This is a genomic window from Alphaproteobacteria bacterium, from assembly GCA_020638555.1.
GTDB lineage: Bacteria > Pseudomonadota > Alphaproteobacteria > Bin95 > Bin95 > JACKII01.
Window position 1 is genome coordinate 626,965 of record JACKII010000001.1, and the last position, 55,184, is coordinate 682,148.

The 55,184-nt window shown below is 69.1% G+C and carries 55 protein-coding genes (2 of these 55 only partly in view); 25 read left to right on the forward strand and 30 right to left on the reverse strand.

Translation table 11 applies throughout. The features are described from left to right. Positions 1-1,708, forward strand: the 3' portion of a protein-coding gene (gene acs, locus H6844_02940; GenBank protein MCB9928355.1) for an acetate--CoA ligase. It extends 230 nt beyond the left edge of the window; the window shows 1,708 of its 1,938 coding nt (coding positions 231-1,938); the start codon falls outside the window, past its left edge; it ends in the stop codon at positions 1,706-1,708. Between the two features lie 167 nt (positions 1,709-1,875). On the opposite strand, the gene recQ is transcribed toward acs, so the two are convergent. After that, positions 1,876-3,690 (reverse strand): DNA helicase RecQ, encoded by a 1,815-nt coding sequence (recQ, locus tag H6844_02945; protein ID MCB9928356.1) that lies wholly within the window; start codon positions 3,688-3,690, stop codon positions 1,876-1,878. 245 nt (positions 3,691-3,935) lie between these two features. Here recQ and H6844_02950 point away from each other — a divergent pair, with 245 nt between their 5' ends. After that, the gene (locus tag H6844_02950; GenBank protein ID MCB9928357.1) at positions 3,936-5,150 is read left to right on the forward strand and encodes an MFS transporter; all 1,215 of its coding nucleotides are present in this window, start codon (positions 3,936-3,938) and stop codon (positions 5,148-5,150) included. An 18-nt stretch (positions 5,151-5,168) separates the two neighbouring features. After that, positions 5,169-6,185 carry a methyltransferase domain-containing protein gene (locus H6844_02955; GenBank protein ID MCB9928358.1) on the forward strand — a complete coding sequence of 339 codons (1,017 nt, stop codon included), beginning with the start codon at positions 5,169-5,171 and terminating at the stop codon, positions 6,183-6,185. A 207-nt stretch (positions 6,186-6,392) separates the two neighbouring features. On the opposite strand, the gene H6844_02960 is transcribed toward H6844_02955, so the two are convergent. From H6844_02960 to H6844_02990, 7 genes are all read right to left on the reverse strand, one after another. Next, positions 6,393-7,562 carry a mandelate racemase/muconate lactonizing enzyme family protein gene (locus H6844_02960; protein MCB9928359.1) on the reverse strand — a complete coding sequence of 390 codons (1,170 nt, stop codon included), beginning with the start codon at positions 7,560-7,562 and terminating at the stop codon, positions 6,393-6,395. Positions 7,563-7,681: 119 nt separating this feature from the next. Beyond that, complete coding sequence (locus tag H6844_02965; GenBank protein ID MCB9928360.1) at positions 7,682-8,101, reverse strand: Hsp20/alpha crystallin family protein; 420 nt, start codon at positions 8,099-8,101, stop codon at positions 7,682-7,684. 311 nt (positions 8,102-8,412) lie between these two features. Next, a complete protein-coding gene (locus H6844_02970; protein ID MCB9928361.1) occupies positions 8,413-9,348 on the reverse strand; it encodes a ribokinase in 936 nt (311 codons plus the stop codon). A 119-nt stretch (positions 9,349-9,467) separates the two neighbouring features. Further along, positions 9,468-9,956: a peroxiredoxin gene (locus H6844_02975; GenBank protein MCB9928362.1), complete on the reverse strand. Its 489-nt coding sequence runs from the start codon at positions 9,954-9,956 to the stop codon at positions 9,468-9,470. Positions 9,957-10,094: 138 nt separating this feature from the next. Next, complete coding sequence (locus H6844_02980; protein MCB9928363.1) at positions 10,095-10,253, reverse strand: hypothetical protein; 159 nt, start codon at positions 10,251-10,253, stop codon at positions 10,095-10,097. Between the two features lie 157 nt (positions 10,254-10,410). Then, entirely contained in the window at positions 10,411-11,148 is a 738-nt protein-coding gene (locus H6844_02985) for an SDR family oxidoreductase (GenBank protein ID MCB9928364.1), read from the reverse strand. 37 nt (positions 11,149-11,185) lie between these two features. Beyond that, entirely contained in the window at positions 11,186-11,359 is a 174-nt protein-coding gene (locus tag H6844_02990; GenBank protein ID MCB9928365.1) for a DUF1674 domain-containing protein, read from the reverse strand. Positions 11,360-11,506: 147 nt separating this feature from the next. On the opposite strand from H6844_02990, the gene htpX reads away from it, so the two are divergent. The 4 genes from htpX (at position 11,507) to purH (ending at position 16,317) form a co-directional block, all read left to right on the forward strand. Beyond that, positions 11,507-12,397: a zinc metalloprotease HtpX gene (gene htpX / locus H6844_02995; GenBank protein MCB9928366.1), complete on the forward strand. Its 891-nt coding sequence runs from the start codon at positions 11,507-11,509 to the stop codon at positions 12,395-12,397. A 49-nt stretch (positions 12,398-12,446) separates the two neighbouring features. Beyond that, positions 12,447-13,829: an MFS transporter gene (locus H6844_03000; GenBank protein ID MCB9928367.1), complete on the forward strand. Its 1,383-nt coding sequence runs from the start codon at positions 12,447-12,449 to the stop codon at positions 13,827-13,829. A gap of 67 nt (positions 13,830-13,896) precedes the next feature. Continuing rightward, positions 13,897-14,574 carry a ribulose-phosphate 3-epimerase gene (locus H6844_03005; protein ID MCB9928368.1) on the forward strand — a complete coding sequence of 226 codons (678 nt, stop codon included), beginning with the start codon at positions 13,897-13,899 and terminating at the stop codon, positions 14,572-14,574. 162 nt (positions 14,575-14,736) lie between these two features. Next, positions 14,737-16,317 (forward strand): bifunctional phosphoribosylaminoimidazolecarboxamide formyltransferase/IMP cyclohydrolase, encoded by a 1,581-nt coding sequence (gene purH, locus H6844_03010; GenBank protein MCB9928369.1) that lies wholly within the window; start codon positions 14,737-14,739, stop codon positions 16,315-16,317. A 175-nt stretch (positions 16,318-16,492) separates the two neighbouring features. On the opposite strand, the gene H6844_03015 is transcribed toward purH, so the two are convergent. Both H6844_03015 and H6844_03020 read right to left on the reverse strand, forming a co-directional pair. Further along, positions 16,493-16,750: a hypothetical protein gene (locus H6844_03015; GenBank protein MCB9928370.1), complete on the reverse strand. Its 258-nt coding sequence runs from the start codon at positions 16,748-16,750 to the stop codon at positions 16,493-16,495. 48 nt (positions 16,751-16,798) lie between these two features. Further along, complete coding sequence (locus H6844_03020) at positions 16,799-17,572, reverse strand: DUF502 domain-containing protein (GenBank protein ID MCB9928371.1); 774 nt, start codon at positions 17,570-17,572, stop codon at positions 16,799-16,801. Positions 17,573-17,748: 176 nt separating this feature from the next. On the opposite strand from H6844_03020, the gene H6844_03025 reads away from it, so the two are divergent. The 5 genes from H6844_03025 to H6844_03045 all read left to right on the forward strand — a co-directional run bounded on the left by H6844_03025 (position 17,749) and on the right by H6844_03045 (position 22,417). After that, positions 17,749-19,158, forward strand: a complete 1,410-nt coding sequence (locus tag H6844_03025; protein ID MCB9928372.1) for an amidase — start codon at positions 17,749-17,751, stop codon at positions 19,156-19,158. A 290-nt stretch (positions 19,159-19,448) separates the two neighbouring features. Continuing rightward, a complete protein-coding gene (locus tag H6844_03030; GenBank protein MCB9928373.1) occupies positions 19,449-20,330 on the forward strand; it encodes a haloalkane dehalogenase in 882 nt (293 codons plus the stop codon). 3 nt (positions 20,331-20,333) lie between these two features. Next, positions 20,334-21,050 (forward strand): hypothetical protein, encoded by a 717-nt coding sequence (locus tag H6844_03035; GenBank protein ID MCB9928374.1) that lies wholly within the window; start codon positions 20,334-20,336, stop codon positions 21,048-21,050. Next, entirely contained in the window at positions 21,047-21,493 is a 447-nt protein-coding gene (locus H6844_03040) for a gamma-glutamylcyclotransferase (protein ID MCB9928375.1), read from the forward strand. The genes H6844_03035 and H6844_03040 overlap by 4 nt, the downstream gene beginning before the upstream one ends. Positions 21,494-21,502: 9 nt before the next feature. Then, entirely contained in the window at positions 21,503-22,417 is a 915-nt protein-coding gene (locus H6844_03045) for a DMT family transporter (protein ID MCB9928376.1), read from the forward strand. A gap of 127 nt (positions 22,418-22,544) precedes the next feature. Here H6844_03045 and H6844_03050 read toward each other — a convergent pair whose 3' ends face one another. From H6844_03050 to H6844_03070, 5 genes are all read right to left on the reverse strand, one after another. Then, on the reverse strand, positions 22,545-23,291 hold the full coding sequence (locus H6844_03050; protein MCB9928377.1) for an alpha/beta fold hydrolase: 747 nt from the start codon (positions 23,289-23,291) through the stop codon (positions 22,545-22,547). A 352-nt stretch (positions 23,292-23,643) separates the two neighbouring features. Continuing rightward, positions 23,644-25,707 (reverse strand): 1-deoxy-D-xylulose-5-phosphate synthase, encoded by a 2,064-nt coding sequence (gene dxs / locus H6844_03055; GenBank protein MCB9928378.1) that lies wholly within the window; start codon positions 25,705-25,707, stop codon positions 23,644-23,646. Next, the gene (locus H6844_03060) at positions 25,655-26,539 is read right to left on the reverse strand and encodes a polyprenyl synthetase family protein (GenBank protein MCB9928379.1); all 885 of its coding nucleotides are present in this window, start codon (positions 26,537-26,539) and stop codon (positions 25,655-25,657) included. Before H6844_03060 ends, dxs begins: the two co-directional genes overlap by 53 nt. A gap of 15 nt (positions 26,540-26,554) precedes the next feature. Continuing rightward, positions 26,555-26,818: an exodeoxyribonuclease VII small subunit gene (locus H6844_03065; protein MCB9928380.1), complete on the reverse strand. Its 264-nt coding sequence runs from the start codon at positions 26,816-26,818 to the stop codon at positions 26,555-26,557. After that, the gene (locus H6844_03070) at positions 26,815-27,753 is read right to left on the reverse strand and encodes a histone deacetylase family protein (protein MCB9928381.1); all 939 of its coding nucleotides are present in this window, start codon (positions 27,751-27,753) and stop codon (positions 26,815-26,817) included. Before H6844_03070 ends, H6844_03065 begins: the two co-directional genes overlap by 4 nt. Positions 27,754-27,926: 173 nt before the next feature. Between H6844_03070 and H6844_03075 the strand changes: the two genes are divergently transcribed. Genes H6844_03075 through H6844_03085 form a run of 3 tightly spaced genes read left to right on the forward strand, consistent with a single transcriptional unit; the run spans position 27,927 to position 33,474 of the window. Next, a complete protein-coding gene (locus H6844_03075; GenBank protein MCB9928382.1) occupies positions 27,927-29,108 on the forward strand; it encodes an efflux RND transporter periplasmic adaptor subunit in 1,182 nt (393 codons plus the stop codon). Continuing rightward, positions 29,105-32,305: an efflux RND transporter permease subunit gene (locus H6844_03080; protein ID MCB9928383.1), complete on the forward strand. Its 3,201-nt coding sequence runs from the start codon at positions 29,105-29,107 to the stop codon at positions 32,303-32,305. Before H6844_03075 ends, H6844_03080 begins: the two co-directional genes overlap by 4 nt. A 17-nt stretch (positions 32,306-32,322) precedes the next feature. Further along, on the forward strand, positions 32,323-33,474 hold the full coding sequence (locus H6844_03085; GenBank protein ID MCB9928384.1) for an FAD-binding oxidoreductase: 1,152 nt from the start codon (positions 32,323-32,325) through the stop codon (positions 33,472-33,474). A gap of 291 nt (positions 33,475-33,765) precedes the next feature. On the opposite strand, the gene H6844_03090 is transcribed toward H6844_03085, so the two are convergent. The 3 genes from H6844_03090 to H6844_03100 form a co-directional block, all read right to left on the reverse strand. Then, a complete protein-coding gene (locus tag H6844_03090) occupies positions 33,766-34,617 on the reverse strand; it encodes a pantoate--beta-alanine ligase (GenBank protein MCB9928385.1) in 852 nt (283 codons plus the stop codon). 219 nt (positions 34,618-34,836) lie between these two features. After that, positions 34,837-36,378, reverse strand: a complete 1,542-nt coding sequence (locus H6844_03095; protein ID MCB9928386.1) for an NAD(P)/FAD-dependent oxidoreductase — start codon at positions 36,376-36,378, stop codon at positions 34,837-34,839. Between the two features lie 200 nt (positions 36,379-36,578). After that, positions 36,579-37,349: a PEP-CTERM sorting domain-containing protein gene (locus tag H6844_03100; GenBank protein ID MCB9928387.1), complete on the reverse strand. Its 771-nt coding sequence runs from the start codon at positions 37,347-37,349 to the stop codon at positions 36,579-36,581. Between the two features lie 265 nt (positions 37,350-37,614). Here H6844_03100 and H6844_03105 point away from each other — a divergent pair, with 265 nt between their 5' ends. Both H6844_03105 and H6844_03110 read left to right on the forward strand, forming a co-directional pair. Next, positions 37,615-38,394 (forward strand): SDR family oxidoreductase, encoded by a 780-nt coding sequence (locus H6844_03105; GenBank protein MCB9928388.1) that lies wholly within the window; start codon positions 37,615-37,617, stop codon positions 38,392-38,394. Positions 38,395-38,409: 15 nt separating this feature from the next. After that, entirely contained in the window at positions 38,410-39,192 is a 783-nt protein-coding gene (locus H6844_03110) for an SDR family oxidoreductase (GenBank protein ID MCB9928389.1), read from the forward strand. 65 nt (positions 39,193-39,257) lie between these two features. Here H6844_03110 and H6844_03115 read toward each other — a convergent pair whose 3' ends face one another. The 4 genes from H6844_03115 to H6844_03130 all read right to left on the reverse strand — a co-directional run bounded on the left by H6844_03115 (position 39,258) and on the right by H6844_03130 (position 41,753). Then, positions 39,258-39,395 (reverse strand): hypothetical protein, encoded by a 138-nt coding sequence (locus H6844_03115; GenBank protein MCB9928390.1) that lies wholly within the window; start codon positions 39,393-39,395, stop codon positions 39,258-39,260. Positions 39,396-39,577: 182 nt separating this feature from the next. After that, complete coding sequence (locus tag H6844_03120) at positions 39,578-40,234, reverse strand: hypothetical protein (GenBank protein ID MCB9928391.1); 657 nt, start codon at positions 40,232-40,234, stop codon at positions 39,578-39,580. Positions 40,235-40,584: 350 nt separating this feature from the next. Beyond that, positions 40,585-41,472, reverse strand: a complete 888-nt coding sequence (locus tag H6844_03125) for an NAD(P)-dependent oxidoreductase (GenBank protein MCB9928392.1) — start codon at positions 41,470-41,472, stop codon at positions 40,585-40,587. Positions 41,473-41,549: 77 nt separating this feature from the next. Further along, positions 41,550-41,753 carry a DUF4169 family protein gene (locus H6844_03130; protein ID MCB9928393.1) on the reverse strand — a complete coding sequence of 68 codons (204 nt, stop codon included), beginning with the start codon at positions 41,751-41,753 and terminating at the stop codon, positions 41,550-41,552. A gap of 110 nt (positions 41,754-41,863) precedes the next feature. Here H6844_03130 and H6844_03135 point away from each other — a divergent pair, with 110 nt between their 5' ends. Further along, entirely contained in the window at positions 41,864-42,721 is an 858-nt protein-coding gene (locus H6844_03135; protein MCB9928394.1) for an MBL fold metallo-hydrolase, read from the forward strand. 9 nt (positions 42,722-42,730) lie between these two features. On the opposite strand, the gene H6844_03140 is transcribed toward H6844_03135, so the two are convergent. Both H6844_03140 and H6844_03145 read right to left on the reverse strand, forming a co-directional pair. Then, complete coding sequence (locus H6844_03140) at positions 42,731-43,549, reverse strand: class I SAM-dependent methyltransferase (GenBank protein MCB9928395.1); 819 nt, start codon at positions 43,547-43,549, stop codon at positions 42,731-42,733. A gap of 64 nt (positions 43,550-43,613) precedes the next feature. Next, positions 43,614-44,033, reverse strand: coding sequence for an ester cyclase (locus H6844_03145; protein MCB9928396.1), 420 nt, complete (start codon positions 44,031-44,033; stop codon positions 43,614-43,616). Positions 44,034-44,222: 189 nt separating this feature from the next. On the opposite strand from H6844_03145, the gene H6844_03150 reads away from it, so the two are divergent. From H6844_03150 to H6844_03175, 6 genes are all read left to right on the forward strand, one after another. Then, positions 44,223-45,365, forward strand: a complete 1,143-nt coding sequence (locus H6844_03150; protein MCB9928397.1) for an acyl-CoA dehydrogenase family protein — start codon at positions 44,223-44,225, stop codon at positions 45,363-45,365. Positions 45,366-45,541: 176 nt separating this feature from the next. Further along, positions 45,542-46,738: an NADH:flavin oxidoreductase/NADH oxidase gene (locus tag H6844_03155; protein ID MCB9928398.1), complete on the forward strand. Its 1,197-nt coding sequence runs from the start codon at positions 45,542-45,544 to the stop codon at positions 46,736-46,738. A gap of 192 nt (positions 46,739-46,930) precedes the next feature. Further along, the gene (locus H6844_03160; protein MCB9928399.1) at positions 46,931-48,127 is read left to right on the forward strand and encodes an MFS transporter; all 1,197 of its coding nucleotides are present in this window, start codon (positions 46,931-46,933) and stop codon (positions 48,125-48,127) included. 9 nt (positions 48,128-48,136) lie between these two features. Next, positions 48,137-49,336, forward strand: coding sequence for an MFS transporter (locus H6844_03165; GenBank protein ID MCB9928400.1), 1,200 nt, complete (start codon positions 48,137-48,139; stop codon positions 49,334-49,336). After that, entirely contained in the window at positions 49,333-49,800 is a 468-nt protein-coding gene (locus H6844_03170; GenBank protein MCB9928401.1) for a nuclear transport factor 2 family protein, read from the forward strand. The genes H6844_03165 and H6844_03170 overlap by 4 nt, the downstream gene beginning before the upstream one ends. Positions 49,801-49,812: 12 nt before the next feature. Beyond that, positions 49,813-50,448: a glutathione S-transferase family protein gene (locus H6844_03175; GenBank protein MCB9928402.1), complete on the forward strand. Its 636-nt coding sequence runs from the start codon at positions 49,813-49,815 to the stop codon at positions 50,446-50,448. Positions 50,449-50,453: 5 nt separating this feature from the next. Here H6844_03175 and H6844_03180 read toward each other — a convergent pair whose 3' ends face one another. From H6844_03180 to H6844_03190, 3 genes are all read right to left on the reverse strand, one after another. Next, the gene (locus H6844_03180; GenBank protein MCB9928403.1) at positions 50,454-50,747 is read right to left on the reverse strand and encodes a type II toxin-antitoxin system RelE/ParE family toxin; all 294 of its coding nucleotides are present in this window, start codon (positions 50,745-50,747) and stop codon (positions 50,454-50,456) included. Next, entirely contained in the window at positions 50,747-51,025 is a 279-nt protein-coding gene (locus H6844_03185; GenBank protein ID MCB9928404.1) for a hypothetical protein, read from the reverse strand. Before H6844_03185 ends, H6844_03180 begins: the two co-directional genes overlap by 1 nt. Before the next feature lie 107 nt (positions 51,026-51,132). Then, on the reverse strand, positions 51,133-51,966 hold the full coding sequence (locus tag H6844_03190; protein ID MCB9928405.1) for a phosphodiesterase: 834 nt from the start codon (positions 51,964-51,966) through the stop codon (positions 51,133-51,135). Between the two features lie 74 nt (positions 51,967-52,040). Here H6844_03190 and H6844_03195 point away from each other — a divergent pair, with 74 nt between their 5' ends. After that, the gene (locus H6844_03195; GenBank protein ID MCB9928406.1) at positions 52,041-52,679 is read left to right on the forward strand and encodes an FMN-binding negative transcriptional regulator; all 639 of its coding nucleotides are present in this window, start codon (positions 52,041-52,043) and stop codon (positions 52,677-52,679) included. 172 nt (positions 52,680-52,851) lie between these two features. On the opposite strand, the gene H6844_03200 is transcribed toward H6844_03195, so the two are convergent. The 3 genes from H6844_03200 to H6844_03210 all read right to left on the reverse strand — a co-directional run. Then, complete coding sequence (locus H6844_03200; GenBank protein MCB9928407.1) at positions 52,852-53,934, reverse strand: mandelate racemase/muconate lactonizing enzyme family protein; 1,083 nt, start codon at positions 53,932-53,934, stop codon at positions 52,852-52,854. A gap of 293 nt (positions 53,935-54,227) precedes the next feature. Next, complete coding sequence (locus H6844_03205; protein MCB9928408.1) at positions 54,228-54,995, reverse strand: carboxymuconolactone decarboxylase family protein; 768 nt, start codon at positions 54,993-54,995, stop codon at positions 54,228-54,230. 125 nt (positions 54,996-55,120) lie between these two features. After that, a protein-coding gene (locus H6844_03210; protein MCB9928409.1) for a hypothetical protein crosses the window boundary here: on the reverse strand, positions 55,121-55,184 show its 3' portion. Its footprint extends 182 nt past the window's final position; the window shows 64 of its 246 coding nt (coding positions 183-246); the start codon falls outside the window, past its right edge; the stop codon is at positions 55,121-55,123.

Below are 55,184 nucleotides of genomic sequence, written 5' to 3' on the forward strand. Positions count from 1 at the left end.
CTACAACTGCCTGGACCGCCACCTGGAGACCCGCGGCGACCAGACCGCCATCATCTGGGAAGGCGACGATCCGGCGGAGTCCAAGCACATCACCTATCGCGAACTGCACGAAGAGGTGTGCAAGTTCGCCAATGTGCTGAAAGCCCAGGGCGCCAAGAAGGGCGACCGCGTCACCATCTATCTGCCGATGATCCCGGAAGCCGCGGTGGCGATCCTTGCCTGCGCCCGCATCGGCGCCATCCACTCCGTCGTGTTCGGCGGCTTCTCGCCGGAAGCGCTGCACGGCCGGATCGAGGATTGCGATTCCCGCCTGGTCATCACCGCGGACGAGGGGCTGCGCGGCGGCCGCACCGTGCCGCTGAAGGCCAACACCGACCAGGCGCTCAACCATTGCAGCAAGCCGGTGCGCAGCATCGTCGTCCGCCGCACCGGCAACCCCGTCACCATGGTGAGCGGCCGGGACGTCTGGTATCACGACGAAATGGCCAAGGTTTCGGCCGACTGCCCGCCGGAGGAAATGAACGCGGAAGACCCGCTGTTCATCCTCTACACCTCGGGCTCGACCGGCAAGCCGAAAGGGGTGTTGCACACCACCGGCGGCTATATGGTCTTCACCGCCATGACCCACCACTACACCTTCGACTATCGCGAGGGCGAGGTCTATTGGTGCACCGCCGACGTGGGCTGGGTCACGGGCCACAGCTATATCGTCTATGGCCCGCTGGCCAACGGCGCCATCTCGCTGATGTTCGAGGGCGTGCCGAACTACCCGACCGTCAGCCGCTTCTGGGAGGTGTGCGACAAGCACCAGGTCGCGATCTTCTACACCGCGCCGACGGCGATCCGCGCGCTGATGCGCGACGGCGACGAGCCGGTGAAGCGCACCAGCCGCCAGTCGCTGCGCCTGCTGGGCTCGGTCGGCGAGCCGATCAACCCGGAAGCCTGGCTCTGGTATCACAAGGTGGTGGGCGACGGCCGCTGCCCCATCGTCGACACCTGGTGGCAGACCGAAACCGGCGGCCATATGATCACGCCGCTGCCGGGCGCGACCGACCTGAAGCCGGGCTCGGCGACGCTGCCTTTCTTCGGCATCAAGCCGGCGCTGGTCGACGACCAGGGCGCGCTGCTGGACGGCGCCACCAGCGGCAATCTGGTGATCCTGGACAGCTGGCCGGGCCAGATGCGCACGGTCTATGGCGACCATGACCGCTTCGTCGAGACCTATTTCGCCATGTATCCGGGCATGTATTTCTCCGGCGACGGCGCCCATCGCGACGAGGACGGCTATTACTGGATCACCGGCCGCGTCGACGACGTGATCAATGTCAGCGGTCACCGCATGGGCACGGCCGAGGTGGAAAGCGCGCTGGTGGCCCACCCGAAAGTGGCGGAAGCCGCCGTGGTCGGCTATCCGCACGACCTGAAGGGCCAGGGCATTTACGCTTATGTCACCCTGATCGCCGGCGTGGAACCATCGGACGCGCTGCGGGCGGAACTGGTGCGCTGGGTGCGGACCGAGATCGGCCCGATCGCCTCGCCGGACCTGATCCAGTGGGCACCGAGCCTGCCCAAGACCCGCTCCGGCAAGATCATGCGCCGCATCCTGCGCAAGATCGCGGAAAACGACTTCGGCAATCTGGGCGACACCTCCACCCTGGCCGAGCCGCAGGTGGTCGACGACCTGATCGAGAACCGCCAGAACGAGTAGGCGCACCGCCCGCCGCCCGGTCCCCAGGGATCGGGCGGCTAAAGCGGAGCCTTTTCCCGTTGGCTCACCATGCCATCTTCCCTGTCCTGTGAGAAGCTCTCAGGCATGGCCTCCCGCGTCCGCGGGAGATGGGGCAGATGAGGGGTTTAACCAGGACCGAAAGCGCTCTATTGCGCCAGCGCTTCCAGGAAGGCCGAGCCGAATTCCTGGCCCTTGCGCGCGCCGACGCCGTACAGCGCCCCCAGCTCCGCCAGCGTGCGCGGCCGGGCCAGCGCCATTTCCCTGAGGGTGCGATTCGAGAAGATCACATAGGGTGGCACGCCGCGCCGGGCGGCCATCTGCGCCCGCAGCTTGCGCAGGCGCTCATAGGTCTCGGCCGCTTCGCCGGTCAGGTCGGCCTCGTCGCCCGCCGCCGCCGCCCGTCGCAGCCTGGCCGTGGTCGCGGCCTTCGGGTCGCGCACCAGTTGCACCTTGCGCTCGCCCTTCAGCACCGCGCGGGCATGCTCGCCCGGGATCAGGCCGCCATGGCCCTCGAAATCGCTGCGGATCACGTCGGCGGCCATCAACTGCCGGGCGATGGTCCGCCATTCGGCCTTGGAGTGCTCCTGGCCGACGCCGAAGGTCGGCAGCCGGTCGTGGCCGAGCTTGACGATGCGCTCGCCGCTCTCGCCGCGTAGGATGGCGATCAGGTGCTCGGCGCCGAAGCGCTGGCCGGTGCGCACCATGGCGGAGAGGAATTTCTGCGCCGCAATGGTGCCGTCCTCCTTCGCCGCCGGGGTCAGGCAGCGGTCGCAATTGCCGCACGGCTCGTGCCGGCTTTCGCCGAAATAGGCCAGCAGCGCCTGGCGGCGGCAATCCCCGGTCTCGGCCAGCGCCAGCAACTGGTTCAGGCGCATGTGTTCGATGCGCTTCTGCTCCGGCGCCTTCTCCGAACTTTCGATCAGATCGCGGCGCAGCTTGATGTCGTCGGCGCCGAACAGCATCAGCGCCTCCGCCGGGTCGCCATCGCGGCCGGCGCGGCCGATTTCCTGGTAATAGCTTTCGATCGAACTGGGCAGGTCGTGGTGGCAGACAAAGCGAATGTCCGGCTTGTCGACGCCCATGCCGAAGGCGATGGTGGCGCACATGACCAGGCCGTCCTCGGCGATGAACCGGTCCTGGATCGCGTCGCGCTGCTCAGCCGGCAAGCCCGCATGATAGGCGAGCGCCGGAATGCCGTCGGCCTGCAACGCCGCCGCCACATCCTCCACCCGCTTGCGGCTGCGGCAGTAGACGATGCCGGCCGCCCCCTTGTGCCGTTGCACGAAGGCCTTCACCTGCGCCTTGACGCCGGTCTTGGGCTGGATGGCGAGGCGGATGTTCGGCCGGTCGAAGCCGGAGACGAACACCCGCGCCTCCTGGCCCGGAAACAGCTTGTCCAGGATATCGCGCTGGGTCGCGGCGTCGGCGGTGGCGGTCAGCGCCATGCGCGGCACGTCAGGCAGGTGCTCGGCCAGGGTCGAGAGGCGCAGATAGTCCGGGCGGAAATCGTGGCCCCACTGGCTGACGCAATGGGCCTCGTCGATGGCGATGCGGCCGGGGCGCAGATTGCGCAGCCGGCCCAGCATGTCGTCGGAGAGCAGCCGCTCCGGCGAGACATAGAGCACCCGCAACTCGCCATTGTGCAGCGCCGCCAGGACGCGGCGATTGTCCTCCGGGCTGTTGGCGGAGTTGACCGTGCCGGCCGGCACGCCCGCCGCGGTCAGGTTCGCCACCTGGTCGCGCATCAGCGCGATCAGCGGCGAGACCACCACCGAAAGGTCGTCCCGCACCAGGGCCGGAAGCTGGTAGCAGAGCGACTTGCCGCCGCCGGTCGGCATGATCGCCAGCACCGGCTCGCCCGCCAGCGCCGCCGCGATCACCGGCGCCTGGCCGGGGCGGAAATCGCTGTAACCCCACACATCGTGCAGCACCGCACGCGGATCGGGCTCGCTGCGAGGCATGGAGTCGAGACTTTCGGGTGCGAACAGGTCGCCGTCGGGCATGGAAGCGGACCACGGCTTGGGCAGGATGAGCCCTCGCATCCGACCGGGATTCGCTGAGTGCCGCAAGGGCGGATTCCGCCGCACGCGGTTGCCGTGGGGACGATTGCCTCTCGACCGGCGGGCGGGGCGGAGGCAATCTCTCCCGCTTGTTCGGGCGCCCCCTATCCGGGTTTCCCAGCCACGCCATGCCGAGAGACCCGTCCGTGACCCCGTCCAAACCGCCCGCCTATGCCTGGCTGATGACCGCCGTCTGCTTCTGGATGGCCCTGCTGGCCTGGGGCACGGTGTTTTATGGCAACACGGTCTATCTGCCGGCGCTGAAGGCCGCCCATGGCTGGAGCACCGGCCTGATCGCCAACGCTATGACCCTGTTTTTCTGGCTGGCGATCCCGGTGACGCTGCTGTTCGGCTGGATTGCGGACACGGTCGGCACCCGGCTGGCAGTCGCCTATGGCGGCCTGGCGGTCGGCGGCGGCGTCGCGGCCATGGGCTGGCTGACCGAGCCCTGGCAGCTTTACGCCGCCTATGCGCTGCTCGCCACTGGCTATCCGTTGCTGGCGACGCCGGCGATCAGCGCCTCGCTGGTGCCCTGGTTCGGCGCCCGGCTCGGCCTGCCGCTGGCGCTGGCGCTCACCGGCTCCAGCGTTGGCGGGGCGGTGAGCGTGCCCTTGATGGTGCAGGCCAGCACCGATTACGGCTTCCGCGCCACCGTGAGCGTGATCGGCGGGCTGGTGGCCGTGACCATGGTGCCGCTGGCGCTGCTGGCATTGCGCCGGCCGGCGGGGGCCGACCGGCCAGCCGCCCACCGTGCCGAGACCAGTTTCACGCTCGGCGATGCGTTGCGGACGCCGCGCTTCTGGCGGATCGCGCTGGCGGGTGGCCTGGGGTATGCGAGCCAGGTCGGCTATCTGTCCCACCAGCTCGCCTATCTGGGCGAGAGTCTGAGTGCGGCGGAGGCCTCCTACGCCATCAGCGTCGGCGTTCTGTCGGGTGCGGTGGGCCGGTTGGTGACCGGGTGGCTCAGCACGAGGATGCCGCTCGCCTGGCTGGCCGCCGCGACCTATCTGACCCAGGCCGTCGGCATCGCCATCGTGTTGCGGGCGGATGGGTTGCCGGCGATCTATCTTGGCTCCGCGGTGGCGGGGTTCGTGATCGGCAATATCGTCATGCTGCCGCCGCTGCTGTTGCGCGACGCGTTCGGTCCGGCCGCCTATGGCCGGGTCTACGGCTTTGCCAATATCGCGCTTTACACCGGCGCGGGCGTGGGGCCGGGGCTGGCCGGCTGGCTGCGCGACGGCACCGGCTCCTATGGCGGTGCGCTGATGACGTTTGTTGCCTTCCACATGGTGGCCGCTGTTATGCTGCTGTTCCCCGGCATCCGGCCGCCCCGCAACCAGACCGAAAAACCCAGACCGTAACGAGGAACCGCCAGTCCCATGAGCCAAGCCGCCAATCCCCGCCCCACCACCGTCCGCCTGCAACACATGGTCCGCGCCTATCGCGAGGCCGCGGCCCTGATGGCCGCCGTCGAACTGGGCCTGTTCACCAAGATCGCCGAAGGCCACGACACCGAGGCCGATCTCAGCCGGGCCATGGGTGTGACGCCGCTGCACGGCGAGCGCATCATCGTCGCCTGCGTCGGCCTGGGTCTGGTGGAGCGGGACGGCGACAGGCTCCGCAACGCGCCCGACGTGGACCGGTTTCTGGTGCAGGGCCAGCCGCACTATGCCGGCGAATGGATGCTGTTCACCAAGCCGGACTGGGACCAGTGGGGCCGCCTGTCGGAGATCCTGAAGAACCAGACCCCGCCGCGCGCCGACAATGTGAAGGTGTCGGAATTCACGGTGGAGGATGCGCGGCGCTATCACCGCGCCACCTATTCCATCGGCCGCGGCGCCGGCCGGCTGTTCCTGCGCCAGGTGGACCTGACCGGCAAAAAGCACATGATCGACATCGGCGGCGGCTCCGGCGCTTATTGCATCGAGGCGGCGAAGCAATACCCGGGCCTGCGCGCCTCGGTGCTGGACCTGGGGTCGGTCGCCGTGGTGGCGCGGGAGTTCATCGCCGAAAACGGCGTTTCCGACCGGGTGGAGGCGCTGGCCTGCGACTTCAACAAGGACCCGTTCCCGGCGGGCGCCGACGTGGCGGTCATGGCCTCGAACCTGCCCATGTACGGGCGCGAGGAAATCGCCGCCGTGGTGAAAAAGGCGTTCGACGCGCTCGCCCCCGGCGGCGAGATGCATCTGGTGGGCGAGGCGCTGGACGCCGACCGCTCCGGCCCGGCGGACGCCGCGCTGTGGGGCCTGTCGGAGGCCATCGTCAACGGCACCGGCCTCGCGCACTCGACCGCGGACGTGGAGGGCTATTTCGCCGCCGCCGGCTTCCAGGACGTGCACACCGTACCCTTTGTCGAGGGCGTGCTGCAACGCACGGTCGGCCGCAAGCCCGGCTGAGATCGGGGCGCCGCTCCCGGCTGCGGGCGGTGATCGAAGGATGAGACCGGCCCCGGATGCCCGCTCCGCGAGTTCCGGAGTACAGGGGCCGCAATAGACTTTTCATCGGCAAGATGTTCCCCGGACGGTGCGGAGCGCCGATCCGGGGCCGCTCGCTCTCGCGAACGCCGCCGCCGCCGGTTTTCGCGCGCCCGCGCGCGGCTTCGCCTATGCCGCCACCCGGTAGCGCGCGACGAAATCCGCATCGATCGTCACGCCCAGGCCCGGCCGGTCCGGGATGGCCAGATGGCCGTCCACCACCGGGAAGTCTTCCACCACCAACTCGTGCAGCATCGGGTTGGCGCCCAGCGAGTATTCGACGATGAAGCCGCTGGTCGCCGCCGCCAGCACGTGCAGGCCGCTGGCAAAGCAGAGCGCGCCACCCCAGAGATGCGGCGCGAAGCGGATCTGGTAGGCGGCGGCAATCGCCTCGATCCGAACCGCTTCGGTGATGCCGCCCGCAATCGAGAGATCGGGCTGGAAGATGTCGGCGGCGCGCAACTCCGCCAGGTCGCGGAAGGCGAAGCGGGTGAACTCGCTTTCGCCGCAAGAGATCGGAATGTCGGTGGCGGCCCGCACCTCCGCCTGGCCGCGTTTGTCGTCGGCGGTGACGGGCTCTTCCAGCCAGTCGATGTTGCACTCGGCGACGGCGCGGCAGAACCGCTTGGCCTCGGCGACGGTGAAGGTGCCGTGGGCGTCGCACATGAGGGCGATGTCCGGCCCCAGATAGTCGCGCGCGGCATGCACCCGCTCGATGGAGTGGGCCAGCGTGCCGTCGCCGGAGCCGACGCGCATCTTCACCGCCCGGAAATTGCCGCGGTCGATATAGGATTTCAGCTCCGCCCCCACCTCGGCCGTGGGTTTCCAGCCGCCGGAGGCATAGGCCGGCATCGTCTCGTGCCGCTTGCCGCCCAGCAACTGGTGCACCGGCGCGTTCAGGCTCTTGCCGAGAATATCCCAGAGGGCCATGTCCACGCCGCTGATCGCGCTCACCACATGGCCGCGCCGGCCCAGCACCGGAAAGACATGGCCGCGGGCGATGGCGTAGTGAGCGCGGCTGCCATTGTACATCACGTCCCAGAGCCGCGAGATCTGCCGCGGGTCCTGGCCGATCAGCAGCGGCGCCAGTTCCTTCTCGACGATGGTGACCAGCCCGGCATTGGTGCCAGCGGAGCCGACCGCGGCCTTGGCCTCGCCATAGCCGGTGATGCCGGCATCGGTCTCGACCTCCACCAGCGTCGCGTCGAACGAGCGGGTCCGGCCGAAATCGGACGTGTGCTGCTGCGCCTCCGGAATCGGCACGGAAAGCCAGTGGGCGCGGATGGCGGTGATTTTCATGGGGCCGGTGTCCTGCCGGGGAAAGGAAAGGGTCAAGCTTCCCTTCCCCCGGCCCGGCGGTCAAGCGCACCCGGTGCCGGCGTGGGATGGCCGGCGCCGCGGAGCCGCCCGACCGGTCCTCACCCCTTGCCGATGGGGATGCGGGTGGATTTCGGCGCGGCCTCGGGCGGTTTCGGGATCGTCACCGTCAGGACGCCGTCCTTGAAGCTGGCCTTGACGCTGTCCGGGTCGGCCTTGAAGGCCAGCGGGATCGAGCGTTCGAAGCTGCCATAGGAGCGTTCGACAAGGCGGTAGTGCTTTTCCTTGTCCTCCTTGGTCTCCTCGGCCTTTTTCTCGCCCTTGATGGTCAGGATGTTGTCGACCAGCGAGAGGTGCATGTCGTCCTCGCTGACGCCGGGCAGTTCGGCGGTGACGGTCATTTCCCCGTCGGTTTCGGCGACATCGACGGTCGGGGCGAGGAAGCCACCACCCGGGGCGCTCCCCGGGGCACTCCAGGTGGCGGGCAGGCCGCGGCCGAACTGTTCGAACAGGCGGTTCATTTCCTGCTGCAACGAGCGAAACGGGTCCTTGTCGGACGATGGGCCCCAAAGCGAAGGAAGCAAACTCACGGCGGGTCCTCCTCTTGCGTGGACAATGCCTCGTGTGTGCGCAGCCGCCCGGCGAAACCGCGGGCGACGGCAATGATTTGGGCAGGGGTGCCGGTCGGAGCAATTGACCTGAGTCAAAATTCGACGGGTTTTAATTAAACGCAGACACAAGATAGTATGATGCGCGGAATTTACTGTTTTGAAAATGCCCATGGCCATGTTGGTTCATGGGATTGTTTGCCAAAAAGGCTGGCATTGCTTGCCTAGAACGCGGTGACGCTCACCCCGGCGAGCCTCGCGGCAACCGCCGCCCGGTCCGGCAGGGCGGTTTGGGCGCCGAAGCCGGTGCAGGCAAGGCCGCCGGCGGCGCTGGCGAGGCGGAGCGCCTCGGGCAGGGGGGCGCCTTCGGCCATGGCCGTTGCCAGGCCGCCGACAAAGGCATCGCCGGCGCCGGTGGTATCGACGATGGCGACCGGCAGCGCCGACGCACGCCAGGCCTCGCCGGCGGCGGTCGCCGCCAGGGTGCCGTCGCCGCCCAAGGTCACGATCACGGTCGCGCCGAGCCGGGCCGCCAGGGCGCGGCTCAGGGCCGGGACGTCAGCCGCGGCCAAGCCCACCTGTGCGGCCAGGCCCACCTGTGCGGCCAGGCCCACGGCCTCCAATGCGTTCACCACCCAGCAGTCGACCGCGCCCCGGGCCGGCTCTGGCAGGGCGCCGAACGGGGCGAGGTTCAGCAGGGTGAGGGCGCCCGCCGCCTTGGCCGCTCGCAGGGCCGCAGCGGTCTCGGCGAAGGGCACTTCCATCTGGCAGACGAGGACATCGCCGGGGTGGAGGTCGGTCAGCTGGTCGGCCCGCACCGCCCGGTTGGCGCCGCTGGCGACGACGATGGCGTTTTCGCCGTCGTCCGCCACCATCACCGCGGCGAGCCCGGTCGGCTCGGCCACCACGCGCACGTCGTGGTGGTCCACGCCCGCCGCCGTCATGGCGTCCAGCGGGATCGCGGCCATGGCGTCGTCGCCGACCGCGCCCACCATGCGCACGTCCGCGCCCAGCCGGGCCGCGGCCACGGCCTGGTTGCAGCCCTTGCCGCCCGGCACGGCCTGATAGCCCGGCGTCAGCACGGTCTCGCCCGGCACCGGCAGGTGGTCCACCCCCAGGGCCAGGTCAGTGTTGATGGAGCCGAAAACGATGACCGCCATGGCCGCAGCCCTCGGGTCTAGGGTGGAGTCTTTTCAAGCTGGCTCACCAGCCCATCTCCCCTGTCCTCGCGGAAGCGGGAGATGGGGCAGGAAGTGGGTCAACCAGGACCGCAAGCACACTAGCCGAGTTGTGCCAGCACCGCCTCGGCGCTGGAGACGCCGTATTCGCCCGGCGGTTCGGCCCAGAGATCGGTCACGACGTTGTTCTCGATCCGCATGGCATAGCGCTTGGAGCGGACGCCATAGCCGCGGGCGCTCATGTCGTTGGATAGGCCGATGGCCTTGGCGAAGTCGGCGATCCCGTCGGAGAGCATGGTGACCTTGCCGTCGGCGCCGTGCGCCTGTCCCCAGGCGCGCATCACGGCGGCATCGTTGACGCTGAGGCAGACCACCTCGTCCACGCCCTTGGCCTTGATCGCGTCGGCGTTGTTCACGAAGCCCGGCAGGTGCTTGGCCGAGCAGGTGCGGGTGAAGGCGCCCGGCACGGCGAACAGGACGACGGTCTTGCCGCCCAGCAATTCGTGCGCCGGCTTCGCCTCCGGGCCGCCGCTTTCGCCGATGAAATAGAGGTTGACGTTGGGAATGGTATCGCCGGCTTGGATCGGCATGGCGCAACTCCGTCTGGACGTGGGTTCGGAAGACTTGGATTCGGAAGACGTGGGTTCGGAAAATCCGGCCCCATTCAATCCGAGCCGCGCCATGCCGTCCAGTCCCACGGCCTCTGCGATGGCCCGTGGCGGCGGCGTTCAATAGGGAAGGTGCACCATCATCCCGACCCAGAGCAGCCCCAGGGCGATGGCCGCCCAAAGCCAGGTGCGGGCGCCGTTCGCGTCCAGCCAGCGGCGGAACCCCGCGCTCGGCAGCCGAGCGGCCTGTCGGGGAAGAACCGATCCTTTCATCAGCATTGCCATGACCTCCTCCAAACCGCCCCGGGGCGAGGACATTTCGCTCTGCCCGAGGCATGGAAGGGAATCTAGGGGCTCTGATGCGATACGGATGTAAACTGGTTCACAGGCCGGCGAAAATTTGCGGCCCCACGCACCGGATGGGGCGGGGGCGCCCTCAGGCGCGGGCGCTGCGGCCGCCGTCCACCGGCACGGCCATGCCGGTCATGAAGCTGGCGCCGGGGCCGGCGAGGAAGGCGATCAGGCTCCCGACCTCTTCCGGCTCGGCGATCCGGCCCATCGGGTGTTTCCGACGCGCCGCTTCCAGGGCTTCCTCGTGCGAGGAGAAATTCCAGAGCATGGAGGCGACCAGTGGCGTGTTCACCGTGCCGGGGCAGACAGCGTTGACGCGGATATTCTCTTCGGCATGGTCCATGGCCAGCGACCGGGTCAGGGCGACCACGCCGCCCTTGGAGGCGGAATAGGCGATGTGGCTGAAATTGCCGCGAATGCCGTCGATGGAGGCGACGTTGACGATGGCGCCGCCGCCCGCCCGCCGCAGCGCCGGGATCGCCGCCTTGCAGCCCAGGAACACGCCTTTCAGGTTGATGTCGTGGACCAGGTCCCAGGTGGCGGTGTCCGTGTCCTCGCAATTGGCCTCGCGCAGGATGCCGGCATTGTTGACCAGCACGTCGAGCCGGCCGAACTCACGCTCGATCCGGGCGACGCAGTCGCGCCACTGGTCCTCGAAGCGCACGTCCAGCAGGCAGGCAGGGTTCAGGTCCGCCCGCTGCGCCTCGGTCTCGACGGCGGCGACCACGGTCGCGCCCGCTGCCGCCAGGGCCGCGACCGCTGCCCGACCGATACCGCCCGCCGCGCCGGAGACCAGCGCCACTTTGCCGTCCAATGTCATGATGACCCGCCCTCGCTTCGGTCGGTCGTGCCGCCCCGGCTCAGAAATCGATGCAGCGGCCGTTGATTTCCCAGTCGCCATAGCGGGTCGGGTCCGGCTTGGTCGGATCCTCGCCGGCGGGCGGCGGCTGCTTCTGCGGGCCCGGGTCCTTGTAGACGGTCGGGGTGGCCTTGGGTGCCGGCGTTTCGGCCGGCGGGGTGGGCTTGTCGCTCATGCGCGCATTCCCTTGGGGGACGTGTCGACGATCGGTTCAACCGGTCTTATCACGCCGGCCGGGCGGGCGGCCACCCGCTTGATTCAACCGGCACCGCCCCCTATTTCCAGCCTGTTCGACCCGGAATCGGAGAGAGGGGCGGCCCGCATGGCCCGGACCTTTATGCTGCTGGCGGCGATGACCGCGCTGTTCCTCGTCGCCGGCTGGCTGATGGGCGGCCAGGGCGGCATGATGATCGCCTTGGTGTTCGCGCTGGCCACCAACGCCTTCGCGTTCTGGAATTCCGACAAGGTCGTGCTGCGCATGTACAATGCGCAGGAGATCGGCCGCGCCGATGCCCCCGGCCTCTATGAGATGATCGAGGGGCTGGCGGAGCGCGCGGACCTGCCCATGCCGCGGGTCTATCTGATCGACGAGGACCAGCCGAACGCCTTCGCCACCGGCCGCAGCCCGGAGCACGCGGCCGTGGCCGTCACCACCGGCCTGATGCATCGCCTCGGCCAGCAGGAGGTGGCGGGCGTGGTGGCGCACGAACTGGCGCACATCAAACACCGCGATACGCTCACCATGACGGTGACGGCAACCATTGCCGGCGCCATCGGCGTGCTGGCCAACATCGCCTCGTTCCAGATGCTGTTCGGCGACAACCGCAACAATCCGCTGGGCGTGGTCGGCGTGCTGGCCAGCATGATCCTGGCGCCGCTGGCGGCCACCCTGGTACAGATGGCGATCAGCCGCGCCCGCGAATACCAGGCCGACGCCCTGGGGGCAGAGATCTGCGGCGATCCGCTCTGGCTGGCGGATGCGCTGGCCGGCCTCAGCCGCGATGCCGAGCGCATCGACAACCGCCATGCCGAGCGCAACCCGGCCACGGCGCATCTGTTCATCGTAAATCCGTTGCATGCGCGCGCCATTGATGGTTTGTTCGCCACCCATCCGCCCATGGAAGAGCGCATTCGCCGGCTGCGCGCGATGGCCGGCAGCACCGGCCATGGCAGCTTCGCGACTCGCGGACAAGCGCCCGGCCCCTGGGGCTGAGGGCGCGTTCGGCCTCGGGTGGCCACTGCATAAGGTTTAAGAGTTCACCATGTCTGACGAGCGGCCGCCCCGGCCGTCTGCCCGCAGCGGTTCGCGCCGCCCGGCCCCTGCTTCTTCCGCCCGCCGGCCCACCCGTCCGCCGGAAGCGCCCAGCCCGCGCGCCGCGGCCGGCCGCACCCTTTATCATGTGCTGGACCGGCGCCGCCCGCTCGAAGAGGCGATGGCGGAAGACCCGGCCTGGGGCAAGCTGCACGGCCGCGACCGCGCCTTCGCCCGCCTGCTGGTGACCACTGTCCTGCGCCGGCTCGGCCAGATCGACGATGCGGTCGGCCGGTTCGTCCAGCGTCAGCCGGAAGGCCGCGACGCCTATGTGCGGCACGTGCTGCGCCTCGCCGCCGCCCAGTTGCTGTTCCTGGATACGCCGCCGCACGCCGCCGTCGATCAGGCGACGCGCATGACCCGTGGCCCCGGCATGAAATCCATGGTGAATGCCGTGCTGCGCCGGCTGGTGGAGGCGCGCGGCACCGTCCTGCGCGAGCAGGACGCCGACCGGCTGAACCTGCCGGACTGGCTCTGGCGCTCCTGGTGCGAGGCCTATGGCGAGGCCGCCACCCGCGCCATCGTCCGCGCCCAGATGCAGGACCCGCCGCTCGACATCACGCTGCGTGCGGGGCAGGACCTGACGGTCTGGGCCGAGCGGTTGCAGGGCCGGGTGCTGCCGACCGGCACCATCCGCATTGCCAAGACCACCCATGTGCCGAACCTGTTCGGCTATGGCCAGGGGGTGTGGTGGGTGCAGGACGCCGCCGCGGCGCTGCCGGCCCGGCTGATGGGCGACGTCCATGGCAAGAGCGTGGTCGACCTCGCCGCCGCGCCCGGCGGCAAGACGCTGCAACTGGCCGCGGCCGGGGCGCAGGTGATGGCGGTCGACCAGTCGCGCGAGCGCCTGGAACGCCTGTTCGAGAATCTGGAGCGCACCAATCTCTCGGCCGACACCGACGTTGCCGATGGCCGCTACTGGCGGCCGCGCTCGCCGGTGGACGCGGTGTTGCTGGACGCGCCCTGCTCGACCACCGGCACGGCGCGTCGCCATCCCGACGTGCTCTGGAACAAGACGCCCGAGGCCATTGCCAGCCTGACCCAGGTGCAGGACGCGCTGCTGAAGAACGCCGCCGGCATGGTCAAGCCCGGCGGCCTGCTGGTCTATGCCTGCTGCTCGTTGCAGCCGGAGGAAGGGCCGAAGCGGATCGAGGCGTTCCTGCGCCGCCATCCCGCCTGGGGGCGGCAGCCGGTTGGCGCGGGCGAAATTCCCGGCTGCGCCGAATTCGTCACGGCCAACGGCGACCTCCGCACCCTGCCGAGCCACTGGCCGGGGCAGGGCGGCATCGACGGCTTCTACATCGCCCGCCTGGTGCATCGAGGGGCGACTTAAGGGCCGCTTGTCGGCCGGGGAGTCGCCTGCTAGGCGATCATCCGACAGGAGCCGCAGGACCGGACCCATGAGCCAGAAACAACCCCTCGCGATCGCGCCGTCGATCCTTTCCGCCGATTTCGCCAAGCTGGGGGAGGAGGTGCGCGCCATCACCGCCGCCGGCGCCGATCTGGTGCATGTGGACGTGATGGACGGCCATTTCGTGCCCAACCTCACCATCGGGCCGGACGTGCTGAAGGCGCTGAAGCCGCACTCGCACCTGCCGTTCGACGTGCATCTGATGATCAGCCCGGTCGACCCCTATATCGACGCCTTCGTCCAAGCCGGCGCCGACTATCTGACCGTGCATGTTGAGGCCGGGCCGCACGTGCACCGCTCGTTGCAGGCGGTGAAGGCCGCGGGCTGCAAGGCCGGTGTCACGCTGAACCCGGGCACGCCGGTCGAAACCGTGCTGGGCGTGCTCGACCTCTGCGACCTGGTGCTGGTGATGAGCGTCAATCCGGGCTTTGGCGGCCAATCCTTCATCGACAGCCAGATCGCCAAGATCGAACGCCTGCGCCAGGCCATCGATGCCTCTGCCCGCCCGGTGCGGCTGGAGGTGGACGGCGGCGTCAAGCCGGAGAATGCCGGCCGCATCTTCCGCGCCGGCGCCGACACGCTGGTGGCCGGCTCGGCCGTGTTCGCCGGCGGGCCCGCGCGCTATGCCGCGAACATCCGGGCGCTGCGCGATGCCTGTGTGGAATAGCGGAACCACCCCCAACGCTTCATCCCGAGTGGCCGGCACAGCCGGCATATCGAGGGACGCGGCGACGGATCCTTTGCGGCATCCCTCGATGCGCGCCGTTGGCGCCACTTGGGATGAAGCGGGTGATCCGCACCACGCCCCCGGCCACAGTGAGAGACTTCCATGACCGACTCCGTGAAAATCACCCGCGCCCTCATCAGCGTGTCCGACAAGACCGGCCTCGCCGAATTCGGCCAGTTTCTGGCGGCCCAAGGGGTGGAGGTTCTGTCCACCGGCGGCACCGCGCGCACGCTGCGCGAGGCCGGCGTGGCGGTGAAGGACGTCTCGGAAGTCACGGGCTTCCCGGAAATGCTGGACGGCCGGGTCAAGACCCTGCACCCGATGATCCATGGCGGCCTGCTGGGCCTGCGCGATGGCGGCGAGCACGCCCGGCAGATGGCCGAGCATGGCATCCGGCCGATCGACCTGCTGGTGGTCAACCTCTACCCGTTCGAGAGCACCGTGGCCGGCGGCGCCGGCTTCGACGACTGCATCGAGAATATCGACATCGGCGGCCCGGCCCTGATCCGCGCCGCCGCCAAGAACCACGCCTATGTGACCGTGGCGACCGAGCCGGAAGACCTGGCCGCGATCCGCGCCGAGATGGAGGCGCAGAACGGCGCCACCTCCGCCGCGCTGCGCCGCCGCCTCGCCGCCGCCGCTTATGCCCGCACCGGCGCCTATGACGCCGCCATCGCCCAGTGGTTCGGCCAGCAGGTGGACGAGCGCATGCCGCGCCATCTGGCCTTCGGCGGCAAGCGCGGCGACCTGCTGCGCTATGGCGAGAACCCGCACCAGGCGGCCGCCTTCTACGCCAATGGCGAGGCCCGCCCCGGCGTCGCCTCGGCCAGGATCGTGCAGGGCAAGGAACTCAGCTACAACAACCTGAGCGACACCGACGCGGCGTTCGAATGCGTCGCCGAGTTCGACCAGCCCGCCGTCGCCATCATCAAGCACGCCAATCCCTGCGGCGTCGCCGTCGGCGCCGATCTGATGGACGCCTGGGTGAAGGCGCTGCGCTGCGATCCGGTCAGCGCGTTCGGCGGCATTGTCGCCCTGAACCGCGCCCCGGACCCGGCGCTGGCGGAGGAGTTGAACAAGCTGTTCCTCGAAGTCGTGATCGCGCCCCAGGCCGACGAGGCCACCCTGGCCGTGCTGGGCAAGAAGAGGAACGTGCGGGTGCTGCTGACCGGCGGCATGCCGGACCCGTCGACCCAGCGCCTGACCGCGCGCACGCTCTCCGGCGGCCTGCTGGTGCAGACCGGCGACAACGGCCGGGTCAGCGCCGACGCGCTGAAGGTGGTCACCAAGCGTGCGCCGAGCGAGCGGGAAATGGCCGACCTGCTGTTCGCCTTCCGCGTCGCCAAGCACGTGAAGTCGAACGCCATCGTCTATGTCAAGGACGGCGCCACGGTCGGCGTCGGCGCGGGCCAGATGAGCCGGGTCGATTCCTCGCGCATCGCCGCCCGCAAATCCGCCGATGCGGCGGAGGCGGCGGGCCTGAGCGAGCCGCTCGCCAAGGGTTCGGTGGTGGCCTCCGATGCCTTCTTCCCGTTCGCCGATGGTTTGTTGAGCGCGGCGGAAGCCGGGGCGACGGCGGTGATCCAGCCGGGCGGCTCGATCCGCGACAAGGAGGTGATCGCCGCCGCCGACGAGGCCGGCCTCGCCATGGTCTTCACCGGCATGCGCCATTTCCGCCACTGAGGCGCGGCGGCTGTGTCCCGGAGCCTGCGGAGCGGGCGTCCGGGATCGGTCGATCTCGCGAACACCCACAGCCGCGGTGTTCGATGGAAGACACCGGCCCCGGGTCTCGGCTCCGCCTCGCCCGGGGAACACCGCAGCCGAAGGGGGCCTTCGCTGGCGACGTCCCGACGGGCCGCTACAGCCCCTCGATCAGGCGTTCGTTGTGGCGGTTGGCGGCGATCACCGCCCAGATGATCGAGATCAGCCAGATGACGCCGGTCGCCACCCCGAAGGTCACGAATCCCAGGATCAGGGCGGCCAGCGACAGCACGATCCCCCACGGGATCGAGACATAGAGCAGCCCCAGCGGCCCGAACAGGAAGGTCAGCAGGAAGGCCAGGCCCACGCTTTTCGACTGGATCACGCCGCGGGCGACGTCGGTGTTTCGGGTCATCCTGTTGTCCTTGGATCGGAGCCGCCGGCGCGCCGGATCATGGGCCGACTAGGCCCCCTGTAGCCGGCGTTGCGCCGCGGCCTCGTCGGCGCGGGCTTCGTCGTGAATGCTGGCGACGTGGATGGGCGGGTCGGCCTTGTGCTCGTTCGCCTTGCGATCCGGCGGCGTCACCAGGCCGCCCGAGACCACCATCTTGATGCCTTCCTCCACCGTCATGTCCAGCACATAGACATCGCGTTTCGGCAGGAACAGCAGAAAGCCGCTGGTCGGGTTCGGCGTCGTCGGCAGGAAGACGTTGAGCATGTCCTGGTCCGTCAGGTTCTGCACCTCGCCCTCGGTCTTGGCCGAGACGAAGCCCAGGCACCAGATGCCGCGGCGCGGATATTCCAGCAATACCACCTGGCGAAACGCCTCGGACTTGCTTTGCAGCACCGTTTCCAGGATTTGTTTCAAGGCGTTGTAGATGGTGCGCACCACCGGCATCGTGTTCACGATACGCTCGGCCGTGCGCATGAAAAACCGGCCGAGCATGCCGGCGGCCAGCGCGCCGATCAGGGTCACGCCGACAATGAACACCACCAGGCCGACGCCGGGAATGCTGAAGGGCAGCAGGGCTTCGGGATTGTAGCCGGCCGGGATCAAATTGCGGACGGTCGAGTCGAAGAAATCGATGATCTGGATCGCCAGCCAGACCGTGATGGTGATCGGCGCGGTGACCAGCACGCCCGCGAAAAAATAGGTGCGGATCCGAGCCGCGAAACTGCGCCGGATCCGGCGGGCGCGGCGGCGAAGAAATCCCCCGTTGGTGCGTTGCTCCGTCATCGTATCGATCGGTCTTTCCCAGGTTGCACCTGCGCGACCCCGGCGCGAGAATGTTTGTCACGCCTCACCGGTGCCGATAGGTATGGGCTATCAGATGGCGCTTCGGCTGTCGTCTGTCCATAGGTGGCAGCAATGGCAACCGGCACGGATCACCAGACAGCGGGACCTTCCATTTCATGAGCGACACCAATTTTTCCGGCCAGTCCATCGCGCAGCTTGCAACTGGCCTGCGGGAGGGCCGCTTGAAGGCCCGCGACCTGGCGGAAGCGGCCATCGACGCCCAGACCCGGCTGGAGCCGGCGCTCAACGCCTATCGAGACTGGAACCCGGACTATACCCGCGCCCAGGCGGACGCCGCCGACGCGGCGTTTGCCGCCCGCTTCGACCTGGGAGTGTTGCAGGGCCTGCCGGTCTCGGCCAAGGACCTTTATGCCGTCGCCGGCTACGAAACCTTTGCCGGCTCGCCCCATGCGCTGCCGATGTTCGCCGCCGAAGGGCCGGTGGTGCGCACGCTGCGTCGCAACCTGGCCGTGATCCCCGGCAAGACCCATACGGTCGAATGGGCGTTCGGCGGCATTGGCATGAACCCGCATCACGGCGCACCGCACAATCCCTGGGATGCCCGGGACCACCGCGCGCCCGGTGGTTCGTCCTCCGGCGCCGGCGTCTCGCTCTGGCAGGGCTCGGCCGTGGCGGCGCTGGGCTCGGATACCGCCGGCAGCGTGCGCATCCCGGCCAGTTGGACCGGCACGGTCGGCGTCAAGACCACCTACGGCCGCTGGTCGCTCGCGGGCATCGCGCCGCTGTCGCCGACGCTGGACACTGCCGGCGTGCTGGCCCGCTCGGCCGAGGATGCGGCGCTGGCCTTCGCCGCGCTCGACCCGCAGACGGACGACCCGATGGCCTTCCTGGCCGATTGCCGCCGGGTCGAGGCGCGCCGTTTCACCCTGGGCGTCTGCGACTGGATGTTCGAGGGGACCTCCCCCGGCGTGGCCGAGGCGGTGCAGCAGGCGCTGGATGCGCTCGCCGCCGCCGGCGCGCGCGTGGTCAAGGTGGAGGTGCCGAACCTGGTCGAACTGCACGAATTGTTCCGCCAGGGCGGCATTGCCGGGATCGAGTTCGCCGCCTTCATCTCCCGGCCGGAAATGGCGAAATGGAAGGCCGCGGTCGACCCCATCGTGCGCTCGCGCTTCACCGCCATCGAATCCGTGCCGGCGAACGAATACATCCGCCGCGTCACCCGCATCGGCGAAATGGCGGCGGAGGCCCGGCCGGTGTTCGAACGGGTGGACGCGATTGTCGGCCCAACCATCCCCATCACCCCGCCGAAACTGGCCGACCTGCAATCGGTCGAGGCGTATTCCAGCCACAACCTCCAGTCGCTGCGCAACACCAGCGTCGGCAACATCCTGGCGCTGTCGGGCGTGACCCTGCCGGTGGGCCTCGACGCTGCCGGCATGCCGGTGGGGTTGCAGGTGCTGACGCCGAACGGCGCCGACCAACAGGCGCTGGCCATGGCGGTGGCGTTCGAGCGCGTGCTGGGCACGCCGCGCGACCGCCTGGGCGTGCCGGCAATGGTGAAATAGGGGGGCGAGATTCGCCATGGTCCCGACGCGGCGGCGTCCGGGGCCGGCACTCTCCCCTCCGGCGTCTTTGCGAGCCCGCAGTCGCGGGCGCGGCAATCCAGACCACCTTCTCATGCTGAGCCGCGGCGTCTCTGGATTGCCACGCGGGCTTCGCCCGCTCGCAATGACGCCGAAGAGAGATTCAACGTGGCGCGCGCTTCCTGCCGCGTGTTGCTTGCGCCAGGGTCCCGATCCGTGATGATGAAGGTCAAGGCCAAACAACCATCGCCCCTTCAGGAGACACCCTGATCATGTCCGACCTCTCCACCGCCGAACTGCCGAAGCGCTTCGCCACTGTCGACGGCAAGCGCATGGCCTATTACGAGGCCGGCGCCGGCGATCCCATCGTGTTCCTGCACGGCAACCCGACCAGCAGCTATCTCTGGCGCAACGTCATCCCGCACGTGGCCGATCTGGGCCGGGTGATCGCGCCGGACCTGATCGGCATGGGCGACAGCGACAAGCTGGACGATGTCGGGCCGGACTCCTACCGCTTCGTCGAGCACCGCCGCTATCTCGACGGCCTGCTGGAACAGTTGGGCGTTACCGCGGGCGCGACGCTGGTGATCCACGATTGGGGCTCGGCGCTGGGCTTCGACTGGGCCAACCGCCACCGCGCTGCGGTCAGGGGCATCTGCTATATGGAGGCCATCGTCCGCCCGGTGACCTGGGCCGAATGGCCGGACGCGGCAAGACCCGTGTTCCAGGGCTTCCGCTCTGCCAATGGCGAGGCGATGGTGCTGGACAAGAACGTGTTCGTCGAGCGCGTGCTGCCGGGCTCGATCATCCGCCCCCTCGCGGATGCGGAAATGGCCGTCTATCGCCGGCCCTTCGCCGAGCCGGGCGAGGGCCGCCGGCCGACGTTGACCTGGCCGCGCCAGATCCCGATCGAGGGCGAGCCGGCGGACGTGGTCGCCATCGCCGGCGACTATGCCGACTGGCTGGCGGCAAGCCCGCTGCCGAAGCTGTTCGTCAACGCCGAGCCGGGCGCGATCCTGACCGGGCCGCAACGCGAGTTCTGCCGCACCTGGCCGAACCAGACCGAGGTGACGGTGAAGGGCAGCCATTTCATCCAGGAGGACTCGCCGCACGAGATCGGCGCGGCCCTCCGCGCCTGGATGCAGGGCATCTGAGGCATGTCCGGCGACGGCATTCTCATCGTCTGGACCGGCGTCACCGCCGAGCAGGACGCCCGCTTCAACGCCTGGTACAACCGCCAGCACCTCTCCGAACGCGCCAACGTGCCGGGCTTCCGGAACGGCCGGCGCTACAAGGCCGTGCACGGCGCGCCGGCCTATCTGGCCTGGTACGAGCTGGACAGCCCCGCGGTGTTCGCCAGCGACGCCTATGCCGAGCGGCAGAACAACCCGACCGGCTGGACCCAGGCGGTCATGCCCGGCTTCCGCGACGTTACCCGCGTCGCTGGCCGGGTGGAGGCCCGGCTGGGGCAGGGCCTGGGCGGGGCCTGCGCCTCCTGGCGGCTGACGCCGGCCGCCGGCGCGGAGGCCGGGCTGGCGGACTGGCTCGCCCGCGAGGCGCTGCCGCAACTGCTGGCGCAGAACACCGACATTCTGGGCGCCGTGCTGGCTGCGCCCCTGGCTGCGGCGGACGATGCCGGTGCCGCCTCCAACGAGACCCGGATGCGCGCCCAGCCGGACAACCCGCCCTGCTGGGGCCTGCTGATCGAATGCGCCGATGGGGAGACCGCGCAAGGGGTGCAGGCGCGGCTCGACCCGACCCTGCTGGCCCGGCATGGCGTCGAACGGAGCGAGCCCGGCATCTATGCCCTGGTCACGGCGCTGGGCCGGTTCGACTCCACGCCCGCCGCCGATCCGGAGGACCTGGTGCCTTGAATCCGCCGCTGGGCGTCTACGGCACCCTGCTGGACGCAGAGGTGCGGCGGCTGGTGCTGGGCCGCTGCCGCACCCGCGCGGGGGTGCTGGCCGGCTGGGAACGGGTGTATGTGGCCGGCGAGATCTATCCCGGCATCCGGCCCCGCGCCGGCGCCCGAACCGACCTGCTGGTGCTGGACGGGCTGGACGCGCCCGCGCTCGCCCGCGGCGATGCGTTCGAGGGGGAGGAGTATGAGCGTCAGGTGTTGCAATTCACGTTCGCCGACGGCGAGCCGGGCGAGGCCATGGTCTATGTTCCCACACCCGCCATTCGCCTGTCGGACCGGCCCTGGCGCTATGATTGGCTCTGGCGTGCCCGCCACCGCCGCCGGTTTCTGGCGATGACGCGTGCGACGATGACACGGGCCGCGATGATGGGCGGCCACACGGTGGTGAGGGGATAGGACGCGCGCATGACCGCCACAGCCAAGGCCTCGCCGGACGCCAATAGCGGCGGCTCGGTGGCCGCCGGGCACCTGATGGGCCTTTACACCGCACTCAGCTTCGGCAGCGCCTATCCGGTGGGCAAGCCGCTGGTGGCGGTGGTCGATCCGTTCGTGTTTTCCTCGGCGCGCTATCTGGTGGCCGGGACGGTGCTGTTGCTGGGCTTGCAACTCTTCACCCGGCGTGGCGCCGGCGTGCCCTGGCGGGAAGTGCCGATCCTGGCCTTCACCGGGTTTCTGGGCTTCACCGTGTTTCAGGGCCTGTGGGGCATCGCGCTCGATCTGACCACCGCGTCCAAGGCCAGCGTGCTGGTCTCGACAACGCCGGTGTTCGCGGCGCTGATCCACGCGGTCCAGGGCCATCGCCTGCCGGCGCGTGCCTGGGCGGGAATCGCGGTGGCGTTTGCCGGGGTGTTCTGCGTCATCAACAACTCGTTCGCCGCGGTGACCATCGGCGGCGGCTCCCTGGCCGGCGATGCGCTGTTCGTGGCCATTGCCGGCGTCTGGGCGTTGTACGGGGCCCTGTCGCGGCCGGTGATCGCCCGCATCGGCGCGGCCCGCTCCGCGGCCTGGGCGGCCCTGCTGGGAGCGCTGTTCCTGCTGCCCGTCGCCATCCCCGGCGCCCTGGCACAGGACTGGAGCGCGGTTCCGTCCGGCCTGGCGCTGAACTTCGCCCATATGGCGCTGGTGATCGGCTGCCTCGGTATGCTGACCTGGAACGGCGGCCTGCGCCGGCTGGGTCTGCCGAAAATGACGGTCTGGCTCTATCTGACGCCGGTGTCCGCGGTGGTGCTGGCCAGTTGGATGCTGGGCGAATGGCTGACGCTGCCGCAAATGGTCGGCGCCGGCCTGGTCCTGTCCGGCGTGGCCCTGACCCAGCGTTAGAGCGCTTTCGGCACGGGTTGACCCACTCTCCTGTCCCCGCATCCGCGAGGAAAGAGAAGATGGGGTGGTGCGCCAGCGGGAAAAGAATTCGCGCCAGCCGGTCCTCAGCGGAGGGCTCCGCTCGGCGTTAGCGCGGCAGCGTCGCCAGGAAGGCGTCCAGCGCCGCGTTGAACGCCGCCGGCTGGTCCAGGTTGGCGACATGGCCGGCATTGGGGATGACCGATTTGACGGCGCCGGGGATTTTCTTCGCCATATAGTCGCTGGCGGCCAGGAACGGCGCGTCGTTCGCACCGACGATGACGAGGCTCGGCACGGCGATCTCCGGCAGCACGCGCATCACCCGGTCGTCGCTCTGGGCCAGCATGCCGCGCGCCGCGTGGGCGAGGCCGGTGGCGTCGCGGTGTTCGCCGGCCGCCTGGAGCCCGTCCAGGCCCTCCTGCTCGAACTTCACCGCCCGCGCCTCGGCCCGGGCGTTCCATTCGTCCCGGGCGTCGTCCTTGCGATAGCCGGGGCCGCAGTCGATGATCAGCAGCGCCGCGCAGCGCTCCGGATGGGCCGCATAAAACGACAGGCTGGTATAGCCGCCGAGCGACAGGCCGCCGACAATGGCCTTGTCCACGCCCAGATGGTCCAGCAGGGCGGCCATGTCGGCGACGGAATGGTCCTCGGAATACAGGTCGGGGTCGTCCGGGTAGTCGCTGTCGCCATGCCCGCGGAAATCCCAGGTGATGACGGTGTAGCGGTCCTGCAAATGCGCGGCTTGCGCCGCCCACATGCGGCGGGTCAGGCTGAACCCGTGCGACAGCAGGATGGCAGGCCCGTTTCCGGTCACGGAATAGGCAATCCGTACCCCATTGCGGTCAAGATAAGGCATCCAGGGACCTCTTCCAAGGCGGTGGGCATCCGCATACCTTAGGCGTAATCCAGCCGACGACGCAACTATCGCATTGTCCTTGCACGCAAAGCTCGCAAATACAATTCCCGGACGCGCACGATTGTAAATTGGGGCTTGATTCTGCGGTGAACTGTGCAAAGATACTGTATGCACATGGCGTCCCGAGCGTTGCGTTATCGCTCCTGCCCTTCCGGGATGCCGTGTGTTAACCGTTCGGAGATACATTTTCCGTATCCCCAACGCGGTTCACGCTCTCTCCTGACTTCGCCCCGGTAAGCTCTGGCTTCCGGGGTGTCTTTTTTTGGGAGAGGCGATGGCGAAACCGGGGCGGTCAGGCCCGGGCTTCGCGGCTGTCGCGGTCGAGGGCGGCCAGCACCGTCGCGGCGATGGTCTCGGCATCCAGGCCGGCCTGGTGCACCTGGGCCTCCGGCTTGTCCTGCTCCAGAAAGGCGTCCGGCATGGTCAGCGGGCGCACTTTCAGGCCATGGTCCAGCAGGCCTTCGCGGGCCAGATACTCCAGCACGATGGCGCCGAATCCCTGGGGCGCGGCTTCCTCCACCGTCACCAGCACCGGATGTTCGCGGGCGAGGCGGCGCACCAGGTCGGTGTCCAGCGGCTTGGCGAAGCGGGCATCCGCCACCGTGGCGGAAAGGCCGTGCGCGGCCAGCCGGTCGGCCGCCGCCAGGCAGTCGGCGACGCGCGAGCCATAGCCAAGCAGGGCGACCGCCGTGCCCTGGCGCACCACCCGGCCCTTGCCGAGCGGCAAGACCTCGCCCCGTTCGGGCAGGGCGACGCCCTGGCCCTCGCCGCGGGGGAAGCGGATCGCCGAGGGGCGGTCGTCGAGCGCGATGCTGGTGGCCACCATGTGGCGCAGTTCCGCCTCGTCCGAGGGCGCCATCAGCACGAAACCGGGCAGCGGCCCCAGATAGGCGATGTCGAAGGCACCGCAATGGGTCGAGCCGTCGGCGCCGACATAGCCGGCGCGGTCGAGGGCGAAGCGCACCGGCAGGCCCTGGATCGCCACGTCGTGCACCACCTGGTCGTAGGCGCGTTGCAGGAAGGTGGAATAGATGGCGCAGACCGGCTTCAACCCCTCGGTCGCCAGACCGGCAGCAAAGGTGACCGCGTGCTGTTCGGCGATGCCGACGTCGAAGGTCCGCTCCGGAAACGCCTTGGCGAACGCGTCCATGCCGGTGCCGGACGGCATGGCGGCGGTGATGCCGACAATCGTTTCGTCGCGCTCGGCCTCGTCGATGAGGGAGTCGGCAAACACCTTGGTGTAGCTCGGCGCCTTGGCGCTGCCCTTGGCCTGCTCGCCGGTGACGACGTTGAACTTGGAGACGCCGTGATACTTGTCGGCCGCGGCTTCCGCCGGCGGATAGCCCTTGCCCTTCTGGGTCACGACATGGATCAGCACCGGCCCGTGGTCGGCGCTGTCGCGCACATTGCGCAGCACCGGCAGCAGATGGTCCAGATTGTGGCCGTCGATCGGGCCGACATAATAGAAGCCCAGTTGCTCGAACAGGGTGCCGCCGGTGGCGATGCCGCGGGCCATGCTCTCGGCCCGGCGGGCGGCTTTCTCGAACGGGCCGGGGAAGATGCGGGCGATGTCGCGGGCCAGATGGCGCAGCGAGGCATAGGGCCGGGACGAGATCAGGCGCGAGAGATAGGCGCTCATGGCGCCCACCGGCGGCGCGATCGACATGTCGTTGTCGTTCAGGATCACCACCAGCGGCGCGTCCATGCTGCCGGCATTGTTCATGGCCTCATAGGCCATGCCGGCGGACATGGCGCCGTCGCCGATGACGCTGACCACCCGCCGCGGCCGGCCCTGCAACTGGCTACCCACGGCCATGCCGAGGCCGGCGGAAATCGAGGTGGAGGAATGGGCCGCGCCGAACGGGTCGTATGCGCTTTCGCTGCGCTTGGTGAACCCGGAAAGCCCGCCGCCCTGGCGCAGGGTCTGCATGCGGGCGCGCCGGCCGGTCAGGATTTTGTGCGGATAGCACTGGTGGCCGACATCCCAGATCAGCCGGTCGTCCGGCGTGTCGAACACATAGTGCAGCGCCACGGTCAGTTCGACCACGCCCAGGCTCGCGCCCAGATGGCCGCCGGTGACCGAGACGCTGTCGATGGTATCGTCCCGCAATTCGTTCGCCAGCTGACGCAGGTCGGCTTCCGGCAGCTTGCGCAGATCGGCGGGCCAGGTGACGCGGTCGAGCAGCGGGGTCTTGCTGTTGGGGATCGACACCAGGGTCTCCTCAAGCTGTGTGGTCCGACGGCGCCCGAACCGCAGGCGGCCTCGTCGGACGCGTTCCGTCCGGGCCCGGCGCCATGCCCGTCTAGGCGCGCCGCTCGACCACGAATACCGCCGCGTCGCGCAGCGGATTGGCATTTTCTCCGAAGCGAGCAATATGCGCCAGTGCCTGTTCGATCAACAAGTGGGCTTGAGCGCGCGCGGCGTCGGGCCCCAGGGCGGTGATGGCGGTGACCTTGCCGGCGTCGCGATCCTTGCCGACGCGCTTGCCCACGGCGGTCTCGTCGCCTTCATGGTCCAGCAGGTCGTCGATGATCTGGAAGGCCAGGCCCATGTCCATGGCATAGGCATAGAGCGCCGCCCGGGCGGCGGTGTCCGCCTCGCCCAGCAGGGCGCCGCATTCGCAGGCGAACGCGAACAGCGCGCCGGTCTTGAGGCGTTCCATCCGCACCACGTCGCCATAGGTGGGGGCGGCGGGCGGGCTCAGGTCCAGCATCTGGCCGCCGACCATGCCGCGTGCGCCCACCGCCTGGGCCAGGCCGCCGACCAGGGCGCAGCGCACGGCCGGGTCCGGATGGGTGGCCGGGTCGGTCAGGATCTCGAACGCGAGCGGCAGCAGGGCGTCGCCGGCCAGGATCGCCGTCGCCTCGTCGAACTCTTTGTGCACGGTCGGCCGGCCGCGGCGCAGGTCGTCGTCATCCATGGCCGGCAGGTCGTCGTGGATCAGCGAATAGCTGTGCAGCAGTTCCACGGCGGCGGCGACCCGCAACGAGCGGTCGTCTGGCACGCCGAACAGCCGGGCGCTGGTCACCACCAGGAACGGCCGCAGCCGCTTGCCGGGGCCGAGCGCGCCATAGCGCATGGCGTCGAACAGGCGGGCCTCCGGCCCGTCGCCGTCCGGCAGCAATTTCGCCATGAGCGGATCGACCGCAGCGGCGATGGCGGCGAGTTCCTCGCTGAATCCGGCCATGATCGGATCGGGTCCTCAGGTCTCGAAGGGCTGGGTGCCGGTGGGCTGGCCCGCGGTGTCGAGCGTGATGCGCTCCACCTTTTCGCGCGCCTCCCGCAGCTTCGCCTCGCAATGGGCCTTCAGCGCCGCGCCGCGCTCATAGGCGCCGATGGCGTCGTCCAGGCTGGACTTGCCCTGTTCCAGGCGGCTGACAATGGCTTCGAGCTCGGCCAGCGCCTGCTCGAACGACAGGGTGGCGATCTCGGGTTTGGCAGCGGTTTCGGCGGCGGGATCGGTCATCCGGCGGGCCTCATCAATTCGGCGACATGGGCGGCGACGCTGTCGCCGAGCGCTTGCAGGTCATACCCGCCTTCGAGCACGGATGCCAGCCGACCATGGCAGCATTCGCCCGCCACGGTCAAAAGTTCGCGGGTGGCCCAGCCGAAATCCTCGGTCTGGAGGGCCAGATTGGCGAGCGGATCGCGGGCATGGGCGTCGAAGCCGGCGGAGACCAGAATCAGCTCCGGCGCGAACGCCCGCAGCGCCGGCAGCACGCCCCGGGAGATGGCCTCCCGGAAGGCGGCCGAGCCGGAGCCGGGGGCGAGCGGCACATTGCAAATATTGCGGCCGTTGGCGCCGCGTTCGGAGGCGCGGCCGCTGCCGGGGTAGAGCGGCATCTGGTGGGTGGAGGCGTAGAACAGGCTGGGCTCGTCCCAGAACGAGGCCTGGGTGCCGTTGCCGTGATGGACGTCGAAATCGACCACCGCCACCCGCTCCAGGCCGTGCTCTGCCTGGGCGTAGCGCGCGGCGATGGCGACGCTGTTGAACAGGCAGAAGCCCATGGGCCGCTCCGGCTCCGCATGGTGGCCGGGCGGGCGCACGGCGCAGAAGGCGTTGCGGCCGGCCTTGGCCAGCACCAGGTCGACCGCGTCCAGCAGCGCGCCGGTGGCGTGGCGGGCGGCGTCGAGCGAGCCGGGCGACATCGCCGTGTCGCCGTCCAGCATCACCAGGCCCTCCGCCGGCGCGTGCGCAAGGATCGCCTCCACATAGCGTTCCGGATGGACCAGGGCGAAATCCCGGTCCCGTGCGGCGCGGGGCGAGCGCCGGTCGAGGGCGGCGAATGGCGGCGCGGCCAGGGCCTGCCACACCGCCTCCAGCCGTTCCGGGCGCTCCGGATGGCCGTCCGGCGGGCGGTGGGCGGCGCATGCCGCAGTCGTGAACAGGGTCGTCGTCATCTGCACCTTCGCGTTCGGTCGCCAAAAAGCGTATAAGGTGGCGCTCGATAACGCCAGCGTTCGCGGTGAAGACGTCGCGGCGCATGCGGGTAGTGATCCCGGTGGAGAGGCTTGCGATCTTGTTGATGTCTCGTTGTCAGACCTTTGGGCCTGCGTGTGGCGCGCGTGTATTATTGGCGCTGCTGCTGGGGGTTCTGGCCCTGGCGCTCGCCTCGACAGCCCGGGCCCAGCGGCCGGCCCTGGTCGCCGTCGATCCGGTGGTGCGGGAGCCCTTGCGCCAGACCCAGCCGATCCAGGGCCGCTTCGTCGCCCGCCGCGCCGGGCCGATCGCGGCGCAAAGTCGGGGTGCGGTGACGGAGATGCGCGTGGCGGTCGGCGACCGGGTCGCCAGGGGCGACGTGCTGGCCGTGCTCGACACCGACCGGCTGGCGGCCGAGGTGGAACAGCGGCGCGCCACGGTCGGCTATCGCAAGGCGCAACTGGACGGCGCCGAGGCGCGCGAGCAGCAGGCGCAGCAGGAATGGACGCGCATGCAGCGCCTGCGCAGGTCCGCCGCCTTCAACCAGGCGCGGCTGGACGATCTGGCCAATGCGGCCTTGCAGGCCCGCCTGCAAATTGTCGAATTCGCCGCGGTGCTGGAGACCGCCAAGGCCGAGCTGGACGTGGCGGAACTGGACCTGAAGCGCGCCCACATCGTCGCGCCGTTCGACGGCGTCGTCAGCCGGCGCTACATCCAGGCCGGCGCCTATGTTGCCGACGGCGCGCCGGTGGTCGACCTGATCGACGACCGCTCGCTGGAGATCGAGGCGGACGTGCCCGCCACCCGCATCGGCGGGCTGGAGCCGGGCCTGACCGTCACGGTCGACCTGGACGAGCGGCCGCCGCAGCAGGCCGTGGTGCGGGCGGTGGTGCCGCAGGAAAACACCATGTCGCGCACCCGCGCCGTGCGCTTCACGCCGCAATTCGACCCGAGCGCCCTCAACGCCGCCGCCGGCGCCGCCGCGACGGTGCGGGTGCCGGTCGGCGCGGCGCGCGACGTGCTGACCGTGCACAAGGACGCCGTCATCGAGCAGGGCGGCTATTTCGTCTTCGTGGTCGAGGGCGGCAAGGCGGAGCGCAAGCGGGTGCTGCTGGGCGAATCCACCGGCAGCCGCTTCGTGGTGCTGGACGGGCTGGAGGCCGGCATGCAGGCGGTGATCCGCGGCAACGAACGCCTGCGCCCCGGCCAGCCGGTGACGACCGGCGCGCCCATGGGCGGCGTAAAACCGGGAGGCGCAAAACCGGGCGGCGCAAAACCGGGTGACGGCAAAGCCGGCGGCTCGGCCGCCGCGAGCGGGAAAGGGACCGGCTCATGAACCTGATCCGGGTCGCGATCGACCGGCCGATTGCGGTCATCGCCGGCGTCATCCTGGTGGTGATGTTCGGCGTCATCGCGCTCCAGACCATCCCGATCCAGTTGATCCCGGATGTGCGCAAGCCGGTGATCGAGGTGGAAACCAACTGGCCCGGCGCCGCCCCGGCTGAGGTGGAACGCGAAATCGTCAACCGCCAGGAGGAGGCGCTGCGCGGCCTCCAGGGCCTGGAAACCCTGGAGAGCACGTCCGAGACCGGGCGCGGCCGCATCACGCTGCATTTCCGGGTCGGCCAGAACATGGACCAGGCGCTGCTGCTGGTCTCGAACCGGCTGGACCAGGTCAACGGCTATCCGGATGAGGCGGACGAGCCGTCGCTTAAGACCTCGTCGTCCGAGGACAACGCCATCGCCTGGTTCATCGTCGTGCGCGAGCCGGGCAATGACGAGCCGATCCACACCTTTTTCGACTTCATCGAAGACACCGTCTCCGAGCGGCTGGAGCGGGTGCCGGGCGTGGCCAGCACCCGCATCTATGGCGGCGCCGAACGGCAGTTGCAGATCACCGTCCAGCCGGAGCGCATGGCCCATTACGGCCTGACCATCGGCGAGATCGTCGGCCGGCTGCGTGCCGCCAACGCCTCCATGTCCGCCGGTGACGTGGACGAGGGCAAGCGCACCTATGTGGTGCGCACCGAAGGCGAACTGACCAGCCCGGCGGCGGTGGGCGCCGTCGTGCTGCGCTCGCTGACCGATCCGGATACGGGCCGCGTCGCCCGGGTGACGGTGGCCGATGTCGCCGACATCGCCTTCGGCTACGACAAGCCGCGGGCGACCATCCGCCGGCTGGGCAGTGCCGCCATCGGCGTGCCGCTCTACCGCGAGACCGGCGCCAATGTGATCGAGACCATGGAGGGCATCCGCGCCGCGGTGGCCGACCTGAACCGGGACCTGCTGCCGCGGGCCCGGCTGCGCCTGATCCAGACCTATGACGAGACGGTCTATATCGACTCCGCCATCGACCTGGTGCGCCAGAACATCGTCGTCGGCGGCTTGCTGGCGGCCGGGCTGCTGTTGCTGTTCCTGCGCTCGTGGCGGCCGACGCTGATCGTCTCCATCGCCATTCCGGTCTCGGTGATCGGCTCGTTCGTGGCCATGGCGGCGCTGGGGCGCTCGATCAACGTGATCTCGCTGGCGGGCATCGCCTTTGCCGTCGGCATGGTGGTCGACGCCGCCATTGTCGTGCTGGAGAACATCTACCGCCTGCGCGAATCCGGCCGCAGCCCGCGCGACGCCGCCTATGAGGGCGCGAACCAGGTCTGGGGCGCGATCCTGGTCTCGGCGCTGACCACGGTGATGGTGTTCATTCCGCTGCTGGTCATGGACCTGGAGGTGGGCCAGCTGTTCCGCGACATCGCGGTCGCCATCAGCGTCTCGGTCTGCCTGTCGCTCCTGGTGGCGATCACCATGATCCCGGCGCTGGCGCAAAGCCTGCTGACCCGCCCGGTGGCGGAAAAGCCGATCCGCATTCCGGGCGTCGACCATTTCGCGCGCTGGTTCGCCCGCGGCGTCGTCGGCTATGTGCGCCTGGTGCTGCGCCGCAAGACCGCCGCCATCGGCTCGGTCGCCATCATCACCGCCGTCGCGACCGCCGCCACGGTGCTGCTGCTGCCGAAGCTGGACTATCTGCCGGACGGCAACCGCAACCTGATCATCGGCTATATGATCCCGCCGCCCGGCTACAACCTCGACACCATGACCGAGATCGCAAGCCGGGTGGAGGACCGCGTCCGCCCGCTGTGGGTGAGCGAGACCGGGCCGGAGCCGACGGCCGACGGCACGCCGAAGATCGAGGACTTCTATTTCGTCGCCTTGCCCTCGCTCACCCTGGTGATCGCGCGCTCGGCCGACCCGGCCCGGGTGAAGGACCTGATCCCGGCCATGAGCGCGCCGGTGTTCCAGGAGCCGGGGACGATCGGCTTTTTCCGCAACGCCTCGCTGTTCGGCCGCGGCATCGGCGGCTCGCGCGCCATCGACCTGAACGTCTCCGGGCCGGAGCTGAACGACATTGTCAGCGTCGCCCAGCGGGCGGCCGGCAAGGTGGAGGCGGCGCTGCCGCGGGCGGACGGCCACCAGATGCGGCCGCTGCCGGACCTGACCCTGGGCGCGCCGGAGGTGCGGCTGACGCCGAACCGCGCGCGGCTGGCCGATGCCGGCGTCTCCGCGGTGGAGCTGGGCCAGACCGTCGACGTGTTTAACGACGGCCTGCGCGTCGCCGAGGTGACCGTGGGGGCGAAGCGGCTGGACCTGATGCTGCGCGGCCCGTCGGAGGAGATCCTGCGCACCCAGGGCATCAACTATCTGCCGGTCGTTACCGGCGACGGCATGATCCTGCCGGCGAGCGAACTCGCCCGGATCGAGGTGACGTCCGGCCCGACCCAGATCCGCCACAACGAGCGCCTGCGCACCATCACCCTGCAAATCAGCCCGCGCGCCGACCTGCCGCTGGAGGAGGCGATGGACCTGATCCGCTCGCAGGTGCTCCAGCCGCTGGCGGCGGAAGGGCTGCCGCCGGGCGTCAAGTTCTCGCTGGAGGGCTCCGCGAGCGAACTGGCCAAGACCTGGGACCACATGTCGGTCGATCTGGTGCTGGCGGTGGTGATCGTGTTCCTGGTGATGGCGGTGCTGTTCGAGAGCTTCGTCTATCCGCTGGTCATCCTGGTCTCGGTGCCGGTGGCGGCGGCGGGTGCGGTCGCGGGACTGGCGATCCTGAACCTGTTCACGCTCCAGAATCTCGACATGCTGACGCTCTTGGGCTTCATCATCCTGATCGGCATTGTGGTGAACAACGCCATCCTGCTGGTGCACCAGTCGCTGTTCCACATCCGCCAGGAGGGGATGGGCGTCACCGATGGCATTATCGAGGCCACCAGCAACCGGATCCGGCCGATTTTCATGTCGACGCTGACCAGCATTTTCGGCATGGCGCCGCTGGTGATCTTTCCCGGCGCGGGCTCGGAACTGTACCGGGGGCTGGGCAGCGTGGTGCTGGGCGGGCTCAGCCTCTCGGCGGTGCTGACGCTGCTGGTGGTGCCGCCGCTGATGGCCGTGGTGGTCGGCCCGCTGGAGCGACGGCGCACGGCCCAGGCGGCGGCTCTGTCCAAGCATGGCGAGGCACCGCGGGTGCGGCCGGCGGAGTGAGCCGGGGAGGACGGGCGATGACCGAGACCTTTGATTTCGCCGTGATCGGCGCCGGCATCGCCGGGGCGTCGGCCGCGTTCGGGCTGGTGGCGGGCCGGCTGGCGGAGCGGGGCCGCGTCGTGCTGCTGGAGGCGGAGAACCGGCCCGGCTACCACACCACCGGCCGCTCGGCCGCCCTCTTTTCCGAGCGCTACCGAAACCCGCTGATCCGCGGCCTCGCCAAGGCCAGCGGCGCCTTTCTGGCCGCGCCGCCGGAGGGGTTCGCCGCCGCGCCGTTGCTGACGCCGCGGGGCCTGCTGGTGATCGGCCGGCCGGACCAGCAGGCGGCGCTGGACGGCCAGTTCTCGCCCGAGCAGTTGGCGGCCAGGATCGCCGAGCCGGTCTCTGTGGCCGAGGCCTGCCGCCTCAGCCCGGCGCTGCGACCGGAGCCGCTGGCGGGCGCCTACTGGCTGCCGGCGGCGCAGGATATCGACGTGAACGGCCTGCACCAGGGCTTTCTCCGCGGCTTTGCCCGTGCCGGCGGCCGGCTGGTCTGCGATGCGCGGGTGATGGGCTTGCGGCGGGACGGCGCCGGCTGGCGGATAGAGACCGCGGCGGGCGCGTTTGCCGCCGGCACGGTGGTGAATGCCGCCGGCGCCTGGGCCGATGCGGTCGGGCGGCTCGCGGGATTGGCGCCGCTGGGCTTGCAGCCGAAGCGGCGCACCTGCATCACCTTCGACCCGCCCGCGGACCTGGTCGAGAGCCTGCCGCGCTGGCCGATGGTGATCGACGCGACCGAGGACTTCTACTTCAAGCCGGAGGCGGGCCGCGTGCTGGCCTCGCCGGCGGACGAGACCGACACGCCGCCGGTCGACGCCCAGGCGGAGGAATGGGATGTGGCACTGGCGGCGGAGCGGGTGCAGCAGGCGACCACGCTGGAGGTGCGCCGCATCACCCACCGCTGGGCCGGCCTGCGCTCGTTCCTGCCGGACCGGATGCCGGTGGCGGGGCGGGACCCGGCGGAGCCGGGATTTGTTTGGCTTGCCGGCCAGGGCGGCTTCGGCATCATGACGGCGGAGGCGCTGGGCCGCGCGGCGGCGGCGGTGGCGACGGACCGCGCATTGCCGGCGGACCTGACGGACTGCGGTGTTACGGTGGAGGAGTTGGCGCCGGCGCGGCTGGCGGGCTGACAGCGGGCGCGCGATCGCACGGGCCTCGCGTCATCCGCATCCCCGGACGCCACGCCTGACGCCGCCCCGGACACCACGCGCTTTCCCGGACACCATGAGCTTTCCCGGGCTCGACCTGGGATCTCATTCCGAGGCGCTTCTGGCTCCAGGCTTGGCGCGCATGGCCGGAGGCCCCGGCTCTGCGGCCGGGGAAGCTGAAACGGCGACCGGGGCAGTTGAAACGGCGGCCGGGGAAGCGCAAATGGCGGCCGGGGAAGCGCAAACGGCGGCCGGGGACGCCGGCAGGAAGCGTCAGCCGATCGGGATGTTGTCGATCAGGCGGGTGGTGCCGAGAAAGGCCGCGGCGAAGATGCGGGCCGGCTCGCCCGGGGCGAATGACGGCGACAGGTCCGACTGGCGCCGGGCCTCCAGATAGTCGACGCGGTCATAGCCGGCGGCCAGGATGGCCTTGGCGGCCGCCGCCAGGGCGTCGGCCGGCGGCGTGCCGGTGCGGATGGCGGTGGCGGCCGCGCGCATGGCCCGGTTCAGGGCCGGCGCAATGGCGCGCTCGGCCGGCGACAGATGCTGGTTGCGGGACGAGAGCGCCAGCCCGTCCGGGTCGCGCACGGTCTCGCAGGGGTGGATCGCGATCGGGATATCCAGGTCGGCGACGAAGCGCTGCACCACTTTCAGCTGCTGGTAGTCCTTCTCGCCGAAAAAGGCGCCGTCGGCCCCGGATTGCAGGAACAGCTTGGTGCAGACCGTGGCCACGCCGTCGAAATGGCCGGGCCGCGCCGCGCCGCAAAGGCCGCCGCTGACGCCGGCAACGCTGACATTGGTGGCGAAGCCGTCCGGATACATCTGGTCCGGGTCCGGGCAATAGAGCAGGTGCGCGCCCGCGGCGGCGAGCTTGGCCGCGTCGTCGATCTCGGTGCGCGGGTATTTCGCGTAGTCGGCCGGGTCGTTGAACTGTTTCGGGTTGACGAACAGGGTCGCCACCGCCCGGTCATAGCGGGCGAGCGCGGCGTCCACCAGGCTCAGATGGCCGGCGTGCAGCGCGCCCATGGTCGGGATCAGGCCGACGGTCTCGCCCGCGGCGCGCCAGGCCGCGACCTGCGCGCGCAGATCGGCGACGGTGCGGACGATGGGAACCGATGCGCTCACGGCTCGACTCCTAGGGGGTGGGGGAGGGGCGCGAAGCTGAACAAGACGGAACGAACCTTAACATTTCCGAACAGGCTCCGGGGGCCGGTTCAGCGGGCTAGGACATGGGCCGAAACCGGTCCGATTGCAAGACCGTGCCGTGCGGACAGACCAATGCCGTCGCCCCGGTGGGAGCGGCGGCATTGGGCAAGGAGCCGGTGGCCGGTGGGGTGAGGGCCGCTATTCCGCGGCGATGTCGGCCCGGCGTGCGTGGTGGTAGACGAATTCCTCGCCGTCCAGGTCGATGGCCGGGAACTCGTCCTTCTCGCGCCAATAGTCCTGGGTGTGCTGCCAGTCGCGGGTGCTGCCGCGGCGCGGCAGATAGGGCACGGCCCGCTCCAGATAGTGCGGGTTGAAGTCGTCCGGATCCCACCAGTCCTGGATTTCCATGTCCTGGTCCTGCTGGCGCAGCGCCACCTCGACGCTGGTGGCGCCGGTTTCCTTCATGTGGTTCAGCAGGCGGCAGACCAATGCTGCGACCAGTTCGCTGCGCAAGGTCCAGCTGGCGCGGAAATAGCCGAACACCCAGGCGAGGTTGGGGACGCCGGTGAACAGGGTGCCGCGATAGGTCACCGTCTGGTGCCAGTCCAGCGGCTTGTCGTCCAGGCGGAAGGCGATGTCGCCCATGATGGACATGTTGAAGCCGGTCGACGCGACGATCAGGTCGGCCTCCAGCACCTTGCCCGACTTCAGCAGAATGCCGTTCTCGACGAAGCGGTCGATCTCGTCGGTGACGACCGAGGCCTGGCCGGCGCTGATGCCCTGGAACAGGTCGCCGTCCGGCACGAAGGCGATGCGCTGGCGCCAGGGGCGGTAGCCGGGCGTGAAATGGGTGTCCACGTCATAGCCGTCCGGCAGCGAGCCGCGCACATTGTCCAGCAGCATCTTTTTCGCCGCGTCCGGCCGGTCGCGGCACATGTCGGTGAAGGCCGCCTGATCGTACATGATCTTGCGCCGCGTCACCTCGTGCACGATTTCCTCGTCCACCTGGAGCGTGCGCAATTCCTCGGCGATGTCGATGGCGTTGCGGCCGATGCGGAAAAAGGTGGGCGAGCGTTGCAGCATGGTCACATGCTTGGCCACACCCGCCATGGCCGGAACGATGGTCGCGGCGCTGGCGCCGGAGCCGATGACGACGACGTTTTTGCCCTTGTAGTCCAGGTCCCGCGGCCATTCCTCGGAATGGACCAACTGGCCCTTATAGTCCTCGACCCCCTTCCATTCGGGCATATAGCCCTGATTGTGCCGGTAATAGCCCTGGCACATGTAGAGGAAGTTGCAGGTGAACCGCTTTTGCGCGCCGGTCGCGCCGTCTTCCGCGGTCACGGTCCAGAGGCTGTCGGCGGACGACCAGTCGGCGGCCAGGATTTTGTGGCGATAGCGGATGTGGCGGTCGATGCCGTTGTCCTCGATCACCTCGCCCATGTATTTCAGGATTTCTTCGGCCGTGGCGATGGGCGGGCCGACCCAGGGCTTGAAGCTGTAGCCGAAGGTGTGCAGGTCGCTGTCCGACCGGATGCCGGGATAGCGGTGCGTCCACCAGGTGCCGCCGAAGCTTTCCTCGGCCTCCAGCACGACGAAGCCGGTGTCCGGGTTGTTCTGCTGCAGATAATAGGCCGCGCCGACGCCGGAAATGCCGGCGCCGACGATCAGCACGTCGAAATGCTCGGCCGGTGCGCCGGTTTGGGCGGAGGGGGTCGCCGCCGTCTGCGCTGTCGCCATGAGGATGCTCCTTCGGTCCGTTAAGACGGGTGCCCGACCAGCGGGCCTTACACAAAAGTATCACATCATTCCCGTCCCACACCTATGCGCCAATCCGTACCGGGGGCTGCGAAGCGGTGTCGCGGGGGCGAGGATGAGTGGGCCGGAGCGAAACGCCCCGGCGGTTCGCTCCGGGGCGTTCGCCGCAATGGCGGGTGGCTTCAGGCGCGGCGCCGGCGGGCGGCGGCCGTGAGTCCGATGGCGCCCACGGCCAGCAGGCCGAAGGTGGCCGGCTCCGGCACGGACGCGGTGGTGACGAACACGGCGAACACGTCGCCGGTGCCGATCGGGCCGGTGTTCCAGTTCGGCACGTCGGCATCGACGGCGACCGGCGGCAGCGCATAGAGGAAGGCGCGGGTGTCGATGCCGACCAGGGCGTCGCGGCTTTCCTCCCACGAGCAGGCCCAGTTCGAGTCGGCGCCGTCCATCACCACCAGCAGACCGCGGTCGTTGCCGCAGCCGCCATAATTGCGCTCGACGAACCAGTGCCGGTCATTGCCCGGATCGCCGGGGATCGAGAAGAAATTGTGGACCGCGAAGCTGGCAAGCCCGTAGGTCGAGGCGGTCAAATGGCTGGCGGCGAAGAAATTGCCCTTGTCGGTGCCGCTGGCGTCGAATTCGATGAAAATCTGCTCGACCCCGCCGGAATAGACCGCGACGCGCACGGTCTGGACATCGCCCCAATTGCTGTCGACGAAGCTGTTCTTGTAGTCGATGCCGTTGTTGGTCAACGACGTGGCGCCGGCCACGCCTTCGTTGTGGCCGCCGGCATTCAGCCAGTCCTGGTACGGGTCGATCAGGCCATCCGCCGACGTGGCGGCGGGGGCGAGGTCGCTGACCTTCATCGCCAGGATGGTGGCGGCATGGGTCGGTGCGGCGAACCCGAGGGCAAGTGCCGCTGACGCAACCGCAAACGCATTGCGCAAACGCATGAAAACTCTCCTTCAAATTGTGTGTGTCAGAAACTTGCCCACAGACTTTGCCGCCAAATCGCTACTATTGTATCATATATATCATAACAAGTTACGTGCCTCCAGCCGAAATATGACCGAAACGGTCCGCAATAGGGTGGAAATTCGGGAATGGTGTCGAAATTGCGGAACCGTCCGCAACGCGGTGCGGATGCTTGGGGGTTCGGCCGGCTTTGGTTAAGCTCTGACCCACAACCAAGACACCGAAACAGAGGAAACCCCATTCATGCGTCTTGCCAACAAGATCGGCCTTGTCACCGCTGCCGGCTCCGGCATGGGCCGGGCCGGGGCCGTCCGCTTTGCCCGGGAAGGGGCGGCCGTCGGCGTCGTCGACCTGGACCCGGAGGCCGTCCGGGCGGTGGTGGCCGAGATCGAGGCCGCGGGCGGCCAGGCGCTGGGCATCGCCTGCGACCTGCGCGACGACGCCAATGCGCGCCGCATCGTCCGGGAGACGGCGGCGCGGTTCGGCGGCCTCGACTTCGTCTGGAACCATGTGGGCCATCCGGGCCCGGCCGCCATCGAGGGGCTGGACATGGCGGATTTCGAACTGGCCGTGGACCTGAACCTGCGCAGCGTGCTGGTGACGACCGAGGCGGCGCTGCCGGAATTGCGCGCCCGCGGCGGAGGATCGCTGCTGTTCACCGCCTCCACCAGCGGGCTGCGCGGCTCGCCGTTCAGCCCGGTCTATTCGGCGGCCAAATTCGGCGTGGTCGGCCTGGTGCGCTCGCTCGCCAAGCGCTATGCGGCGGAGAATATCCGCGTCAACGCGGTGTGCCCCGGCCCGACCGACACGCCGATGCTGCGGGTGTTCGTTGCCCGGCCGGATCAGCAATCCACCGCCGGGCAGGACAAGGAAGGCCTGGTCGCCCAATATGCCGCCGCCAACCCCACCGGACGGGCGGCTAGGCCGGAGGATATCGCCAATGCGGCGCTGTTCCTGGTATCGGACGAGGCAGCCTATGTGAGCGGTGCCGCCCTGCCGGTCGACGGCGCGGCGACGGCCTGAAAGGAGACACGGATCATGGCACGTTTGAGCAAACTTTCCCGTTCGATTGCCGGCAAGGTGGCGCTGGTCACCGGGGCCGGCTCCGGTATGGGGCGGGCGACATCCTATCTGTTCGCGGACGAGGGCGCCCATGTCGCCTGCTGCGACGTCAATGGCGAGACGGCGGAGGCCACCGCCGCGGCGATCCGCGAGGCCGGCGGCTCGGCCGAGGCCTGGACCCTGGACGTGGCGGACCGGGCTGCGGTCGGCCGGGTGGTGGCCGCGGTGGCGGACCGCTTCGGCGGGCTCGACATCCTGGTGAACAATGCCGGGGTTTCCGTGCACTGCCCGATCGACGCCGAGGACTATGAGGAACGCTGGCAGCGGGCGGTGGCGGTGAACATTACCGCGCACACCCACACGATCCGGGCGGCGCTGCCCTGGCTGCGCCGCTGCGAGAGCGGCGGCCGGGTGGTCAACATCGCCTCGACCGAGGGGCTGGGCGCGACGCCGTCGATCAGCCCTTACACCAGCACCAAGCACGCGGTGATCGGCCTGACCCGCTCGCTGGCGGTGGAACTGGGCAAGGAGGGGATCACGGTCAACTGCATCTGCCCCGGCGCCATCCGCACCGGCATGACCGAGAAATACCCGGAGGAAGCGAAACAGAAATTCGCCCGCCGCCGCATCCCCATCGCCCGCTATGCCGACCCGGAGGAGGTGGCGCACGGCACGCTCAGCCTGGTGCTGCCGGCGGCGAGCTATATCAACGGCGTGGTGCTGCCGGTCGATGCCGGGCTGACGATCAAGAACGCCTGAGAGGACAAAACCGCCTGAGGGGATACGAACGCCCAGGGGTCCTTGCCTCTCGGGCGGTGCCTCCGTCAGTTCAGCTTCTGATCGAGTTTCTCGCCCAGGTTTTCGAGCGGCCCTTCGTGCTTTTCCTGGAACAGGGAGCCGAAGACGAACGTCGCGATGATGGCCGCGGCGACCACGATCGCGATGATGACCGGCTTCTGCATGGCGGTGCTCCTGTGGACGGTGGCGAAGCCGCCGAGAGTGACTCTCCGCGCCCCTTAACCCTTACTGCGATGGCCGGCCGCCTGTCCAGCCGACCGGCGCGGCAAAAAAAAGCAGCCCTCGACCGTGAGGGCTGCTGCCAAGTTTCCGTCGCCCGAGGGAGCAAGCGACGTAACGGATGGGCCTATTGGCGGCGGCGGCGGGTGACGATGGCGCCGCCGATCAGGCCGGCGCCCGCCAGCGCGAGCATGCCCGGCTCGGACACCCGGCGGTTGGTTTCGACGAGATCGAGCGAAACGTCGGAATTGGTGCCGGCGGCGATGATCAGCTTGATCGAGTCCACCGCCGTCAGGTCGGCGGTGCCGACGAAGCTGGCGAAATCGAAGCCGAACGTGCCCACATTCAGGCCGGTGAGCGCCAGGGTCGACATCTGGGCGCCCGTGTCGGTCACCTCCAGGGCCAGGTCGACATTGCCGACGTCAATCGACAGGACGGTGATGCGGACCTGGGTCGCCGCGCCGCCATCGGTCAGGTCGATGCCGCCCAGGCCAACGCCGTTGGCATCCCAGGTCACGGACGAGGAGCCGGGGCCTTGTGTGGTCTGGCCGTGGTCCAGCGTGGACCCGGTCGACGCCAGGGTGGTTCCGTCGGAGCTGGTCGCCTCGACAAACATGGTGCGGCTGCCACCGATCGCCGACACCGATGCCACATTGGTCGGGCCCGGATTGCCGGGGACGACGTTGAAGCTGGTGCCGTCGTTGAAATCGTCGATCACCAGGGCATGCGCCGGGAGGGCTGCGAGCGAAAACGCTGCGATGGCAGCGGCTGTCAGTAAACGCATTGTCTCACTCCTGTATTGTCTTGCGCCGTGGTTGAAGACCGTGGCGGACAGACAACCCATACTATTCGATGTATGTGGGCGCAACGATCCTACAGGATTAGTCGAAAAGAATACAATAACATGGTAAAGGGAGTCGGTGGCCAGGTATGGTAAATCGATTTTGCCGGGTGGCCGCGCAATAAATTTTATTTTACATTCAAATTATCAAATAATATCATGCATAAATGCATATTTACAATAAATATGAAAATTATATTGCATATGTTACAGTCATTGTCGGAATTGCCTGCCGAGGTACGGGCTGCGTCATTTTGGAACAACTTGTCTAGGGAGTGAAAGGTGCGGCCGGATCAGTTCCGGCCGCCCGATTTGTTTAGCTTGCGGTACAGGTCCAGCATCGCCACCACGTCGTGCCCCTCATAGCCGCCGGCAAGCGCCGTGGTCATCATCTCGCGCACCAGCGAGGCCACGGGCATGGGCTGGCGCAGGCTGCGCGCCACGTCGATGGCCAGCGCCACGTCCTTTTCGCCCAGCTCCATCTTGAACCCCGGCGCCCAGTTGGATTGCAGCGCATTCGGCCAGCGCTTCAGGAAATGGTGCGAGCGGCCGCCGCTCTGGGAGAGGGTGGCGAACAGCACTTCCGGGTCGACGCCCGCGGCCTCGCCCAGCGCGAACGCCTCGGCCGCAACCAGGACATTGCCCATGGACATGACGTTGTTGACCAGCTTGACCGTCTTGGCGGTGCCGACATCGCCGGTGGGCAGTTGTGCCGAGCCCAAGGCGTCGAACAGCGGCTTGGCGCGGGCGAGATCGGCGTCGGAGCCGCCCAGCAGCAGCACCAGACTTCCGTCCGCCGCCTCCTGCGGGCCGCCGCTGACCGGCGCGTCGATCACGCCCAGGCCGCGGGCGCGGCAGGCGGTGCCGACATCGACCATGGTCTGGGCGTCGATGGTGCTGAAGTCGATGCAGATCGCCCCGGCCTTGGGGTTGCAGGCGAGAATGCCGGCCTCGCCCAACCAGGCCGCGCGCACGATGGCGGAATTCGGCAGGCTGGAGAGCAGGAAGTCCGCGCCGTCGACCGCCGCTTGCAGGTCGTCGGTGACGGCGAGCCCGTCCGCGGCGGCCGCATCGCGGCTGGCGGGGCTGACATCGTGGCCGATGACGTCGAAGCCGGCGCGTTGCAGGCAAAGCGCCATGCCGGCGCCCATCTGGCCGATGCCGATATAGGCGATGCGCATTGGGGATGATCCTTGTCGGGTTCGGGTGTGGCGTTGGCCGGCCAGTCTAACGGATGGGGCGGGCGGTTGGCGACCGGTCACTGGTCCGCCGGGCCGGTAGTGCCGTCGTCGTCGCGCCGGGCGCCGTCCAGCAGCGTGCGGACCCGCTCGGTCTCGGCCCGGTCGTGGGCTTTCTCCGCCTTGGTGCGCCCGAATTTGCGGCGGTTGGCGGCGCTTGCGGCGGCTTTCTCCGCCCGCGCTTTGGCCTTGCGGGCACGATTGAGGTTGACGATGTCGGCCATGGCGGGGCGGGCCTCCGGCAGCGAGCGGGTCCGAAATCGGCCATGGCGCGCCGGCGCCCAGCCGATATACTCAGCCCCAACCCTAGCACAAACGCCAAATGAGGAACCCCATGGTCGGCGAAGTCTGGCGCATCGGCGCCGTGAAAATCACCCGGATCGTCGAGATCGAGGCGACCGGCGGCATGTCGCGCATCATCCCGGACGCGACCCGGGACAAGGTGCAGGAGATCGGCTGGCTCTATCCGCATTTCGCCAGCGCCGACGGGCGGTTGCGCGGCGCGATCCACTCGCTGATCGTGGAGACGCCGACCAAGACCATCGTCGTCGACACCTGCGTCGGCAACGACAAGGAGCGCTCGGTCCCGGCCTGGAACAAGCTCCAGACCGCCTATCTGGCCGACCTGGCCGCCGCCGGCTATCCGGCGGAGAGCGTGGACACGGTGCTCTGCACCCATCTGCACATCGACCATGTGGGCTGGAACACCAAATGGGACGGGGCGAAATGGGTCCCGACCTTCCCGAACGCCGAATACCTGTTCGGCGAGAAGGAGTTCAACCACTGGATGGCCCACGACCGCGACGGCCAGCAACAGGTGATGACCGACTCGGTGCTGCCCATCGTCGACGCCGGCCTGCAGACGCTGGTGACCCAGGACCATGTGGTCTGCACCGAGGTGCGGCTGGTGCCGACGCCGGGGCACACGCCCGGCCATCACAGCGTCATGATCGAGAGCGAGGGCCAGAGCGCGCTGATCACCGGCGACTTCCTGCACCATCCCTGCCAGTTCGCCCATCCGGAATGGCCGAGCGCGCCGGACTGGGACGTGGCCCAGGGCTATGCGACGCGGGTGGACATGTACAAGCGCCTGGCCGACACGCTGACCCTGGTGATCGGCACCCACTTCCACACGCCCACCGCCGGCTATCTCAAGACCGACGGCAAGGCCTGGCGGCTGGCCGTGGATTGAATCCCACGGTCAGGCGGGCCGGGTGGCGCCGACGACATAGGCCTGGATCTTGGCCGAAACCGGCCCGCTGCCGAAGCGGTTGCGGATCGCGTCGGCCGCGGTGTCGGTAACCGCCTCCAGCGCGCCCGGATCGCGGTGTTCGATCTCGTTCCGCAGCGGCGTGCCCTGGCAGTAGGCGATGGCGGGATCGCGATGCGAGGCGGCGCTGCTCACGGCCGCGACCGTTTCGACCGCGATATCCGCGAAGCCGGCGGCGCGGAGGTCGGCGGCGATGCGGTCGGCGTCGTGGTGGCCGTGCGGGGTGCGCGCCAGGAAGCGGGACGGATCATGCGGGAAGATCGTGGCCGCGGCCGCCGTGACGACATCGGCGAACACGTTTTCCTCGATCCGGTCCCAGACATTGAACAGGAAGCGGCCGCCCGGCTTCAACACGCGCCGGGCCTCGCGGTAGCCGGCAACGCGGTCGGGGAAGAACATCACGCCGAACTGGCAGCAGACCGCGTCGAAGGCCTGGTCCCCAAACGGCAGCGCCAGCGCATCGGCCTGCTGCCAGGCCAGGCGGTCGTCGGCCGGCTGGCGCGCTTGCGCCCGGGCAAGCATCGGCTGGTTCAGGTCGGTGACGGTGTAGGCGGCGGTCGTGGCCAGCAGCGGCGCCAGCGCCCTGGTGACGACGCCGCTGCCCGCCGCGGTTTCCAGGACGCTGGCCGGCGCGTGCACGGCGACCCTGCGAGCCAGATCGGCGGCGTAGTGCTCGAAGATGAGCGGCACCAGATAGGTGTCGTAGATTTCCGGGATCGAGCCCGAAAACACCTTGTCGCTGTCACTCATCGGTCGCGAGTCCTGCTCGGGAGGGGCGGGCCTTGCCGTCCGCCGCCGCTGGCCGGGCGCGGGGTCAGGTCCAGCCCAGTTGGGCGAGGGCGTGGGCGTCGTTCCAGACCTTGGTCATGGACGCGACCTTGCCGTCGCCGTTCATGCGGATGGCGTAGACATAGTCGGTGTCGAACGACTTGTTGGTGGGCGGGACCGGGCCGCCCTCGCCGGTGTGGGTGGCGTGGAAGGTCGCCACGAAGGTAGCGGTGTTCGTATCCGGGTCCCAGGACTTGGCGTGCAGCGTGTAGGTGCAATCCGGCAGCGGGCCGGCCGCCAGGCCCTTCATCCATTCGCAATAGTCTCGCAGCGTGGTGACCCCTGCCAGGGCGCCGGCCTGGCAGGAGAAGCCCGCGCCGTCGGCCACATAGGACTTGCAGCCGTCCCAGCCTTGCGGGGCCTCGCAGGCCTGGAAGAATTTCTGGGCGGTTTCAAATGCGGACATAATCGCCTCCATTCCATTTCTTCAATGCTCTTGCCCAACCAAGTAGGAGCGGGGTGAATACTATCACATGCGCGGGGTGCGACCAAATGGATTGTTCGGGGCGCGCCCCCGGCCTCCGGCCTCTCGACCGGTGGGTGGGAAAGCGTGCTAGGCTGGCGCAAAGATCCGCACGCTCAGGAAACCCCGCCCATGCCGTCGAACCCCGTCTACACCACCGAGCACGACCTGTTCCGCGAGACCTGCCGCCGCTTCCTGGCCGAGGAGGTGGTGCCGTTTCAGGCCGAATGGGAGAAGGCCGGCATCGTGCCGCGCGCGCTCTGGACCAAGGCGGCCGAGCTGGGCCTGCTGCTGCCGACCACGGCGGAGGACTATGGCGGCGCCGGCGCGGATTTCGGCTTCTGCGCCGTGTTCTGCGAGGAGGTGATGCAGGCCAACGCCGCCGGCGCAGCGCTGGGCATGGCGCTGCACAACGACATCTGCGCGCCTTATATCGAACATTACGGCAGCGAGGCGCAGAAACGGCGCTGGCTGCCGGCCATGGCCAGGGGCGAGGCGATCGCCGCCATCGCCATGAGCGAGCCGGCGGCGGGCAGCGACCTGCAAGGGGTGAAGACCCGCGCGGTGTGCGACGGCGACGACTATGTCATCACCGGCCAGAAGACCTTCATCACCAACGGCCAGCACGCCGACGTGGTGATCGTCGTCTGCAAGACCGACCCGGACAAGGGCGCCAAGGGCACCAGCCTGATCCTGGTCGAGACCGACCGGCCCGGCTTCGCCCGCGGCCGCAATCTCGACAAGCTGGGCATGAAGGCGCAGGACACGTCCGAACTGTTCTTCGACCAGGTGCGGGTGCCGGTTGCCAACCGGCTGGGCGAGGAAAACCAGGGCTTCCGCTATCTGATGGAGCAATTGCCGCGCGAACGCCTGCAAGCCGCGATCCAGGGGCTGGCCGCGGCGGAGGCGGCCTTGGCCTGGACCGTCGCCTATACCCGCGAGCGCGAGGCGTTCGGGCAGAAGGTGTTCGACTTCCAGAACACCCAGTTCAAGCTGGCCGACATCCGCACCGAATGCCTGGTCGCCCGCGCCTTTGTCGAGAAATGCCTCGCCGCCCAGGCCGACGGCACGCTGACCCAGGAAATGGGCGCGGCCGCCAAGCTCTATTGCAGCGAATTGCAGGGCCGCGCCACCGACGAGTGCCTGCAATTGCACGGCGGCTATGGTTTCATGGCGGAATATCCGATCACGAAACTCTATGCCGACAGCCGTGTGAACCGCATCTATGCGGGATCGTCCGAGATCATGCGCCTGATCGTGGCGCGGAGCCTGTGAGGGGAAGGCGCTGAGCCGGCCCTTCGAGACGCGGCATTGCCGCTCCTCAGGGTGAAAGGAAAGATATAGTCTCGCCCCGAGTGGCGCTCGCCAGAGCGCGCATCGAAGGGCGGGGCCGCGATTGGCGCGCCGACGCCATCATCCGCTCCGTCTCGCCATCCCCGAAATCCGGGGCTATGGTGGCGGCCACATTTCGCGTTATTCCCAAGGACATTCGCCCCATGGCCTCGCCCAAGCTGTTCGAGCCGCTGACCATTCGCGGCGTCACCATGAAAAACCGCGTCTGCGTCGCGCCGATGCACCAGTACGCCGCCGACCACGGCTTCGCCACCGACTGGCACCTGATGAATATCGGCCGGTTCGCCGCCGGCGGTGCCGGCTTGACCTTCGTCGAGAGCACCAAGTGCGATCGCCGCGGCTGCGGCACGGTCGGCGATCTGGCGCTCTGGGACGACAAGTTCATTCCGGGCGTGAAGCGCCTCGCCGACTTCATCAAGGCCCATGACAGCGTCGCCGCGATCCAGATCGGCCATTCCGGCCGCAAGGCCAAGCGCTATCGCCCCTGGGAGGGCGGGGCGCCGCTGCTGGAGAATCCCGGCGTCGACCGGGCCTATTGGGACAGTTGGGAGCTGGTGGCGCCCAGCGCCGAGCCGGCCAGCCCGAAAGATCCGACGCCGCGCGCGCTCACCAACCAGGAGGTCAAGGACCTGGTCGGGATGTGGGGCCAGGCGGCGCGCCGGGCGAACGAATGCGGCTTCGACGTGTTCGAGATCCACGGCGCCCACGGCTATCTGATCCACCAGTTCCTGAGCCCCGTCGCCAATCTGCGCAACGACGAGTACGGCGGCTCGGAAGCCAACCGCATGCGCTTCTGCACCGAGGTGGTGGAGAGCGTGCGCGCCCACTGGCCGGACGACAAGCCGCTGTTCCTGCGCCTCTCGTGCGAGGACCGGGCCGGCTGGGACCTGGCGGCGAGCGTGCGGCTCGCGAAGATCGTCAAGACGCTGGGCGTCGACGTGATCGACTGTTCCGGCGGCGGCATGCAGGGCAGCCCGACCGAGTTCGCCCCGTCCTACGGCTATCAGGTGCCCTATTCCGACACCATCCGGCGCGAGGCGGACATGCTGACCATGGCGGTCGGCCTGATCGTGCACGCCGAGCAGGCGGAGGAAATCCTGGAGAAGGGGCAGGCGGACATCATCGCGCTGGCGCGCGAGATTCTGTACAACCCGAACTGGCCGATGGACGCGGCGCGCAAGCTGGGCTTCGAGAACCATCTGGCGACGGTGCCGGACCAGCAGGCCTACTGGCTCGGCCGGCGCGAGGCGACGGCGAAAGAGGTGGTGCCCAGCACCTATGGCCAGGGCTGGTGACGCGCGGGCCGTGCTTGACGGCCGCGAACTCCCGAGGGGACGGTGTTCGAAGCATGACACCGGCCCCGGATGGCGGCTCCGCCCCCACCGGGATACACCGATCCTTGGAGTGAGGTGTTTCCCGGCCGCGCCGGAGGCGGGAGCCGGGACCGGTCGCGCTCGCGAACACCGGCACCGGGTCTGGGTCCGACCATGAACCCGCTGGTCGTCGTCTCCGGCGCGATGCTGGTGCAGCAGATGCTGATCACCTTTGCCAGCAATTCCGTGCCGGTGCTGGTGCCGCCGATTTCGGAAGCGTTCGGCGTCAACCCCGGCCTGTTGGGTGTCTTCACCAGCGTGCTCTATGGCTGCGGCATCGCCACCTCGGTGGCGAGCGGCGGCGTGATCCTGCGCTTTGGCGCCTTCCGCATGAGCCAGTTCGCGCTGGCCATGGCCGGGCTGGGGCTGCTGCTGTGCGGGCTCGGCTGGCTCTGGCTGTTTCCGGTGGCGGCCATGTGCCTGGGCCTGGGGATGGGGCCTTCGACGCCGGCCTCCAGCCACATCCTGGCGCGGTTTGCGACGCCACAGGCCGCACCTCTGGTGTTCTCGATCAAGCAGACCGGCGTGCCGTTCGGCGGCATGCTGGCCGGCCTGTTCCTGCCCTTCGCCGTCGCCGTCGGCGGCTGGCAGTCGGGATTGCTGGCGGGCGCGCTCGCCTGCTGGGCGCTGGCGCTGGCGCTGTGGCCGGCGCACCGGGCCTATGACGACGACCGGCAGCCGAACCGGCGCCTGTCCCTGGCCGACGTGGGTCTGGCGCTCCGGACCGCGGTCGGCAGCCGCAACATGGCGGAACTGGCCTTCGCCGGCTTCGCCTTCAGCGGCTTGCAGGTGACGTTCACGTCTTATTACGTGGCCTATCTGGTGCACGACGCGGCCCGACCCTTTGCCGAGGCGGGCGAGATGCTGGCCTGGGCCAGCGCCATCGCCATCGCCGGCCGCATTTTCTGGGGCGCGCTGGCGGGCCGGGTGCTGCCGTCGCGGCCGCTGCTGGCCTTCCTGTCCTGGGCCATGGTGGCGGCGACATTCGGCATCATCCTGCTGGGGCCGGAGAGTTCGCGGCTCTGGATCATCGGCGCCGGCCTGCTGATGGGAGCGACGACGGTGAGCTGGAACGGCGTCCACCTGGCCGAGGTGGCGCGCCTGGCGCCGGCCGGCAATGCCAGCGTCGCGACCGCGGGCGTGCTGTTCTGCTGCTTTTCGGGCCTGCTGGTGCTGCCGGGCGCATTCGGTGCCATCGTGGCCGCGACCGGCGACTACGACCTGGGCTTCTATGTCGCCGCGGCGCCGACGCTGATCACGGGCATCATGCTGTTGCGGTCGGTGCCGCGCCCCTCTCCCGTCAATCCCTAAGCGAGGCCGATGTCTGCGCCCCTTCTGATCGTGATTTCCGCCATGCTGATCCAGCAGGCGTTCGCGTATTTCGCTGCGCTGGTGCTGCCGAACATGGCGCCGGCGGTGGCGGCCGACCTGAACATCGACCCGCACCTGATCGGCTTCTACACCGGCGTGCTCTACTTCTTCTCCAGCATGGGGCAGCTGTCGTGCGGCGGCTTCATCCTGCGCTTCGGCGCGGTGCGGATGAGCCAGGCCTCGCTGGTGTTCATGGGGCTGGCGCTGATGCTCGGCTATTTCGGCGCGCTGCCGGTGTTTGTCGCCGCGGCGGCGCTGACCGGCCTTGCCTCCTCGGTGTCGACGCCGGCGAGTTCGCACCTGCTGGCGCGCTACAGCCCGCCGAAATACGCGCCGCTGATCTTCAGCGTGAAGCAGACCGGCGTGCCGGTGGGCGGCCTGATGGCCGGCATTGCCGTGCCGCTGTTGCTGGGCTGGATCGGCTGGCGCGGCGCCTTCGTCGCCTGCGGCGTGGCGATGATCGCGTTTGCGATCCTGCTGCAGCCGATCCGCGAGCGCTTCGACACCGACCGCAACCCGGCCCAGTCGCTGAAACCGGGCTTCATCTGGCAGAATATCCGGCAGGTGCTGGGCACGCCGAGCCTGCGCGACCTGGCGCTTGGCATGTTCTGCTTTGTCGGCCTGCAAGGGCTGTTCGGCTCGTATTTCGTCACCTACATCTCCGAGAATATGGGCCGGTCGCTGGAAGGCGCGAACCATATCTTCTCCGTTGCCATGACCACGGCCATCGTCGCGCGTATCCTGTGGGGCTGGGTCGGCAGCGCGCTGATGCCGGCGCGCCGGGTCATCGCCTATCTGGCGGCGGTGATGGTGGTGGCGGCGGTGGGCATGGGCCTGGTCCGGCGCGAGTGGAGCGACCTGGCGATTGCCGCCGTCGCCATCCTTTATTGCATCAGCGCGCTCAGCTGGCACGGCCTGATGATGGCCGAGATCGCGCGGCTGGCACCCGCAGGCCGCGTCGGGCCGGTGACGGGCGCGGCGCTGGCCTGCGCCGGCGCCGGCATGATGAGCTATCCCATGCTCTATGCCCTGCTGCTGGAGGCGACCGGCGACCCGACGCTGGGCTTCTTCATTGCGGCCTTGCCGGCGGCCATCATGGCGGTCAAGCTGTATCTGCCGCCGAAACACGTGGAAGGAGCCGCCGTATGAGCTTCATCGACCTTTTGAACCGGTTCACCGATGCCGTCGAGGCCGGGGACGGCCAGGCGCTGGCCCGGTTGTTCACCGACGACGGCATCTATCACGACACCTTCTATGGCGCTTTCCAGGGCCGCGACGCCATCGCCGACATGCTGGAGAATCATTTCTGGCGCGACGCCCGCGCGTTCCGCTGGGACATGCGCGAGCCGGTGATTCAGGGCGAGATCGGCTATGCCCACTGGCTGTTCAGCTATGAGAGCAAGCTCGCCACCGCCGAGGGCAAGCGCGTCGCCTTCGAGGGCATGAGCTGCTTTCACCTGCGCGGCGACCTGATCCAGCATTATGGCGAGGTGTTCGACCAGGGCATCGCGCTGGCCCAGACCGGCTTTGCCGCCGACCGCATCGCCAAGCGGCTGGCGCGCGAGGCCGACGGCGTGCGCAAGCGCGCCGCCGGCACCCGGCATCTGGCCTGAGGCTTGGGTCCCATGGGGGAGAGGGTGCTGTGGGGCGCGGTCTCGTCCCGCGCGCTGCGGGTGCACTGGGCGCTGATCGAGCTGGGCCTGGCCTATCGCAGCGTGCCGATCCAGTCGCGCAGCGGCGAGACCGAGACGCCGGAATACGGTCGGCTGAACCCCAGGCGGAAAATCCCCACCTTCCGGGACGGCGACTTGGTGCTGACCGAAAGCGCCGCCATCGTCACCTATCTGGCCGAGACCTATGGCACGCCGGAGCGCTCGCTGATCCCGACGGCGCAGCCGATGCGGGCGAAGTATTTCGAATGGCTGTCCTTCGTGGCGATGGAGCTGGACGCCACCGCCCTCTATGTGCTGCGCCGGCACGAGGGGCTGCCAGAGATCTATGGCGCCGCACCGGTCGCGTGCCGGGCGGCACGGGCCTATTTCGACAAGATGATCCGGGCGAGCGCGGCGGACCTGGCGGATGGGCGCCGCTATTTGACCGGCGAGGCGTTCACCGGCGCCGATATCTGCATGACCACGGTGCTGGACTGGGCCGAGCGCTATGACTGCCCGCTGCCGGAGGCCTGGCTCGCCTATCGCGAGCGGGTGCGCGAGCGGCCGAGCTATGCGGCGGCGCTGGCGGCCAACCGGGCGCCGGCATAGGGGTGTCAATCCGGTTCGAACATACCCGGCAAATGGCGCGCGCCGTGAACGACGCGAACGATTTCCACATCCGGTCCGGTGACGCGATACAAAATAAGATAGGAGCGGAAGGTCAACAGCCGCAGATCGGGACGGATTTCCGGTCGCGCGACACCGAGAAACGGCCGTCGGGCCAATTGCCGGCAGCGCCGATCCAAGGCTTCCGTAAAGCGCGCGGCGGCATCGGGATTGCGGGCCGCAATGTAATCGCCGATGCCGATCAGGTCCGCCCGGGCCGCAGGCGAAAACCGGAGGGCCATCAGTTGGCCTTTGAGCCGAAACGCTCCCGCAGTTCCAGGAGAACGGCCTCGCCTTCCAAACTCTGCCCGCTGGTCATGCCTTCGTCCCACAAACGACCGATTGCCGCCTCGGCAGCAGCAGGCAGTGCGTTCGGCGAAAGTCGCAGTAAGGCACGCTGATCCTGCCAGAGCCCGAACGCATCCCGCAAGACCGCTTCAGGGTCGCTATAATCGCCGCTGGCGATCGCGTCATCGACCAGGGCTTGCAGGTCGGGAGGGAGGACAAAAGCGTCCGGCATTTTGGTGGTGGCCTTTCGAGCTTCACTGAATGTAGGCGCGATCGTGCCTGGGCTCAACGCTGCGTTGCCGCGAGAGCAGCCGCCAACCGTTGCCGAGGTCGACCCGGTCAGACGCGCTTGCCGTCTTTCAGCAACACCATGGGCCGGCCGAAATCGCCGACCGGAATGTGGTGGCTGGCAAGGCTCGGGCCCTGGACCGGGTCGTCCAGCCAGCGGTGCAGCGAATAGCCCGGCGGCTCGCGGGTCAGGGCCAGGGTGTTGACGGCGCTGAAGCCGGCTTCGAACTGGTAGCAGGTGGCGGGTGCGACCCAGACCGGCCGGCCGCCGAATGTGCCGACAATCGGCCGGTGCGAGTGGCCGCAGATCAGCCGCTGCACCTGGGGATGGCGCGAGAGGATGGCGGCGAACTCGGGCCCACCCCGGTCCAGGCCGACCTTGGTGGTGCCGGTCAGGCCGGTGGCGAAGGGCGGGTGGTGGCAGGCGACCACGGTCGGCCGCTCCGGCGCGGCCGCCAGTTGCGCCTCCAGCCAGGCGAGGCGGTCGGCGCAGAGCGCGCCATAGGGCTGGCCCGGGACCACGGTGTCGAGGCAGACCAGGCGGAGCGGGCCCGCATCCTCGACCGTGAAGTGCAGGAACGGGCCGCCGGCCGGCAGCCAGGGCGCATCGGCAAAGGCGGCGGCGAAGCCCTCGCGGCTGTCGTGATTGCCGGGAATGGCGACCAGCGGCGCCTTCAGCCCGGCCAGGATCTCGCGCGCCGGCGGGTATTGCGCCGCGTCGCCGTGATGGACGAGGTCGCCGGTGTGGATCACCAGGTCCGGCTGCGGGTCGCAGGCGTTCAGCGCCTCGACCACGCGGGCGAGCGAGGCGGCGGCGTCGAACGTGCCGTAGGTGAGGACGCCGGGCGCCTCGATATGGCTGTCGCTGATCTGCGCGATGATCATGGTCAAATCCTTGCGGGTCCCCTAAGGAGAGCGGACGGTGACGACGAGGGTATGACAGCGGGAGCGCTTGCGCCATGTATGTTCCGAACCAGTTCCGCGAGGACGATGCCGAGACGCTGCTGGCGGAGATGCGGCGGCAGGCGGCCGCGACCCTGGTGAGCCAGGGGCCGGAGGGCCTGATCGCCAGCCATGTGCCCGTGGAACTGGCGGCCGGCCCGGCACCCTGGGGCCTTGTGCGCTGCCACCTGGCCCGCGCCAACCCGCATGCGGATGTTCTCGCGGCGGGTGGCGAGGTGCTGCTGATCTTCCAGGGTGCGGAGGGCTATGTCTCGCCCTCCCATTATCCCTCGAAGGCGGCGAGCGGCGGCAAGGCGGTGCCGACCTGGAACTATGTCGCCATCCATGCCTATGGCCGGGCGACGCCGTTCGAGGGCGAGGCGGCGCTGCGCCCGCATCTGGCGGCGCTGACCGCGCGGCACGAGGCCGGGCGGGCGGAGCCCTGGGGTCTCGGCGATGCGCCGGACGATTTCATCGCCATGATGTGCAAGGCGATCATCGGTATCGCGATTGCGCCGACGCGGGTCGAGGGCAAGTGGAAGATGAGCCAGAACCGGCCGCCCGCCGACCGCGAGGGCACCGCGGCCGGCCTCCGCGCCGAGGGCCGGCCCGATCTGGCGGACCTGGTGGAGGCGGCGGCGAAGCGGCGAGGATAAGGGCCGGGCGGCCGCCTGTTCCCCGGACGGTGCGGAGCGCCGATCCGGGGCCGCTATATCTCGCGAACACGGACGCTTGCAGTGTTCGAAGGATGACACCGGCCCCGGATGGCGGCTCCGCCCCCTCCGGGGTACAGGCGCCCGGCTTCGCCCCTCCCTGGGAGAAACCTTCCTAGACCCGGAAGTCTCGGATCACGTCCGAGTCGGGCTCGATGCCGAGGCCGGGGCCGTCCGGCAGGGCGAAGGCGCCGTCTTTCGGCGGGAAGATCGGGTAGAGCGCCGGTTCCGGGCGGCAATAGAGGTATTCGATCGGATTGCCGGTCTGGGCCACCACGTGCAGGGTGGCGAGGAAGCCCGGCCCGAAATAGGGCGAGTGCGGCGCGAAACCGACATTGTGGCTCTCGCAGAGCCGCAACACTTTCAGCATCTCGGTGACGCCGCCGACCTTGGCGACGCTCGGCTGGGCGAAATCGACCGCGCCGGTGCGCAGCATCTGGGCGAACTCCCAGATGGTGGAGGCGTTTTCGCCGGCGGCGATGGGCATGGGCGCGGTGCCGCGGACCTCGGCCAGGCCGTTGAAATTCTCCGGCGGCCAGACCGGCTCTTCCAGCCAGAACAGGTCGTTGGGCTCGAACGCCCAGGCCATCTGCTCCGCCTCGCGCACGGTCCAGGGGCAGTTGACGTCGACCATCAGGTCGAAGCCGTCGCCGCCGCCGTCGCGGGCCGCCGCCACCGCCTCGGCGGTGCGCTCGTGCAGCTTGATGGCGGTGTAGCCTTCCGCCACCGCCTTGGCGCAGAGATCGTGCACCACGTCCGGGTCGCCATAGCGCAGCAGGCTGGCATAGGCCGGCACCCGGTCGCGGGCGGCGCCGCCCAAGAGCCGGTAGAGCGGCAGGCCGGCGGCCTTGCCGGCCAGGTCCCAAAGGGCGGTGTCGACGCCGGAAAAGGCGAACAGGGTTTGGCCATAGCGGCCGAATGTGTGGCAGACCTTCTGCAACTCGGTCATGAGCGGCTGGATCGCGCCGGCGTCGCGGCCGATCAGCAGCGGCGCGATCTGGTGCTCGAACGCGGCCTTGGTGGCGGGGATGGCGTTGTGGCCGAACGCCTCGCCCCAGCCCACCAGCCCCGCCTCGGTCTCGATCCGGATCAGCAGGGTGGAGACATCGCTCCAGATGGTGCCGCCGAAGCCGGAGGGAGGGCCGTCATGGGTCACCGGCACGCGGACCCAGATGGCTTCGGCCTTGGCGATCTTCATGGGGCGGGTCCTCTCTCATAGGTAAAATGGCGCATTTTCCAAGAAATCGCCGGTTCGCGCGCGCAAGTCAATCCGCGGTCCGCCGCCCGGGGACTGCCTGGTTGGCTTGAGCGTTGTGGTGTTTCCCGGCCGTTGCGGAGCGGCGGGCCGGGATCGGCGTCTTCGTGCGAACACCGCCCTCGCCGGTGTTCGCGAGATACAGCGGCCCCGGATGGCGGCTCCGCCCCCTCCGGGGAACAGGGGCGGCTCCGCCCCTCCGGGGAACACGGGCGGCTCCGCCAGTCCGGGGAGGCTCAGTCCTTCGGGAACACCTCGGTCAGGATGGCGAGGCCGTTGAGGGCGCGGGGGAAGCCGCTATAGGGGCCGGTCTGGATCACCGCCTCGATCACCTCGTCCTGCGAGAGCCCGATATGCAGCGCCGACTGGGCGAATTTGCGCAACTGGCTTTCCAGCCCCAGGCCGGTGAAGGCGGCGATGGCGACCAGCATGCGCTGGCGGTGGTCGAGGCCGGGGCGGTCCCAGAGCTCGCCATAGCCATAGCGGATGGCGGCGGGATAGAGCTGGCCGGTGATCGGGTTGCCGGGGGCCGCATAGCCGCCGCCGGCGCGCGCGCCGTGCAGCTTGGCCATGATGGCCTGGCCGCGGGCGTCGAGCGCCGCGTTGTCGTCCTCGCGCGGCGGCGCGTCCGGCACCGGCACGCCCCGGGCGGCGAACACCTCGCGCGCCACCTCGACCGCGGCCTCGGTGGTGACGAAGCCGCCATAGAGGCCGGCCTGCAGGAACACTTCCAGCAGGGCAAGCGGGGCGACGCCGATCTCCAACGCCGAGTCGATCAGCCCCGCCAGTTGCGGCCGCAGATAGGGGCTGCAAACCGCGAGCGTGCAGAGCATGCGGTCGGGCTTGGAGAGATGCGGCCGGTCCCAGATGGCGCCATAGGCGACCTCGGCCAGGAAATCGCCGAAGCCGGGCAGCAGGTCGGGCGCGGGCGGAGGCAGGCCGAGCGCATCGCGCACGCCATGGCCCTGGCGGCGGAGGTCCTGGCGGGTGGGGGTGGTGCTCATGCGGCGGATCCTCGGGCAGGGGAGGCAGCGGCGCGGCGAAAGCATGCCGTGCCCCGCCAGTCTGGCACATCCGCGCCGCCGGGTCTCCGCCTATCCGGCCGGCGAGCGGCCCGGGGGAGTTTGCCTCAGGTGGGGCGGCGCCGGGTAAAGATGCCGTCGCCCGCCGTGGCAAACACCAGGAAGACCAGG

What these genes read in the sequence shown, in the direction of transcription:
- H6844_03115 (MCB9928390.1), bottom strand. Translation starts at nt 39,395, where the DNA reads ATGCAGAAGCCGGTCATCATCGCGATCGTGGTCGCCGCGGCCATCATC.
- H6844_03195 (MCB9928406.1), top strand. Translation starts at nt 52,041, where the DNA reads ATGTATGTTCCGAACCAGTTCCGCGAGGACGATGCCGAGACGCTGCTG.
- H6844_03125 (MCB9928392.1), bottom strand. Translation starts at nt 41,472, where the DNA reads ATGCGCATCGCCTATATCGGCATCGGCCAGATGGGCGCCGGCATGGCG.
- H6844_03200 (MCB9928407.1), bottom strand. Translation starts at nt 53,934, where the DNA reads ATGAAGATCGCCAAGGCCGAAGCCATCTGGGTCCGCGTGCCGGTGACC.
- H6844_03205 (MCB9928408.1), bottom strand. Translation starts at nt 54,995, where the DNA reads ATGAGCACCACCCCCACCCGCCAGGACCTCCGCCGCCAGGGCCATGGC.
- H6844_03100 (MCB9928387.1), bottom strand. Translation starts at nt 37,349, where the DNA reads ATGCGTTTGCGCAATGCGTTTGCGGTTGCGTCAGCGGCACTTGCCCTC.
- H6844_02970 (MCB9928361.1), bottom strand. Translation starts at nt 9,348, where the DNA reads ATGGCGGTCATCGTTTTCGGCTCCATCAACACTGACCTGGCCCTGGGG.
- H6844_02990 (MCB9928365.1), bottom strand. Translation starts at nt 11,359, where the DNA reads ATGAGCGACAAGCCCACCCCGCCGGCCGAAACGCCGGCACCCAAGGCC.
- H6844_03145 (MCB9928396.1), bottom strand. Translation starts at nt 44,033, where the DNA reads ATGTCCGCATTTGAAACCGCCCAGAAATTCTTCCAGGCCTGCGAGGCC.
- H6844_03025 (MCB9928372.1), top strand. Translation starts at nt 17,749, where the DNA reads ATGAGCGACACCAATTTTTCCGGCCAGTCCATCGCGCAGCTTGCAACT.
- H6844_03080 (MCB9928383.1), top strand. Translation starts at nt 29,105, where the DNA reads ATGAACCTGATCCGGGTCGCGATCGACCGGCCGATTGCGGTCATCGCC.
- H6844_03095 (MCB9928386.1), bottom strand. Translation starts at nt 36,378, where the DNA reads ATGGCGACAGCGCAGACGGCGGCGACCCCCTCCGCCCAAACCGGCGCA.
- H6844_03190 (MCB9928405.1), bottom strand. Translation starts at nt 51,966, where the DNA reads ATGATCATCGCGCAGATCAGCGACAGCCATATCGAGGCGCCCGGCGTC.
- H6844_03105 (MCB9928388.1), top strand. Translation starts at nt 37,615, where the DNA reads ATGCGTCTTGCCAACAAGATCGGCCTTGTCACCGCTGCCGGCTCCGGC.
- H6844_03045 (MCB9928376.1), top strand. Translation starts at nt 21,503, where the DNA reads ATGACCGCCACAGCCAAGGCCTCGCCGGACGCCAATAGCGGCGGCTCG.
- H6844_03140 (MCB9928395.1), bottom strand. Translation starts at nt 43,549, where the DNA reads ATGAGTGACAGCGACAAGGTGTTTTCGGGCTCGATCCCGGAAATCTAC.
- H6844_03160 (MCB9928399.1), top strand. Translation starts at nt 46,931, where the DNA reads ATGAACCCGCTGGTCGTCGTCTCCGGCGCGATGCTGGTGCAGCAGATG.
- H6844_02980 (MCB9928363.1), bottom strand. Translation starts at nt 10,253, where the DNA reads ATGCTGATGAAAGGATCGGTTCTTCCCCGACAGGCCGCTCGGCTGCCG.
- H6844_03085 (MCB9928384.1), top strand. Translation starts at nt 32,323, where the DNA reads ATGACCGAGACCTTTGATTTCGCCGTGATCGGCGCCGGCATCGCCGGG.
- H6844_03150 (MCB9928397.1), top strand. Translation starts at nt 44,223, where the DNA reads ATGCCGTCGAACCCCGTCTACACCACCGAGCACGACCTGTTCCGCGAG.
- H6844_02960 (MCB9928359.1), bottom strand. Translation starts at nt 7,562, where the DNA reads ATGAAAATCACCGCCATCCGCGCCCACTGGCTTTCCGTGCCGATTCCG.
- H6844_03030 (MCB9928373.1), top strand. Translation starts at nt 19,449, where the DNA reads ATGTCCGACCTCTCCACCGCCGAACTGCCGAAGCGCTTCGCCACTGTC.
- htpX (MCB9928366.1), top strand. Translation starts at nt 11,507, where the DNA reads ATGGCCCGGACCTTTATGCTGCTGGCGGCGATGACCGCGCTGTTCCTC.
- H6844_03175 (MCB9928402.1), top strand. Translation starts at nt 49,813, where the DNA reads ATGGGGGAGAGGGTGCTGTGGGGCGCGGTCTCGTCCCGCGCGCTGCGG.
- H6844_02975 (MCB9928362.1), bottom strand. Translation starts at nt 9,956, where the DNA reads ATGCCGATCCAAGCCGGCGATACCATTCCCAACGTCAACCTCTATTTC.
- dxs (MCB9928378.1), bottom strand. Translation starts at nt 25,707, where the DNA reads ATGCCAATCCGCTGCGCGACGCGGCGGTATTCGTGGTCGAGCGGCGCG.
- H6844_03050 (MCB9928377.1), bottom strand. Translation starts at nt 23,291, where the DNA reads ATGCCTTATCTTGACCGCAATGGGGTACGGATTGCCTATTCCGTGACC.
- H6844_03170 (MCB9928401.1), top strand. Translation starts at nt 49,333, where the DNA reads ATGAGCTTCATCGACCTTTTGAACCGGTTCACCGATGCCGTCGAGGCC.
- purH (MCB9928369.1), top strand. Translation starts at nt 14,737, where the DNA reads ATGACCGACTCCGTGAAAATCACCCGCGCCCTCATCAGCGTGTCCGAC.
- H6844_03165 (MCB9928400.1), top strand. Translation starts at nt 48,137, where the DNA reads ATGTCTGCGCCCCTTCTGATCGTGATTTCCGCCATGCTGATCCAGCAG.
- H6844_03015 (MCB9928370.1), bottom strand. Translation starts at nt 16,750, where the DNA reads ATGACCCGAAACACCGACGTCGCCCGCGGCGTGATCCAGTCGAAAAGC.
- H6844_03065 (MCB9928380.1), bottom strand. Translation starts at nt 26,818, where the DNA reads ATGACCGATCCCGCCGCCGAAACCGCTGCCAAACCCGAGATCGCCACC.
- H6844_03185 (MCB9928404.1), bottom strand. Translation starts at nt 51,025, where the DNA reads ATGCCGGACGCTTTTGTCCTCCCTCCCGACCTGCAAGCCCTGGTCGAT.
- H6844_02955 (MCB9928358.1), top strand. Translation starts at nt 5,169, where the DNA reads ATGAGCCAAGCCGCCAATCCCCGCCCCACCACCGTCCGCCTGCAACAC.
- H6844_03180 (MCB9928403.1), bottom strand. Translation starts at nt 50,747, where the DNA reads ATGGCCCTCCGGTTTTCGCCTGCGGCCCGGGCGGACCTGATCGGCATC.
- H6844_03070 (MCB9928381.1), bottom strand. Translation starts at nt 27,753, where the DNA reads ATGACGACGACCCTGTTCACGACTGCGGCATGCGCCGCCCACCGCCCG.
- H6844_03005 (MCB9928368.1), top strand. Translation starts at nt 13,897, where the DNA reads ATGAGCCAGAAACAACCCCTCGCGATCGCGCCGTCGATCCTTTCCGCC.
- H6844_03035 (MCB9928374.1), top strand. Translation starts at nt 20,334, where the DNA reads ATGTCCGGCGACGGCATTCTCATCGTCTGGACCGGCGTCACCGCCGAG.
- H6844_03060 (MCB9928379.1), bottom strand. Translation starts at nt 26,539, where the DNA reads ATGGCCGGATTCAGCGAGGAACTCGCCGCCATCGCCGCTGCGGTCGAT.
- H6844_03155 (MCB9928398.1), top strand. Translation starts at nt 45,542, where the DNA reads ATGGTGGCGGCCACATTTCGCGTTATTCCCAAGGACATTCGCCCCATG.
- recQ (MCB9928356.1), bottom strand. Translation starts at nt 3,690, where the DNA reads ATGCCTCGCAGCGAGCCCGATCCGCGTGCGGTGCTGCACGATGTGTGG.
- H6844_03120 (MCB9928391.1), bottom strand. Translation starts at nt 40,234, where the DNA reads ATGCGTTTACTGACAGCCGCTGCCATCGCAGCGTTTTCGCTCGCAGCC.
- H6844_03020 (MCB9928371.1), bottom strand. Translation starts at nt 17,572, where the DNA reads ATGACGGAGCAACGCACCAACGGGGGATTTCTTCGCCGCCGCGCCCGC.
- H6844_03130 (MCB9928393.1), bottom strand. Translation starts at nt 41,753, where the DNA reads ATGGCCGACATCGTCAACCTCAATCGTGCCCGCAAGGCCAAAGCGCGG.
- H6844_03135 (MCB9928394.1), top strand. Translation starts at nt 41,864, where the DNA reads ATGGTCGGCGAAGTCTGGCGCATCGGCGCCGTGAAAATCACCCGGATC.
- H6844_03110 (MCB9928389.1), top strand. Translation starts at nt 38,410, where the DNA reads ATGGCACGTTTGAGCAAACTTTCCCGTTCGATTGCCGGCAAGGTGGCG.
- H6844_03000 (MCB9928367.1), top strand. Translation starts at nt 12,447, where the DNA reads ATGTCTGACGAGCGGCCGCCCCGGCCGTCTGCCCGCAGCGGTTCGCGC.
- H6844_02965 (MCB9928360.1), bottom strand. Translation starts at nt 8,101, where the DNA reads ATGAACCGCCTGTTCGAACAGTTCGGCCGCGGCCTGCCCGCCACCTGG.